The sequence below is a fragment of the Ligilactobacillus acidipiscis DSM 15836 genome (assembly GCF_001435755.1).
Lineage (GTDB): Bacteria > Bacillota > Bacilli > Lactobacillales > Lactobacillaceae > Ligilactobacillus > Ligilactobacillus acidipiscis.
This window is the reverse complement of sequence record NZ_AZFI01000002.1, coordinates 1-45,255: the sequence shown is the minus strand read 5'-3', so window position 1 is coordinate 45,255 and position 45,255 is coordinate 1. Positions and strand designations below refer to the sequence as shown.

Here is a 45,255-nt window from a genome sequence, read left to right as displayed (position 1 = left end):
ATTTACACAAACTATTTTATACTCTCCAATCATTAAGATAAATAAACTAAAGTCTAATAATATTTGCGTAAATATTACAAAATTAATTGCAAGCGGCAAAATTCAATAGTTATTTGTGCAAAAACGCTGATGTTCCTGTAGAATAATGTACGGAACTATTTATCCTGACTATGAAATTAATATTGATAAGGAGAATGTAATTTGAAATGGACAAAGCTTTATGTTCGTTGCAGCCTTCAAGCACAGGAAGCTGTTAGTAATTTATTATTGGAAAATGGTGCTGGCGGTATTCAAATTGATGATGCACCGACCACTCAACAGATCGTTTTAGCGACATACTTTGACAATGATGAAGTAACTGCACCTTTGATAGAGAAATTGACTTCTGCGCTTGAAAGATTGAAAGAATATGGCTTAGATCCTGGCACATATCAAATTGGAACAGAGAACCTAGATGATAGTCAGTGGTCTAATGAGTGGAAAAAATATTATCATGCGCAACGAATCAGTCGCTACCTAGCGATCGCTCCAAGTTGGGAGAGCATTCAGGACTTTGATGATCAGACCAAGGTCATCCGTTTGGATCCTGGAAAGTCATTTGGAACAGGAACTCATCCAACAACGATCCTTGCATTGCATGCTTTGGAAGCAAGTGTGCATGGACAGGAAAAAATGATCGATGTGGGCACGGGTTCAGGAGTTTTAAGCATAGCTGCTAAATATTTAGGGGTAGAGCAGGTTAATGCTTACGATGTTGATGATGAATCTATCAAAGCAGCTCAAGAAAATTTTAATTTAAATCCACCTTCTAAAGATATTACTTTAAAGAAAAATAGTTTGCTTGATGGTGTTACTGGTCAAGTAGAGCTGATCGTAGCTAATATTTTAGCTGAGATCATAGTCCCATTGATCCCGCAAGCTGCAACTCATTTACAAGACCAAGGCACGTTGATCTTGTCTGGCATTATTGCAGATAAATTACCATTGATCGAGAAAACGTTACAAGATAATGGCTTTGTTGTTAAGGAAACACTAAAAATGAAAGATTGGTATGGCGTTATTGCCGTTATACCGCAAGATAAATAAGTAGTAGGAGACAAGTATGCAACGTTATTTTGTTAAAGAAAATATTACTGACCAAGAATTCTTCTTACCACCAGAGATCTTCCACCACGCAATTGATGTTATGCGTGATAAGGTAGGCGACCGCTTTGAGATCATTGGGCCTGATCGGCAAGTTCAAGTTGTTAAATTGCTTTCAATTGACCATAGTCATGCTAAGGGCCAAATTATCCAGACTATTGTCCATGATCCAGAATTACCCGTTCAAACGACGATCGTATGTGGGATCTCTAAAGGTGACAAAACTGAAAAAATTGTACAAAAAGGTACTGAACTGGGAGCAAACCGCTTTATTTTTTATAATTCAGAACGATCTGTTGCTCAGTGGAATGACAAAAAAGCCACGAAAAAATTAGTGAGATTGAAAAAAATATCTCAGGGGGCTGCTGAGCAATCACATCGGACAGTCATCCCTGAGGTCTTATTTTGCCAAAATATAACGGCTGTTTTTAAAGAAACCTGGCAGGCAGATCATCAAGTAGTAGCTTATGAAGAATCTGCCAAACAAGGTGAGACTAGCCAGTTAGCACGTATCTTGCAAGTAGTTCGCAAGGAGAGCAAAAAGCAGCAAAACGGCGAAACACTGGCTCTGTCCGCTTTTTTTGGACCAGAGGGTGGCTTTTCACCAAAAGAAATTAAATTTTTTAAGCAGCAAAATGTTTCTGCGGTTGGATTGGGTCCAAGGATCATGAGAGCAGAAACTGCTCCCTTATATCTGTTAGCAGCACTTTCTTTTGTTCTTGAACTAGAATAATGTTATCTAAACGTTGATATATCAGCGTTGCAAGACGTTCAAAATATATTGACCCCAAAAATGACCCAAACTCAATTATCCATGTATTTGGCAAACCGTTCCCCAGTTTCATTTGACCTCGACTTTAGCACATGCGCATAGACGTCCATTGTCGTACCAGCATTGCCATGCCCTAGTCTGATCTGAACTTCTTTGATAGATGCACCAGCTTCGAACAGCAACGAAGCATGTGTATGTCTGAAGCCATGCACTCTTATTCGTTTCTGTGGAAAGTGCCCGTATATTCTTTCAAGCCATTGTTGAGGCACTGAAGTCGTGGTATACCGATTAAATTTGTTAGGAAAAACAATGTCAGTATTGCCAAGACCTAGCTTAAAGTTTCGCTTCTGAAGATTCAAGTGCCACTGTTTCAGAACTTGAATTGTTTGCTGATCCAATGAGATAGTCCTAACCGATGACTTCGTTTTGGTATCCTGTACTAATAGATCTCGGTTTATCGGATTGTATGCCAATGTTTTGTCGATTCTTAAAGCCTTTTTGTCAAAGTTGATGTCGTCCCAATTTAAAGCCAAAGCCTCACTTTTTCTAGCTCCCGTATAGGCAAGCAACCAAAAATAGGTATATAGCTTTTGATCTACTTTTTCAGCACGCTTCAGAAAATAGGTTAGTTCTTCGCGAGTATAAAAATTAACAGTTCCCTCAAACTGTGATTTCTGTCCTTTAGGGAGCACTACCTTATCAAAGGGGTTATTATCGATGATCTCCATTTTAACTGCATATTGTAGGGGCATTTTGAGTAGAACGGCACAATTCTTGATCGTTGAATGAGTTTTTGCAAAACCGTTAAAGAAGTTCTGAATATATTGAGGTGTCAGTTTATCTAGCTTGATATTGTCAAAGTCATTTTTTAGATCGGCTTCATACAACTTTTTCTGTTGTCCAGCAGTAGAGATTTTAATAGTTTGAGCATGAACCTTATGCCATGCACTGAATAGTTCGCCAAACGTTCTAATTTGTCCGCCATTGCGTCTGTGCCATCCGTTAGTGTCATAATCCACTCTCAATCTATCAAGCGCTCTCTGCGCCTCTCTGGCTGATTTAAAACCACGCCGAGTAGTTTCTATCCGTTTGCCCGTCACTGGATCAGTGCCGAGATACGCTTTAAATCTATATGCAGTCGTGCCGTTTTTCTTTTTATATGATTTAATATTTTTATTCCGCATGATTATCCTCCTTTGTGTGTGGGTCAAAGCAGGGTAGGCACCGCCTCCTTTTTGTGATAAGATAAAAAAGAAGGGTGCACCGCACCCCTTTATAGTGTATAGGCACATCTCAAACTCTGGTCGGGGCGAGATGTGTTTTTTATTAATCATCTATATGTTGAATTGCATAATCAGCTTCCTGCGATGTAAATTGTTCGCCGGCTTCTGAAGTTAATTGTTCATGTATTGAATCATTGGACATATCTTGCTCTTCGCGATAATCTTTGGCTTTTTCTAAGGCATTCTTATTATAGTTGACTTTGATGTGGTCTACTGCATATTGTGCAGCTTTTTGTGGGAAACCTTCGCCTGCATCAGAAGTTAGCTGATCATAAATACCTGCTTTTGACATATTCATGGTGTCGGCGTAAGTTTGTCCCTTTCGTTGAGCTGCTCTGTATTCAGCCGGTACATTGTCTTTCTTTTTACTCGACGATTGCTTTTGTCCAGTCTTTGCGTCGCTTGCTGTGCTTTCATCATCATCACTGCCGACAACACTAGCAAACATAAACACTACTACGAGAATCAGCAGCCAAAACCAAATCTTTTTATAAAATGGTTTCTTTTCCTTAACTGTATACTCTTTCCCATTTTGTCCTGTAATCTTCTTCTTTGCCATTTGTAATTCCTCCAAATATAATATTTCCTCGGTTTTTAACGTCCACGAGGTGCGGACTATGTATTATTTTAATTAAATATGTAATGTGCTCGGCTAGATGTTATAATCTAGTCAAACACATATTCTCATGCTCTAGCCGGTTACCCTAAATTCTGGCTAGGGCATTTTTTATAGATCGGCTACAAACCGAACTGCCTTGCCAATTATCCTGCCAGTATAATCGTCTGATAAAATTATCGGATCGTACTCGTGGTTATCTGGCATCAACATGACGATGTTGCCTTGGTGCTTGACTCGCTTTAATGTGGCCTCGCTGTCATTATCAACTAGCACCGCTGCGATCTCGCCGTCTTCCACAGTTGGTTGTTCCCTAATCAGCACGTACGAACCATTTGGTATTGTCGGCTCCATTGATCTGCCTTTTGCCTTGAGATAAAAGACTGTTCCATTCGGTAGAAGATCGGCAACCGTTTCACGATAGCTCTCAATATTCTCATCAGCAGTTATTGGATCACCGCAGGCTATTGTACCTAATATAGGAACTTTTTTAGTTTTGGTTGGGACTTCCTTTAAATTGTCAGGCTTATTTTCTTCTACTAAATCAGCTTTTTCAATATGGAAATAATCGGCGAGCATTTCAATTTTATCAATTCTTGGGTATGTTTTTCCATTGACCCAATCAGAAACAGTTGTATATGCTTGTCCAAGATCACTAGCTAATTTACTTCGATCAATCCCATTTCTATCCATATACTTCTTTATATTGGCTGACATGACTTCTTTATTGCCTAAACCATTCATCTATTTTGTTCACTTCCTTTCTACAATTACTATATTACGGCAATATCGTATGTATTGCAATAATTATTTTTAATAAATTACGGTTTTTTCGTGTTTTGTTCTTGACAGTACGGTTTAACCGTTATATGATTAGTATGTCGAAAGGAAGTGAACACATGAAACTGACATTAAAAGCGTTGCGAGTTAATTATGGATTAACTCAAACAGAAATGGCAAAGATCGTTGGCGTGAGTCCAGATACGTGGAGTAATTATGAACGGGCAAAAACTTTTCCTAATAAAAAGACACTCGATAACATCGAAAAGTATTTTGGCGCTAATTACAACGATCTTATTTTTTACCGTAACTTACGGTTTAACCGTAATTTAATTAAAGAATAGAGGAGGTGAACAAATTGCAAGAAGTTGCATTAAGTAATGATCTAACTCAACTAACTACCGAGATCAAAACTTACCAGTCAATCGGTGGACAAGCAATATTTGAGATTGGTAGACGGTTGAAGAAGGTCAAAGAAGAAGACTTGGCGCATGGACAATATCTTAAATGGCTTGAATCAATCAATATGGATAGAACAATGGCATCAAGGTTTATCAAGGTTTCTTCAGAAAAATGGTTAAATGATGAACCAGTGCAACATTTAGGCGTCAGTGTTCTTTATGAACTAACCAAAATTCCCACTGAAATGCGCAATGAACCACAACAATTAGATTCTGGTGAAACCAAAAAGCCGGTTGATATGACCAGGCGAGAAATTCAAGAGCTTAACCACAAGCTCAAACAGTCCGAGGACGCTCGCCAAACATTGAACGGTGTGATTGATGACAAGTCAAAAACGATTACTGCATTAGAAGAACAAGTTAAGAACAAACCGGCGCCAGAGATCGTTGAAAAAGAAATTGAGAAAGTACCCGATGATTATGAGCAACTTAAACAACAAGCGTCTGATGCTCAAGCTCAATTGAAAAAAGCTCAAGAGGATCTCGAATTTTATCAGAGGGAAGTTCAGGCTTACGAACGGATCAGAAAAAACGATGAAGCGAATGACAAGTTTGATGAGCAACAAGAACATGAGCTTAGGTCTTTGAAAGTTCAAACATCAATTAGCATTTATTCATTGATAAGGGACATTCAAAAATTCTTACGAGAAGAAAATGTGCTGACTGATATATCCAAAATTAATGATTTAGATAATAGGTCTAAATCTGATTTGCAAGAAGCAACTGATGGTCTCCAAAGATTCGTTGACAACGTAAACCAAATTATTGAAGGCAGAAGAATAGTAGAAGGGAAGTTTTCAGAATGATGCCACAAGAAAAACAAAATAACGAAATGATCGATAAATTAATCGAGCAACAATTAAACAACGCAGTGATTATTAAGAAAGTCCGTGAGGCTAATAAGAATGACTTGCAACAGGTTAAAAGTAAAATGACTGCTGATTTCAAAGATGAAATTTCAAGGGCTGTTAAAAGCACAGAAGAAGAAATGCACGCATTTGTAGATGATGCCATTGAAGATGTAAAAAAGACAATTCCATTAAACGACGGAGAGGCAACAAATCTTAAAAGCATTATTTCACAGCGTGCCAACATCACGACGCTTGAATGGATCGGACAAACATTTGGGGACAAAAACTACGGTGGATCAAATTTTTACTCTAAGAAATATGGACACATTATCGGTGCCTTTTACTCAATTGTTAAGAAACATTTCAATGCGATCAAGTATACAACTATTCTGCACGCAAATTATGAAGATGCAATCAATTATGCCAAGCAGTTAAACATCTATGACTTGCCAGAAAGAACGTTACGTATTACGGAAGCTCAACTGCAAACCTTGAATGTCTGGGAAATAAGCCACGGATATAAAGCAACTGAACCAAAAGATTAGGAGGAATAAATAATGGAATATGAATCAGTAAGAGACGCAATAGAAACATTACTGTCAGTGAATGACAAGAACTTAAATCCTGAAACTTTTAAAACGGTTGAAGATGCACAAGATTTCAATTTAGAAACACTATTTTGGATTGCTGACACCTTAGGCATGAGCGATTTATATTTACCAACTATTGAAGACAACGAGGAGGCTTAAAAATGAGTGAAGAAAAAGTTCGCGTTCTTAATGAAGATTTTTATAGCAAGTTGGTTGTTGAAACCGAAGAAGGCAAAAAAATAGCAGAAGTTACATTAACGGATATAACTCCTGCTGACGGTTATCGTATCAGGTTAACACCTAAATACAATTAGCCCTTTGGTGGATGTGGATCATGGCCATGACTGTCTTTGTTCTGGATTTGTCCGTTTCTACCATGAATAACTAATTCAGAATGTTGATTTATCGAAAATTCACGACCTGCTTTAACGGCTTCTGCTTTTGTGTCTGTGTGTAGAGTAGATTTCGAATTTCCCTCGCCCTTAACGTTCCAACCACCATTTTTGTTGGGTACGACGTGCTGATTTTTGCCCGACATGTTTATCACCACCTTATATTGAGATAACTCAATTATACGATTAATCGTTTTTATAGAAAGGAAGATTTAAATGAAATTAACAGTAGAAGGAACCACAGAAGAAATAAAAAACGTGCTCCAAGCTATCGGAAGTAGCGAGGAACACGGAGTGAAAATTAATGCGGATAAACTCGCTGAAATTTATTGGTCCTTATCAACAAATAGAGCAGAGAGAACTAAATAAGTGAATTTTTCAGTGTATTCTCTGGACTCGTTAAGTGCAAATATAAGCGCATCTTCAAGCTTTAAATTGCCGTTTTGATCTGCGTATCTTTTCATTGATTCAAGAACTGCATCTTTTGACCAATGTTCTGCTGAAAAATCGTCCAGTACACTTTGAAATTTGCTATTAAATTCTTTTTCTTTCAATTAAATCACCTCCTTATATCAATTATATAAGGAAAGTTAAATCGTAAGCTAATCAATTAATTTAAATAGAAAGGAGGCTGATCCAATGGCAGAACTAGAAGAATTGATCGCTACTAAAATAGCTAAGCTGGTTCAGCACAAACTGGACGAACAAACCAGTGACAAGCAATCAATCGGTTATCTCAATCAAGCACAAATGGCTGATTATCTCAGCATTACACCCAGAACGTTTCATGACAAGATCATGCCACTTGCACCGCCCACAGTAGTTATTGACGGCTTAGTCCGCTATCCAGTGGACGAATTTAACGAATGGATCAGGGACAATTATTTACTGGGGGCGGTTACATGACACCAGGGGAAGGAACGGTCGTTGCAATAGTCGGGTATATCGTTATTGCGATGATCGTGGCAATGATAAAGAGGAGGATTAATAAATGAGCATCATAATCATACTTCTAATTGTCCTGTTGGTGATTATATTCGATGATGTTGATTACAAATGGAAACAGAAAATGGGTGAGCAGCATGACAGCATCGGGAATCGAAATTATCAACCTCGTCATCTTGATGGTGATGATCAGGCTAGGAGCTAGTTACACAGCTTTATTAGCCGTAACGGTATTCACTTTAGCGCTGATGGGAACACACCAAATGTACAAGTTTTTAAAGCAAGAAAAAAGCCACGATGGCAGTCGTGACTAACATTCAACAAAAATATATCACGTGCCTATTATAGCACAGATTGGAGCAAATTATGACACCACAATCTAAAGCCCACCATGATGCTTTACAAACGATAGCAGTTAAATCAACACCGCAAGAACGCATTAGCTATCTGACAATGATTATCAATGTGAAACGTGATCAGTTGACTGATTCAGAGATCCGACTATTACAGCATCACATTGATCTATTGAGAGAACAGGAGGCACAGCATGGAAACTAAAGAAGCAGATGCAATCGTTAGATTTTTAAATTTTGCAAAACAAACTATGACCCAAGATAATTTCATGCTACTTTGCCAAAAAATCGAAAAAGAAAATGATGATATGACTGATGAGTTACAACAATATATCTATTGTAGTGCATTCGACATGTGGCAAGAGCAGCTTGAAGAAATGAAAAGAAGTTGATTTTAATGCAATATAATTTTGACCGCATGGCTGATGATATGGACACCCACTCAGATGAGTGGCAACGCCAATTTGTACAATACAATATGCCACGAGCACCTAAAGAATTACACGACTTGAATGGCGACTTAATCACTGAAGATGAAGTCTGGATGACCGATGATGGATTAGTCCCTATGAGCCAGTTAGTTGCATATTGCAAATACAAGTGTGACGCACGAATTTGTGATGTAGATATGGCAATCGAAACAGTGGAAGAAATGGGAGGATATCAATATGAGTAATGAAATAGCAACAAAACAAGAACAGTCAGTAACGTTTGATGTTAACGGTGAAGATATCACATTATCACCAAACACAGTCCGTAATTATTTGGTTGATAGCAAAGAACCTATCACAACCCAAGAGATTGTAATGTTTATCAACCTTTGCAAGTACCAGCACCTTAATCCTTTCTTAAAAGAAGCGTACATTATCAAGTTCAAAGGAAGCCCTGCACAGCTTATCACTTCCAAAGAGGCATTTATGAAGCGCGCTGAAAACAATGAGCAGTATGCAGGTATTAAAGCGGGTGTAATCGTTGTCCGTAATGAAGAAATTGTATATAGCAATGGGGCTTTTATATTGCCGACTGACCAATTAGTCGGTGGCTGGGCTGATGTCTATCGCAACGATCGAAAAGAACCACATCATGTTGAAATTAGTTTTGATGAATTTAAGAAAGAAAGATACGACTACAAGACACATCAGAAAGAACTTAACTCAACTTGGAAGTCAATGCCTGCAACGATGATTCGTAAGACGGCAATTGTTAACGCATTACGTGAGGCATTTCCTGAAGCTTTGGGCGGTATGTATACCGAAGATGATAAGAACCCAAATGAGCCATCTCAAGAAGTTAAAGAAGTCGAAGCTACTGAAAGAGAGCAGCAGGCTAATTCAATCTTAAAGGGTGCTACAAGCAACGATGACGTTCAAACGTCTAATGATACTCAAAGCAACGTACCCGAGCCAGAACAGGCTGAAAAGGACGTTAAACAGCAAGATGAGAAACCTAGCGATGAAATAACTGAAATCATTCAAGACTACGACAAATCAAAAGACAACGATCAGGAAGAACAGACTGAATTGTTAGACGACATCACAGGACAACCAAAGGCAGATGAGCAGTAATGGAGCTTACTCAGGCTAATTACTACGAACATGATACGGACTTCAAATATATGTCTGTATCGATCTTCAAGGACTTCATGAAGTGTGAAGCTGCGACTTTAGCAATGCTGAAAGAAGACTGGCAACCAAATCGAGATAATACTGCTTTGTTGGTTGGTAACTGGCTTCATAGCTTTTTCGAAAGTCAAGAAGCGCATGACAAATTCAAATCAGACAATGCCAAGTTTATTTACAAGTATGGCAATTCAGACAAAGGTATCAAATCGCAGTACAAGCAAGCTGACAGCATGATTTCAGTGCTGAAACACGATGAAGCCTTTACGAACGTTTATGAACCAGGTCAGAAAGAAGTTATTGTGACTGGCAAAATTGACGGTTATCCGTGGAAGGGCAAAATTGACAGCCTTGTCTTAGATCATGGTTACTTCTGCGACTTGAAGACAACTGCTGATATCCACAAAGGCATCTATGACCCAGAAGTTAGACACAGAGTGCCATTTGTTAAAGCATACGGCTATTACATGCAGATGGCGGTGTATCAAGAGCTCATCAAGCAACAGTTTGGAGTTGAGTGTCAGCCGTTTATCTTTGCCGTTAGTAAGCAAGACCCACCCGATAAGATGGCGATTGACTTTAATTCTGTTGACGATGGCTATGAATTAGATGGAGCACTTGAATTCATCAAGGACAACCAAAAACGAGTGTGGGATGTCATGAATGGCGAAATTAAGCCGAAGAGATGTGGTAAATGCGAATACTGCCGCATGACGAATATGATCGAAAATTTTACGCACGCAAGCGAGATCGAGGTGGATTAGATGAGTGAACCTGTTTTGGTCAGGAAAATAACACCCGATGAGATTACTTCAAAGTTGGAAAGCCCATTAAATATTGAGCATCTCAAGACAATGTATGACGGTGACTTGAGCCATGTATATGCTGAATTGAATATCGTTGACCCGAGAAAGGTCAGACCAAAACAGCGAGCTCTCTTTTTCAGTCTCTTAAATGAGATTCAATCATGGTCAGGAGCACCAATGAAAGAATTCTTAAAGGATTACTTTTATACAGCATATTCGATTGAAACAGAGGGAAAAGAGATAAGCCTAGCAGCCGATACAACTAATTCAGTATCAGACGCTAACAAACTTTTAGACCTAGTTGTTGAGTTTATCTTTCAGTATAACGTGCCGATCAACGACAGCTATGAGCTACTTCCACGAGATGAAAATTACTTTCTATATCAGTGTTGTAAGCATCGAAAGTGCGTTATCTGTGGCAAACATGCAGATATTGATCACATTGATGAAATTGGTTCAGGTTTAAATCGTAATCATGTGGACCATAGCAAAAGACATGTAATTGCATTATGTCGGGTTCATCATTCAGAACGCCACCAGATAGGCAATAAGCAATTTAGCAACAAGTACCATATGCCGCTGAACGGAATCAAATTAGATGTTGAAACGCTCAAGAAGATAGGTGTTAAGGGAGATTATCGAGAGGAGGAACAGCATGGCAGTTAGAAAAGTTACAAAACAAGACAGAAAATTTCAAGGTGTTTGGATACCAGCTAAATATTGGCTAGATGAAGAACTGAAAATCGTTGAAGTTGTTTTTCTAACAGAAATAAACAGCTTAGACAACGATCAGGGCTGCTTTGCATCAAACAAATATTTTTCTGAATTCTTTGGTTTAACTGCTGGAAGATGTTCGCAAATTATCAATGGTTTAGTTGATAAAGGTTACTTATCTGTTAAGTACGACAGAGAAGGAAAACAAATCAAAAAGCGAACCCTTAGGGTAGTTAATAAATTAAATACCCCTATTAAGAATATTAAAGGGGGGTATTTAGAAAATGCTGAAGGTAATAATACAAGTATTAATAATACAAAGAGAATTAGTAGTAGTAGTAAAAGGGCTCCTGACATCTTCACTGACTACCAGATGACTGGAGCAACATTGAGCAACAATAACATGCTGGTTCTGATGGACTATGAGCAGCGATTGAGTGATGAAATCGTCTCACATGCTATCAATTATATGGATCAACATGCTACAAAACCTAATTTTAATTATCTAAGACAAATCCTTGATGGGTATGAAACTGGTAATGTCACTACGGTTGAAAAGGCAGAGAAGATTGAAAAAGCTTGGATAGAAAAAAACAAAGCTAGAAACAGTGGCTATAAGCGTTCTAATAAGGCGAAACATCACAGCATTAAAGAAACGTGGGAAAAAGAACACCAACGCAAAGAGAAACTCAAGCAAGAGTACCTCACTAAGTATGGTGAAGTGCCTGTCAATCTTGACACTATCATGGACCGTCCCAACATTAAGCCAATGTTCAAGGCTGACGAAGAAAAAGAAATGGCTGCGATGGGATTGAGTGAGGATGATATGCCATGGTAGGAGAAAATTATGCAGGGAATAAATGAGATCGTTCTGGATTACATCAGAAGATACTCTGACGAAGAAAAAGAGTTTTGTCCGGAGTGTTTGGAGCGAGGTAATGAAACAGCCATGTTCAGACCTAAGGGCGACAAGATAACTTATGACAACGGAGTCAAGCATGTTCATAAAGGCGTCAAGAAAGCAGCATTCTGTCCTGTATGTGGATATTCGACTTTGGACGGTGGAACTAAGCCAGTCACTAAAGATGAATTAGAACAGCGAACTGCTCAGATAGCTACCGAGAACAGTCTAAAACATGGAGCAATTGGTTATCTCACTTCAACGTCAATTTTTGCCAAAGATATAACGAATTGTACCTTTGATAATTTTGCAAAAGATAATGATGATCGTCTGAAAGTTGCGAGGTATGTCTATAAGGGTGCTATGCACCTTAGCGAGGGCGAAAGCACTCATATGATTTTGCAGGGGCATACAGGTTCTGGCAAAACACACTTAGCTTTTGCAGCGATTCAAGAAATTTTCAAGCAAACTAAATATCGAGTTAAGTATCGTAAGCGTCAAAAAGGCACGAATGAATCAGCGGACGCCTATCGCAATATCGAAATAGTTTTCTGCTCGTGGCCATTGTTGATGAAACAGATTAAGGACGGTTTCAATGACGATCAGATAAAAAAGGCAACCGATCGAACTGTTTCAGCATTACAGACCGCAGATATCGCTGTGGTTGATGATCTAGGCGCTGAACGTGATACAGACTTCAACTTCGAACAGATTGACAATTTAATGCAGATTAGGGAAGACATGCCCTTGATTGTTACAACTAACGAAAGCTTTGAAGAACTAACGGAAAAATACGACGAGCGAACGGTTTCAAGGATTCAAGCACACAGCGCATTGATTAAGTTCGATGACGTAGCAGATTATAGACAAGGAGGCTAACCCATGCCAAGAAAAATCAGACCAAATCAAAGAATTATCCACTGGAACCCGAAAACACACACATTAATTAGATCAAGTGTCGAGCCGTACGATCTAGGGCCAGTCTATAAAACTACCGCAGTTGACCCCAAGCCCAGACGACGAGGTTGGAACAGTCATGCTTTTGTGGATGACAGAGTACAGCGAAAAGGGTCGATGATATGAGACTAGTTTTTGAAATCGAGCCAGTCGCACAAGCAAGACCACGAGCGGTACGGATGGGAAGAAGTCTGCGAATGTATGACCCAAAGAAAACGGCAGACTTCAAGAAGCAGCTACATTTGTTGGCGGAAATAAAAACATGTTGTTTCTACCCAAGAGGCATTAAGGCTGAAATCTGGTTCTACCGTGCAGTGCAGAAGTCTATCAGTAAGAAAGAGCACCTCAGAAGGACGACAGGGCAGGTTAGACCAACAGTTAATCCTGATACCGATAATTATATCAAAAGCACGTTGGACGCCTTAAATGGCATTCTATGGCGTGATGATTCACAGATTGTGGATCTAACTGCGCACAAGTTTTATTCGGACAACCCACGAATTGAGATTGAACTGGAGGAATTTCAATGAATAAAGATCAAAAGAAACTGTATGACTGGTTAGTGCTTAATAGCCAATTAGAGGCAATGTCTGTAATTGACATATATTATGATATGGACGCATGTGCAGATTTTGAAACCATAAAATCCAGAGATAGGCTGACTGAAAAAGAGAAGGACCAAGCCATCTATCAAGCAATTATTGAGCGCTGGCATGATGAACTATTTTAAGGAGGACGACTAATGACTAAATATTACCGAGTACGCACGCCAGAGCAATGGGACTGGCTGATGAAATATTTTGAGAAAGCAGATATGGAGCAATGATCAAGCAAAGGAAAAAAGAGAGATAAGCATTATAGACCGTTTGAGCTTCAAAACTCTCTCGGCCGTTGTCGGAGCAAATTAAATTTACACGCAAGATCCTAATCCTATTATTTCTCAAGCTCCGACCGCAGCTCAGCTTATGATAACGGCTAAGCCAGCAACAGCCAACAAGTATTTTGCATAATCACTCGAACCGACAATCGAGACAACAATAAAGGTTGGCTGAAAGAAGGAAGATGATAAGAGTTTACACGCCAATCTGAAAGTGCTAGATACTCACAATTTGTAGCGCAAATCAGAGGTCACGTTAATCAAAATTAGACTTGCAGACTGTCAGAAGTCTGTAAGCCATAGCTAGGGCGGAAATCTAACAAGGATGTGAATAAACCTCAATTATATCTAATTCTTGCATCCAAACTAGCAAGCCTTGCAACGGTACATGCTTGAGTTCGAGCCTCAAGGCAAGGCATTCCGGAAAATAATAAGCAAAGGAGAGAGAACCATGACAGCAACTAAACAACAGTTGAGAAATGCTACAGCTGGCATTGTAAAGTACCTAGATACAACATATGGCTTTCATAATTGGGCTACTGATGATGAAGTCGAGAAAGACCCTAAAATTATTGAGTTCCGTAAATTGTGGAATAGTAAAGGTGTAAAGAATCGTGCCAGAAAAAGCCGACTGCCAATCGATGAAACACGAGCCTTTAAAATTATGACAAGAGAACAGAAAGATAGTTATATCAGGGAGCAAATCGAACAAGGCAAAAAGCCATGGGAGATTGCTAATGATTTAGATTATTCAGGACCACAACCGATTTATGAAGTCATTGACAGGCTGGAACTCGATTATCACAAAGTTAAGCATCATGCTAATTCGAGCATATCAGAGGATTTAATACGTGAAGTTTCAAAGAAAAGTATTGGGTATGAGTATATGGCTGGTATTTTGGCAAGAGATTACGGAGTCAAGCTAAATCGCAAAACGATTCAATCATTCATGAAAGCTCATAAGATGCAAGAAGAAATAGACGGCATGAGACAGCGCCGAGAGATGCGTTATTTGATCAAAGATGGAAAGACGATTGCATTTCATAACTTAGGCGAATTAGCAAGGCATGTAGGCATGACAAAAGCGACTGCTTTAAATCAGAAAAATGTTAAGCACCCACCGTTCAGAATTATGACATGGGAAGAGAGGTATGAAACACGTGATGAGGATATTTAAGTTTCTGCGAGGCAAAATAGTCTATCACAGAATCGGACCAATGCTATATCAGACTAAAGTACAACGCAGAGTTAGAATATTTTAGGGAGGAAATATATTGGCAACAAGAGATGAAGCGATTCAAGTAATCAAGAGATATCCAGATTATGAACGCGATAAACGCAGACGTGAGCTAGAACTCAGATACCCGTTTGATGCTTACTCAGATGAAAATATCGGTGGCGGACGTGCTCAGAATGTACGCGATGAATCACTTGAGAATGAGGTTAGCCGAGTTTTATCTGACCATAAGCTAATTGAACTAGAGCGAAATAAAAATGCCGTAGAGAGCGTTCTAAGCCAATGTGTGGACAAGCCTGTACGAACTTTATTAGACCGTGCAACATACGAAATAATTTATGAATTCTTCTTTGCAAATAACAGGCATTATGATGCAGTAGGGTTGGGCAAACATTTGAGCCTATCTCGCAGTAGGGTGTATGCACGAAGAGATGCTTTTATCAAGGCCGTTCAAAAAGAATTGTCGAAGCGAGACAAAAGCGGGACGAACACCCCGTAAAAGTGTTGTATATTTGTAATATACAAAAAGGCTTAATTAAGTCCTTTTGTAAGAACACGAAATTTTCCTCCTACGAAAATTCGTTAGTGTGGTTAGCATGATCTAACCGTAACAGTGCCTGGTAGGCGTGAGCACATAGACAGACATTGATATGACTCATTAACTTATAACTGATTATCACAGGCGGTTCGATTCCACCTACTGTTATATCCGTTAGCTGGGTTAGAGGCTAGTCCCTGACCGGGGACATACATAATATTTTAGGCAGTCCATTGTGACTGTCTTTTTTAATGCACATAAAAAACCATTGACCAGTTAAGTCAATGGCAAAAGGACCTAGGAGTTAAACGTTGATCGTTAGCAATGTACATGTTATTGTCCTTTGACGTCATTGTAACAGAAAACAGGAGAGGTTGCTATGAAAAGCTTATTCAAATACATAGGGTTGTCATTGGCACTCATAGCATTGTTCACGGCAATGTTCTATGGTGGACTGCTGATGGCGTGGTTGGTTATTAGGTGCGTGTTGTAGAAATACATAATTGAAAGGTGGTGGTGGCAAATGCCATGAAACTAACGGAAAAGCAAAACAGGTTTGTTGATTACTATATTGAACTTGGCAATGCCACTCAAGCCGCAATCAAAGCAGGTTATTCTAAAAAAACTGCTCGGTCAGTAGGCAGTGAAAACTTGACCAAACCTGACATAAAAAGAGCCATTGAGAAAAAAATGAAGAAACTTGAAGATGCTAAGATAGCTAAAGCTGAAGAGGTACTTCAATTGTATTCTCGTATCTTGCGTGGTGAAGAAAGTGAAAAAAGTGCTGTCGCCACTCCTAAAGGCGTGGAAGTGGTAGAAACTCCGGCTGATCTAAAAACTCGGCTAAGTGCTGGTAAAGAGCTGATGAAACGTTATCCAGCAATGGACCCGATGACGGCCGAGCAGATACGTAAGCTTAAAGCTGATGCTGATTTAGCTGAGCTGAAAGCCAAACGTGAAGCCGATGGCGATGCGCAGGATAACATTATTATGAACTTTAACCGAACTGATGGGAGGAACACGGATGACAACAGTAATTGATGTGGATGTTGATGCAATGATCAATCCCCATTTTAACAACGTGCTGTTTTCCAAGGCCTCTAATAAGGTGTTAGAAGGCGGTCGTGGCTCTACTAAGTCGTCTGCAATTAGTTTGGATATTGTTTATAAGTTTCTGCAAGACCCATATGCTAATGCCTTAGTAATGCGCAAGGTTGCTAACACAATTAACATGTCAGTTTATGAACAGATTAAATGGGCGATATATATGCTACGTGTTAATAATCAGTTTGAGTTTAAGAAATCGCCTTACAAGATTATCCATAAAGATACAGGGACGGCAATTTATTTTAGTGGTGTTGATGATCCACAGAAATTAAAGTCGTTTATCATCGCAAAAGGTTACGTTCGTTGGCTGTGGTTTGAGGAACTGGCAGAATTCAATAGCTGGGAAGAAGTCGACACAGTGCGAGCTTCATTCACACGTAAGCAACTGCCAAATGACCTAAAGGTTGAAACGTATTACAGCTATAACCCACCTAAGAACCCGTATGATTGGATCAATGAGTTTGTCGAAAGCAGAAGAAACACGCCTGATTGGTACGTTGATCATTCAACATATAAAGATGTGACACTGCCTAATATTCTAGCTAAGAGCTATCTTCAAGAAATAGAGACAGTTAAACAAAATGATCCTGACTATTATCGGTGGATGTATCTGGGTGAAGTAGTCGGCTTAGGGACTAACGTTTATAATATTGATTTATTTCATGTCATAGATGAGTTTCCCAGTGATGACCGTTTACTAGGCTTATATTATTCAGTCGATACAGGGCACGAGACATCTGCTACTACGTGCGGTTGTTACGGCTTAACTGCTAAAGGCAACGTGATACTACTGGATAATTATTACTATTCTCCTGCTGGTAAAGCTTATAAGAAATCGCCTACTCAGTTAGCTGAAGATTTAAAAGCGTTCATTGATCGTAACGGCCGAGAATATGGTATGACGCCTATGAGAATGACAATGGACTCAGCTGAAGGTGCCTTGGATAATGAGTTCTATGCTAAGTATGCTATCCATTGGCACAAAGTGAACAAACTTAAAAAGGTTGACATGGTCGATCGTGTGCAGGACTTATTAGCTCATGGTCGTTTTTTTATGCTCAAAAAAGAAGCTAATAAAATATTCTACGAAGAAAACAAGCGATACCAATGGGACGAGAAGACACTGCAAAGCGATGATCCTAAAGTCATAAAAGAAAACGATCATTGTGCGGATCAGTTCCAATACTTTGTGCGTGATGCTGAACGTGATCTTGGCTTGAGATGGTAGGAGGTGGACTATGTCGTTAATTGACAGCATTAAAAATCTATTTCGAAAAGGAGGCGCTAAGGTGGGTGTAATTAAAACACTGACTAACATAACGGACGATGGCCGTATATCTATCTCACCAGATGAGTATACTAGGATAGCCGAGGCTAAGCGATACTATCGCAACGACTTTCCAAAAGTGGAGTACCGCAATAGTTACGGTCATGAATGTGAGCGCCGTTTATCTAGCCTGAACATTACTAAGATGGCTGCTAGACGCTTAGCTTCAGTTATCTTTAACGAGCAATGTTCAGTGGCAGTTAATAACAAAGAGAGTGTTGCTAACGGTGATGATGCCACTGCTATTAAGGACAATAAAGCACATGAATTGATTGATGAAGTGCTGGCTGATAACGACTTCTATACAACATATGAAGAACAGCTAGAACAAGGTATTGCATTAGGTGGTTTTGCTATCCGCCCATATGTGGAAAATGATAAGATCAAATTATCATGGATTAAAGCCGATCAATTCTATCCATTGCAATCGAATGTCACCGAGATCAATGAAGCAGCGATTGCGGATAAAACGACCGTACAAGATGGCAACAAGAATCTTTATTACACGTTGTTAGAGTTTCACCAATGGATACCTGCAAAAGAAGGTGGCTACAACTATCAGATCACTAACGAGCTGTATGAGTCCGAGGATAAAGGACAAATTGGCGTTAATGTCCCGTTAGATAAGTTACCGAAGTATAAGGGCTTACAGCCAATTAGTGTACTATCTGGCCTAGAAACACCTCTATTTGCATACTTTAAAACACCGGGAGCTAATAATATTTCCCCCGAAAGTCCGTTAGGTTTGGGCATTATTGACAATGCTAAGCATACCGTTGACGCAGTTAATATGACTCACGATCAGTTTGTACACGAAGTAGAAATTGGCAAGCGTCGTATTGCAGTGCCTTCCGAGATGTTAAGGCCGGGCGGACCAATGGCAAGCGGAAATGGTCAGCAAGAGATGCACCCACCGATGTTCGATAAGAGCACAGATATTTATGAGGCAATGTATGGTGATCCACAAATGAAGATCACTGACTTGACACAGCCTATCCGCAATGCGCAATACCAATCAACAATGAGTTTCTTTATGCGTGAGTTTGAAAATGAAACAGGCTTATCACAAGGCACATTTACTGCTGATGGTGAGGGCGTTAAGACAGCTACTGAGGTTGTATCTAATAACTCTATGACCTATCAGACGCGTTCTTCTTACTTAACTCAGGTCGATAAGCAAATTAAAGCACTAGTGCGAGCTATCTTATATACAGCAAGCAATGGTGCTTTATTCAGCAATGGCATTCCTTTATGGAATGGTGATGTGGACAGCACCGAAACAATTGTTGATTTCAACGACGGTGTATTTGTAGACCAGGAGGCACAATTTAATAAAGACATGCAAGCCGTCGATGATGGTATGATGCCACGCGTTCAATTCTTGGTTCGTAATTATGGTATTAATGAGACGACAGCCGAGGATTGGATCCAGAAATCTCAAGAAGAATCAGCTGACAGAACTCCTGCTGCATTGCAAGAAGGCGCGTTATTTGGTGGAGGTGGTACTGATGACGAAGAAGATAACGATGAACCAGATGAATCATCAGGCCAACAAGATAGCTGATAATTACACCAGATTACAGCAAGAGTTGTTCTATCTGTTAATTGATGCAACTAAAGACACACGTTCGTTGTTAATGGACAGAGAGCACCCCTTAGCGTGGCGTTTTGCTATGTTACAGAAAATGGGTGGGATTACTGAAGAAGTCGTCCGTATGGTTGCTAAAACGGCTAATATGAGCGAGCAACAAATTAAAAGTTTAATCGAAGATAATGGTTTGAAAGTTGCTCAACAAATGAACAGTCAATTGGCCACTATGCTGCAACGAAAAAATAAGCCAATCAGTTCAACTCAACGGCAGATTATTAAGAGTTATGCACATCAAGCTTTTCTTGATATTGATAATAATGTTAATCAAACACTACTCACTACTAATTATGGCGAGAATGCAGCAATGCGGACGTTCCAAGATATTGTTAATCGTACTACCTTGGATATACAGACAGGACGTAAAACACCACAGCGTGCCCTTACAGACAATATTATGCAATGGCAGGACAAAGGTATGAAAACATCTTTAATTGACAAAGGCGGGCATCAATGGAGCTTAGAGGGTTACACCCGTACGGTACTTACCTCTACTGCATCAAGGACATTTAATGATACACGTATTCAATCGATGAAAGAGTTCGACAGCGTACTCGCTACTATGACAAGTCACCCTGCCGCACGTGAAGCGTGTTCGCATATTCAAGGTAAGGTGGTAAATATCGTACCCCCTACACACGAATCATATAACCCGCGTTATGATTCGATATATAACTATGGATATGGTCAGCCTAGCGAGACACTGGGTATTAATTGTCGGCATGATCTATATCCCTATGTTGAGGGTGTGAGTCATAATTTTCAAAAGCATTATGATCCACGTAAAGCCCGCAAGAATGCAGACATACAGCAGAAACAACGCTATTATGAGCGCTCTGTTCGCCACCAAAAGGAAAAGCTAAAAATGGCAAATAAATTGGGTGATGAGAAGGCTCAACGTAAACTAAAGACAAGTATTCGCGGTTATCAGAGCAAGTTAAGAGATATTGTCAAAGATAACGATTTTCTAGCACGTCAATATGGGCGTGAGAGGATCGTAGCAAAATAAATATATTCGACCTGGATATGTCGTTAAACTGTCTATTTTTCATGCAACCAAAACCCAGTCGTTGCTGGGAAATAAAAACGTATGGAGGTTATACACATGAAAAGAGAGTTTCTAAAGGATCTAGGCATTGAAGGTGAAGCGATTGATAAGATCATGGCCGAACATGGCAAGGACGTTCAAGACGCTAACAACCAAGTTGAAAGCCTAACAACTGAACGTGACGGCTTAAAAGAACAACTTGCAGACCATAACAGCCAATTAGAGGACCTTAAGAAGTCGTCTAAGGATAACAAAGAGCTTCAAGATCAACTAGCCCAGCTCCAAGAAGCAAACAAGAACAAAGATGAAGAGTGGCAACAGAAACTGGCTGATCAAAGCAGAGATTTCAAAATCAACGAAGCATTACGTGACTCAAAAGCGCGTAACCCGAAAGCCGTGCTTGGCTTACTAGACTTGGACAAAGTCACAGTGGGTAAAGACGGTAAGCTTGAAAACTTTAATGACCAGTTAGAAGAAGTGCAGAAAAACGATTCATATTTGTTCGATACCAAAAGCAACCAGGAAGCTGATGGGCCTAAAGGTGTTCAGGTTACTTCTTTAGGTAATCCCAGCGGTGGCAATGGTGGCAATGAACCGACTATGGTTCAGAAGATTGCTCAACGTATGAGCGGAGAAAAATAGAAAGAGGGAATTAAACTATGAGTATTGTTTTAGATAGTAAAGATATGGCGCAAATTGATCAGGAGTTTGCTGCCGAATCTCAAATCTGGCAACCACTAATGGCAGGCGCTAAGAGCGTTACTGCTGCTGATTTTGTGGGTGTCAATGAAGTACGGATCAACAAAATGGACGGCTTAATGCAACCGAAAGAATATGTTCGCAATGGAGATAATGCTCGGTCTAAGGTAAACATGACTAAAGAAACAGTCAAACTTACACATGAAGACTGGATTGGATACGATCTTGATGAGTTGGACACATCTGAAAACGGTGCATACCAAGTTGCCAATGTTGTTTCTGAACATCAACGCCGGGTAACTATCCCACGCCGTGACAAGGTGGCAATGCAGGTCTTAGCCGATAATGCTGGTAAAAACGTTACTGATACTGTCACGGCTAAAAATGTGTTGGATGTATACGACGATATTGAAGCATATATGCTTGATCATGAGATCCCAGGCGGATATGTCTTATTTGCATCTGCTGGCTTCTATAAAGCCTTGAAAAATGCAAAGGACATCGCCCGTTCATTTTCTGTAAATACACAAAACATCAACGGCATTGATCGGAGTGTTGCACAGCTTGACGGCGGTGTTCCGATTTTGCGCGTGGCTAAAGATCGCATTAGTGGTTTGGACATCGGGGGCACAGTTAACTTTGCCTTAACTCCATTAACTGCTATTGCACCGATTGTAAAATATGATGACGTTTCAGTTATTTCACCAGAAACAGACCGCAGCGGTTACCGGTACACAATCAAAGGCTTATCCTACTATGATGCAATCGTATTAGATAATGCCAAAGCTGGTATCTATACAGGTATCACACCAAAAAGTGATGGTGGCTCGGGAAAATAACACCGCCGACAGTCGGCAAGGTTAAGGTCGGCGCTGCCAGATTAACATAATAAGAAAAAGAGTGAATATATATGGCTGAATCAACGGGTACTGATACCACAGCTTAATGAGATAACGATGATGAATATGATTAGCGCGAGGAGATGATTCTTTATTAGGAAGCTATATCTTGACAACGGCAATAAACAGTTTAAATTTGCCGATACCACAACTGAAATATATTTGAATGCGTTCGATGATGGTGGTGCAGCAAACCTATCAGTAGATGCAAAGGTCAGAATTAAAAACGATTCCGGATATCTGTTGGGAATCAGTGCCAGTATCGCGGGATATCAGGCAACCATCACTAGCGGACAATTGGCTCAATTGCCAGTTGGAAGCTATCTGCTTGAGTTGTGGGACACCGTAAATGGTGGCACTGCAATCTATCCTAGTGATGGATTTTTAGCACTTAAAATCAACGAGAACGTCACTGGAATTTCTGGGGATCTAGTCAGCAGCATCACGGTTGACGACTTTATTCAGCAGTTCAGCGACCTAAGCCAACAACTAAAAAGAGAAGTATCAGATGCTGTTGGTGATGGTCTGAAAGGCGATAAGGGTGATGATGCCGTTATCAATATCGTCTCACAAGCAGAGTATGACGCGTTGACTGACAAGTCCGGCGTCTACTTCATTGAGGGGTGATTAAATGTCAATAATCAACGGTAAAGCGTGTGTTGTTGATGGTAAGCCGGTGGACAAGGTTTTCAGCAATGGCGAGCAAGTATATGGTAAGAATCTAGCTTCTGGTACTAATCAGGAATACGTGATGGGTTATGGCATCCCTAATACTGTCTGGCAAGACGGCTATGCTTACTTGAAATTACCATTAAATACTGCTGGTGAAATTCTTCCACAAGATCCACATTCCTTTTGGTATATGCTTACTAAAGGGACGACTTATACTCAAACAATATGGTTTGAGACTGATGCAACTGTCAAAGACCTGAGTGAGGCTCAAATTACATGGCATACCGGGGCAGGGCATGATTATCAACCAGCGAGGGTTCAAAAGCTAGGACAAAATAGCTATAAGCTTGTATCAACATACACGTGGCCGGGTAAAACATATAACAATGTACGATTGTTTGACATCGGAGGATCGAGTTCCGCTTTTGATTTAAGCACAGGAACATATTTGAAATTCGGTAAGTTGAAGCTGGAAAAGGGCAGTGTTGCTACCCCATGGACACCGGCACCAGAAGACGCATTAAATTAGCAGGATTAACGAAATATGAAAATTGGTTTACCGATGCTGCCGGTGTTATCAACGAAGATAAGAACGGTGTAGTTACTGGTGCAAAGGTTACTTTCACCGATAACACAACCGTGGACTTTTCTGTTAATAAAGCTACTAAATAACAGTGCTATGAGGCGTATTCCAAGTGCGTTTCAGTAGCTTAAACGTACGATCGCCCACAAAATGAACAATGAGGACGCCTAGTTCTGGCGGTTTCGAGGAGGTGCCGAATGGCTTATTTAACATTTGAAGAATATCAAGCGTTAGGTTCTATTGCTGATGATCTAACTGAAGATAAATTCAATAAATCAGAGGCTGCTGCCGAATCATTATTTGACATTGCGACCAAAAGCTTTTACCGTATGAACGATCTGGAAAGCGATGCTAAGTGGCGCAAAGACTTATTTAAGCACGCGCTCGCTCAGCAAGTTAACTTTTCAAACTATACGGGATTAACAACGCCTTACGAAGTGTCTCAAAGCAGTGTACAGCGTGTTTCTATCGGTCGGACTACTGTAGAGGGTGGAGATGCTGCAAAGTCCACTGTGGGTCGTTTGGGTATTTATGGAGTGGCATACACTTTACTAGCTCAAACAGGGCTTATGTATCGAGGTGTTAGTTCATGCTATTGATACCGGAAAGTATGGCCAAACAGCAGATAATATTAAGACGGTTTACAGGCCAATCAGGTGGAGTCTATCCCAAACCGACGTACGATGATCCGATCACCATTCAAAGCGTAGTCTTTCAACCACAAACAATATATACAGGGACGAACAACGACAGGCAGATAGTTGCCAATGCCGTTGTTTTTTTATACAAAAACATCTCTCAACCGATCCCTAAATTATCGAAGGCAAACATTGGTTCTAAGATCACATTTGAAGGCGACGAATACACCGTACAGAAGATCGTGGATAATCGCAATCCGTTTAGTAACGAACTATGGTCGTATGAGCTGGAGGTGCTTTAAATGGCTATTGAGGTACATGTAGACCTAACCGGCTTGCATCGTAAATTAAGCCGACAGGCACTTATTAGAGGGCGTAAAGCCTATATGAATAACGCACATCAAGCGATGGAGCAGTTTGTACCCAGGTTAGAAGGTAACTTGCGCAAAAGCTCAGTCATGGCATCAGATGGCTCATATATTGATTATGTAATGCCGTACGCCAAAGCACAGTTTTATGGCGTTGTTAGTGGGCATATGGTTCATAATTATACGACACCAGGAACAAGCAAGCGATGGGATCTAAGATTAAAAGCACGTAAAGACTTAATGCAGAAATGCAATGAGGCGTTTATTAGTGGAGCGGGGTGGAAGTAATGACAGATCTAAGAGAACAATTAGCTAAAAAAATTCAACAGAATTTGGGGTTTCAATTAGTTGCTGGCTTTCTTGATCCACAAAACAGCTCCCAGTTGGTATTAACGCGTCTACCAGGCTCACATATAGTTGATGAAGACTATGAAGGCACACAAGAGGTTCTTTATAACTTCGAGATCATTAGACAGGTTCCTGTGGGTGATTATAGCGCCTTGCAAGAAGCACAAAATCAACTTATCAGAATTAGTAACTATTTAGATGACTTGGACAACTTGGCATTAAAAGGGCAACCTCAACCCACAGACTTTCAATTTGTGGGTATTGAAGTCCAATCCGAACCTGCCGAGCTAACAATTGATATTCAAAACGTAAGATGTGGCCTTGAAATTGGGGTCACGATCATAAAAAACAAATATAGAAATGAGGAATAAATATGGCTGAAGAAATGCCTAAAAACATTGGTGGATTTACTTTAAACCATGAAAACAGATATGAAATTGACGTTCTTTCCCACAAGACACTAGATGATGTCGAGGAAGCAAAGTTCGTTCCTATTGCTGGTGGTGTTAATAATGTTACACCTTCGTACAATGAAACATCTAGTAATGATGAATACTACGACGGGGAAGGTTGGCAAACAACTGACGTTACCGCTAAGCGTTTGCAATTGCAATTTGCAGGACACCGCAAACAAGGCGATGAAGGTCAAGATTATGTTGTGTCTAAGCAATATTCAATCGGTCCTGATTTGAAGACGTTGTTCCGCTGGACTGCAACAGACGGTACAGTATTGACTAGTGTTATTAACATGTCTGCGATTGTACCTTCTGGTGGTGCACCAGGTGCAAAACAGACATTCTCGTTTAACGCCGATTTTGACGGAAAGCCAGATGTCAAACACCCGGACGATAACTCGGGAAAATAACAACCCCGATCGTCGACCAAGGCGCGGTCGGGGAGACCAAGCTAGAAAAGTAATTTAATTAAAAAACAGAGACGAGTAGAAGTGAGACGAAAAAGGAGATCAAAATAATGGTTTTAAAACTTAACATTGACGAGCAGATTCAAAATGAAGCCGAGATTACTATTGCAGGTCAAAACCGTACGGTTGCTTTTAACGATGAATTTCGTGAAGCAGCAATCGAAACGTTAGCTCAGATTAATGAAATTTTGAAAGATGTTGATGAGCTGATGAAGGAAGACAAGGACGGCAATTCTAAATTTAATGATCTTTCAGTTGACGAGCAAAAAAATAAATATAACGGCATGATGGCTCCAATGCGTGATTGTGCGATCGCTTTCTTTGACCGTTATTTAGGTGAAGGCTCGGGTCAGCAGATATTTGAACATTACCATTCAGACACCATGGCAATCATGAAAGCTATCGGTATCTTACGCGATCAGGCAGATGAATTGTTGGCAAATGATAATCGCGAAACTCGTCGTGCCAAAGAGAAAGAATACACGAAAAACGGTAAAGTTAAAAGTAAGCGGTGATGTAAGTGCTAAGCTTAACAGACAATTCGCAAGATGAGATCAAACATAACGGTCATGTGTATGTGCCTAACCTGTGTTTCGATAATGTCCTACAATTTTATAAGTTAATGGACGATGATGATGTAAGTCAATCGGACAAAGTGCTGTTTGCTTTTAAGTCTTTCTATGGGCAAGAAGCGCTTGAACATGTGGTTGATAATGAAGATACTGACTTTTTAATTGAAGCGGTGCAGATTGTGACTGATTACATTAATGAGGATCCATACGGACAATTTCAGACCGGGGCGGGTAGCGATACACCTAACCGGTCTTTTTCTTATATACAGGACGCTGAAATGATCTATGCGGGTTTTATGCAACAGTATGGTATTGATTTAGTTGAAGAACAGGGCAAAATGCACTGGGACAAATTTAAGGCATTATTGCATGGTTTGACAGATAAGACATTGTTCAAGCAAATCATTCAGATTCGTGAAACAGAAACAAACGATATTGAAGATCAAAAAGAGGTTCAGCACATACGTGAATTACAAGATTATTATGCGTTAACCGAAGGCATGTCCGTTGAAGACCAAGCACAATCACAAGATGATATATTTGCCGGTATTGTTGGTGCAGTGGAAGGAGGTTAGACATGGCAAGCGATGGAAGAATAAGAATTGATATAGACATGGCCGTTGATAAAGCCATGCAAGAGGCTAACAAAGTTGACAAGCGCCTTGAATCAATCGGTCAAGGCACTGGCGATCAGTTAAGTGAAGATTTCAATGCGAATGCTGAAAAGGTATCTGATAAATCAAGCTCAACTTCTAAGAAAGTCCAAGATGATTTTTCAGATCCTGTTAAACAAAAACTAGAGGCTGATGACAGCAACTTAAGCGAGAAAGTCGCTAGTGCTAAAACCTCACTTGAAAAGCTCCCAGATGAAGAAATAACGCGTCTGAGAGCAGATGCTGAAGAGGCAGGTATTACCGACTTTGACAAGCTGTTGGAAGCTTTGCCAGAAGAAGAGATCACTGAACTTTTAGCCAAAGCACAAAAAGGGGAAGTCGTCGATTTTGACGAGCTTTTAAGTTCATTACCCGAAGAGACACGTACTGCACTGTTAGCCGATGCCGAACGTGGTGAAGTCACTGGCTTTAATGAACTGATCGACGAAGTGCCAAAGAAAAAGACTACCAACTTAAAAGCTGATGCCGAAGAACATGGCATTGTTGACTTCGATAAATTACTTCAAAAACTGCCTAAAAGTGTACGCACCAAGTTAGAGGCTATGGCTGAAGAAGACGAAGTAATCGACTACGAAAAACTTTTGCGGTCCATACCGACTAAATATCTGACAGAACTTGAATTGAATGACAACGCAAGTGAAGGCTTACGTAACATTCAGAATGAGGCCGAAGAAACAAAAGGCAAGTTCAGCAGGTTAAAGGATATTATCAAGGGCTCGTTTATCGGTGGTGCAGTCTTGCAAGGTGTATCTGCCATTGGCGGATACCTAAAGGATACAGCTGGAGAAGCAATGAACGCTTCTGATGCTATGCAGGGTTTTCAAGCCACGATGGAGTTAGCCGGCAAAAGTAGCAAAACAATTAAATCAGTTGGCAAGGACGTTAAGGAGTATGCCGATACAACTGTTTATGATCTGAAAGACGTTTCAAGCACGACAGCCCAGTTAGCTGCGAACGGCGTTAAAGGCTATGAAAAACTAACCGAGGCGGCTGGGAACCTAACTGCGGTTGCTGGCGGAACGAAGGATGATTTCAAATCCGTCGCTCAAGTCATGACCCAAACTGCTGGTGCTGGTAAGTTGACCACAGAAAACTGGAATCAGTTAACTGATGCGATCCCAGGCGCTTCTGGCAAATTACAAAAGGCCATGAAGAAAAACGGTGCCTATACTGGCGACTTCCGTGACGCGATGGCAAATGGCAAAATCAGTGCTGGCGAGTTCGATAAAGCTATTGAAGAGCTTGGCATGACTGATAAGGCTAAAAAGTATGCCAAAGGGACTGCTGCGTTTGAAGGTGCATTTGGTCACTTAAAATCTGAGATCGTTAATGGCCTGAAAGCCATAATCGACGCTATCGGCAAAAGTAACATCACCGGCGCAATTAACGGTCTAGCTGGGGCAGCTTCTAAAGCGTTTGGGTTGATCGTTAAAGCGGTTGGACCAGTTAAGCGTGCGTTTAGTGACCTCGGTAAAATTATTTCACCGATTGGAAAAATAATTGGCACGATTGCAAAAGGTGCATTCAGTGTGTTTGCTGATATTATCGGTGACGTGGTAGATGGTATAAAGTCGCTCAAAGATAATGCAAAAGACAGTGAAGGCCCAGTCAGTAGCATTGCTAAAGTGCTTGAAAAAATGGCCGGACATCAGAAAGCTTTAATGTTAGTTGGTAAGGCTATTGGATACATTGGTACTTCCATTTTTGCATTAAAGGGTGCAGGCAAAGTCTTGTCCGGCGTTTCGTCGGCAGTTGGTGCATTAACAAGATTGCCAAAATCTATTGCTTATAAGCTTAATGTAAAGACAAAGGCAGCTAGAAAGGCTATTTCAACCTTTGCCACATACGTCAAAAGAGCTGGCGGTGGTATAAAAAAAGCATTGAAATGGAGTGCCAAAGTTACCGCAAAAGTTGCTAAAAAAACGGTACGCGGCTTGGGAAAAGCTTTTAGAACTGCTGGCAAGGGTGCTAAAAAAGCACTTCGTTTTACAGCTCACATTGCAACAAGTGCAGCCAAAAAGGCAATGAGTGGTTTAGTGACTGTTGCTAAAACAACTGGTAGGGGTATACGTCTTGCGTTTAACTTTCTAAAGGCCAATCCGTTTGTGTTGATCGTGTCAGCAATTGCTGCGGTTATTGCAATTTTGGTCGAACTATATAAGCACAACAAAAAATTCAGAAAATTTGTTAATGGCATTGTTAAATCGGCTAAAGCTATTTTCTCAGGTGTAACTAAGTGGTTCGGTCAGATGTATAAAGGCGCAGTTAAACACGTTAAGAACCTCTGGAATGGCACTAAAAAACACTTCTCTAATGGATGGAGAAATGTCAAGAAATGGACTAATAATGGCAAAAAAGCCGTTGCTGATCGCTTCAACGACATGAAAAAGCGTGCCACAGGTGCAGCTAAATCAATGTGGAAAACTGCCAAAAGAGATTTTAAAAATGGAGCTAACACTAGCAAGGCCATCACCAAAACTATGAAGGACGTTGTAAGTGGGCATTGGGGGAATTTAGGCAAAGATATTTCTCGCATAGGATCTTCTATTAAAAAAGGTGCACATGACCACTTTCGAGGTATGTATAGAAGCTTGGATAAACTTACCGGCGGTGGTTTGGGTAAGCTGACCAGGGCATTTAGTGGCTTTGGTAAAGGCGTCAAAAATGTCTTTAAAGGAATTAAAGATTCTATTAAAAAACACGTTAAGAATGGTATTAACGGCGCTATTGGTTGGCTGAACAAAGGTATTGGCGGTATTAACAAAATAATCCACACCTTTGGTGGTTCTAAACATGCTATTCATAAAATCAGAAAGTTAAAAACTGGTGGTTCTGGTTATCGTGGTATTGCACAAGTTAATGATGGTAACGGTGAAGAGGCTATCCTCAAGGGTGGCCAAGCTTATAAAGTCACTGGTAAGAATGCTTATGTCAATTTGGAAGGCGACGAAACAGTCGTTCCACATGAGGCCTCCCGCTCGATGTTTGGTGAATCTATCGCACATTATGCAGGTGGTTCAAAGAATTGGCTCAGCTCATTGACTGGTTGGGTTAAAGATAAATGGGACGGTATCGTCAATTTTATCAAGCATCCGATTAAATCGCTGGGCAATGTCGTAACTAATGCGATGGGACGTATCAGAGGCTCGGAATTGGTTACTAAAGTTACACCGGCCTTAGGTCATGGCTTAGTCAAAGGTATTTCTGGCACATTCGTTAAAATGCTTAAGAAGTTGAAGAATAAACACGATGAAGACAAAGATGCACCAAAAGGCGCTGGTGTACAACGCTGGAAAGGCCAAGTAAAAGATGCCTTGAAAGCCAACGGTTTGTCTACTAGCTCTGGCATGGTAAACAAAGTCTTGCGTCAGATTCGCACTGAATCAGGTGGGAACGAAAAAGCCGTACAAGGTAACATCGGGGATAAGAATAATAAAACTGGTGACCTTGCTAAAGGCTTGATGCAAACAATTAGCACTACATTTAACGCCAATGCGTTTAAAGGACACCATAATATATTTAATGGTTATGATAACTTGCTTGCTGCTTTACGTTACGCGAAAAAGCGTTATGGCTCTAGCCTGTCGTTTCTAGGCAATGGGCACGGCTACGATAATGGTGGATATGTTAAGAAACCGCAGATTGCCTCACTTGCTGAACATAACCCTGAATATGTAGTCAATGCACGAAAAGACAGCGCTGATGGTTTGTTGATGGATGCCTTGAATGAGCGTGCAGCGTTTGCACCTAATTCGTTGAGTGCCAAGATTGCCGGTGTGGTTAGAAGTGTACAAGCTTCCAACGGAACAATGGTACAACCAACACTGACCGGCTCTAACAGTCAATCAAATAACCAAGAGATCGTCATGCACGATTATGGTGAGAAACTGGATAGTCTCGGCAAGAAGTTGGACGCTATCGTTGACAAGCGTGTCACAGTTGACGGCCAAAGTTTTTCAAAAGCATATGAGAACTATGGATCAGTTCAGCGCGTCCAACGCCAACAATTCAATGATAGGGGGTTAGCAATCAATGCCAACATCTAATAAAGATTACGGCTTTACTTTTAATGGGCATCATTCATCAGATTTTGGGTTGAAAGTCATGTCCGATAAAGCTGTTACTTTGCCTGCTAAAAATAAGGTCACAGTTCAACTACCGTATGCTAACGGTGTGATTGATCTATCAGATATATATGGTAACAACTCGTACGGTGAGCGAACAATCACCGTTTCATGCCGATTATATTCAGGCAGACTTGATTATATGGCAACACAAAATATGTATCACGTGATTGCCGATTGGCTAATGGGAACAAAAGGCAAGACAAAGTTAATTGATGACGCCGACCCTTACCGTTTTTATTTAGCCGAAGCTGAGGCCGCACCTACGATCACAGAAGGATCCGTTTACTCAACTATTTCAGTAGTGTTTCAGTGCTATCCATTCTTGTTCCATCCGAATGAATACAATGAGCTTTGGGACACATTTGACCTTATCAATGGAGTCATGCAACCAACTGAATATGACATAAGTGGATCTGAAAGCATTGTGCTGGTTAACACTGGTGAAGCACCAATTAACTTAATTTGCGATGCTATTTCAGATTTCAGATTAAATATTGATGGTGTCATTTGCCATATTTCAGCAGGCGTGACCGATAACATGGACGTCCAACTTCAACCTGGTGAGAATCACATCAAGATCACTGGCAATGGCACGCTCAAGTTTGACTGGACGGAGGAGGTGATCTAGTGGCACGTGGTTTTCAGATCATACTAAGGCAAGGGTTGAATGCCAAACAAGATTTTTCTTTAAATTCAGACACATTGAGCGGGCGGAGACTGATGTCGGCAGTTGTCACTAAGAGTGTGGATAGTTATCCAAGTTTCACATTTTCACTGGATCCGTCACATCGGGAGTATGCAAATATTTTTCCATATCAATCTTTTGTGAGAGTTTACCGTCCGGACACTCAAATTATGATCTTTGAAGGGCGTGTTTTAACTTCAAACGATCAGATGGATAGCTCAGGCTCAATCAGCAAAGAAGTGACATGTGAAGGGTTGGAAGGCTTCTTGCACGATAGCACGCCACCATTTAAAGAGTTTCACAACACCACGATCAAAGAATTTTTAAAGTGGCTGATTGATGAGCATAATAAGCAAGTAGAAAATTTCAAACAGATCAAATTGGGTAAAATTACCGTCACGAACAGCACTGATAATGTCTATCGTTTTATCGACGAAACCAAAGACACATATGAAAACATCAAAGAAAAGTTAATTGATCGCCTTGGAGGCGAAATCAGAGTCCGCCATGAGAATGATGGGCTCTATTTAGATTACATGCCTCAAATTGGCAGTACAAACAAGCAAAGCATTGTTTTGACACAGAACATGGTCTCACTAGCTCGTTCAGTTGATGCGCAAAGTGTTGTGACGGTGCTAAAGCCTTTAGGAGCCACACGGGAACCAGCAGAGGGCGAAGCTAGTTCAGATAACGCAGAAGTTGCCTATCCTCGGTTGAATATTTCAAGTGTCAACAACGGCAGTCTTTTTTTGGAAGATAAAGCATTGATTGCACAATTTGGACGGAAAACAGCCACGCAGGTGTGGGACGATGTGACGACTGCAAGTGCTCTACTTTCTAAAGGCAAAAAGTTCCTTGCAAGTCAAGCTAACATTAACATGCAGCTTCAAGTTGGTTATGTCGATTTGGCATTTATCTCACCCAGCAAATTTTCTATGCTTGATTGTGGGGACACCGTACATGTCAATAACAAACTTCAAGGCATCGACATGGAGCAACGCATAACTGGTCTAACATTGAATTGTTTGAGCGTCGCTAATTCATCACTCACATTAGGCGCTAATGCGATGAATGGTTCCACTTATGAAGCTATGTTGAACAAACAACGTAATGCTGAAAGTAGCAACTTTCTTAATAAGCTGAAGGCTTATCAGTGGTCGCTTGCCAATGTTTCTGAACAAGTCAAGAACAAGGCAACATCGACAGACATTAAAAAATTGCAAGATCAGATCGACAAGCTTAATCAAGGGAGTTGGACAGCCGGCACGCAATTTATGGACATCTCAGATTATCAAAGCGCCTTTACTCAACAAAATTTTGACACGCTTTACTCACAAGGCATTAAAGGTGTGATTATCAAGCTAACACAAGGTTCGGAAAGTGGGACTGCTTATGTTAATAGGTATTTTGCCAACCAAAAAGGTTATGCAGTCAACGCAGGCATGAAGTTCATTGGAACTTATCATTATCTCACTTCAACCAGTGTTGCTAATGCGCAAGATGAAGCTAGATGGTATCTTAAGCAACTTCAAGCAAACAACATTTCTAAAAGCACCATCGTGGCGTGTGATGTTGAAGATGGAACTTTATCCAGTGATACAACGGCGCTGACTAATGAAGTTAAAGCGTTTAATAAAGTGCTGTCAGACGCTGGCTACACTAATACGGCCGACTATAGCTCAAGCTCGTGGATGGGCACGCGCTTCACATCACAGTCTAAGTACAAATGGATAGCTAGTTGGGGTATTTCTACACCGCCACAAGGTGCAGACGCTTGGCAATATAACAACACGTTTAATGGAATATCGCTTGATGTGGATAAGTCCTACAATGAGGCATTTATTTAGGAGGTTTTTAAGTGACAAATTTAAAAAGAGAAATAGAATTCCCTAATGACTATGATAAGAAAAAAGTTGATTCACGGACACAAATTAGAAGTAATGCAATTCGTGATTATAAAGCAGCGCGTTATGGTGGTGATATACGTGAGGCAATGGCAGATGGTGTTGATATTAGTAGTGTAATTGCTACGGAAGCTAATGATAATAGCAAAAGCGCTAAGTTAATCGCAAACGGCACTCAGAATCGTTTCGACGCCCAAATCAACGGTCAGGACAAGGACAGTGAGAGCAAAGACGCCCGTGTCTCCAAGGCAGATGGCAAGACGTACAACATATTGAAAGACCGCCTAGACGCGATGGACAAGAAACCGCAGCAGGCAGTGGATGACCTGGAAATCGGCGGGACTAATTTGCTTACCAATTCGGACGTGTGGTCGACAAATGACGACATCAAATTTTATAATAATGACTTGAGCATAGATATAGCTGCCTTCGTGGGTAAGCGCCTCACGCTGTCTTTTCAGTTTGATGTTGATAAGGTAACCTCAGTATCTGGTTTGAGCAGAATGTTGTTGTATATGAGTTGCTATAGAGATGATAAAAAGCCTGCCGCGCGTAATTGCTGGAGTAGAACTTTTAAAGTAGGTGATAGTTTCCATGGGCGTATCAGTAACACGATTACAATACCTGAAGGGACTAACCGCATAGGCAGTATTGGAGTGAAGTCTAAAGGAATCAAGGGAAACAATTTAAAGTTTGGTCGTCCCAAAATCGAACTAGGCACTAAAGCTACCGACTGGTCACCAGCACCAGAAGACTCACACCACCACCAAGCTTTCAGGAAAGGTACACGTTTCTTTGCACATCGAGGCGCACAATCAATTGCACCAGAAAACTCTTTGCCAGCAATCAGAAAGGCTGTCAATCATGCTGGCGTCGAAATTGACATCCACTGTACATCTGATGGACGCTGGGTAGTGATGCATGATGGCACTGTTGATCGCATGATGAACTCCACTGGTGCAATTAGCTCATTCACTTTTGCTGACATCAGAAAATTAAGACTTGATGCTGGGAATAGGGTAGATAACCAAGCTGACAAAGATTTGATTATCCCTAGCTTAGAAGAAGCTTTGAGCATTTGTAAGGACTACCAGCTGATACCGGTGGTAGAAATCAAAGTCAATAGTACTGACAAGTACACTTCAGATAATTACGATCAGCTGGTCACTATCATCAATCGCTTTGGCATACAAGATGAAATGATGTTTATCTCTTTCAATCTCAACGCCCTGAAGGAAATCAAGAAACGCATGCCGTTAGTTGAAGTTAGCTATTTAGTGAGTGATATCACTGCCGATACTATGGCACAAGCGCAGCAGTTGGGCGTCAATAGTGGCATAGACAGCAATTACACTGGTAAAGGTGTTACGCGAAACAATATTATCAAGGCACATCAAGCTGGCTTGAAAGTTGGCTTGTGGACTACTAAAGACGACAGTAACCGGCAAAGCTTGTTAAATCTTGGTGTTGACTTTATCACTACCAATTCTCTAAGCGGTGAAAAGCGCTTTGCCGATTTAGATATGCAGAACCACTGGGCAAATTATGGCGGTGGTTATCACAGGTCTTATGTACAAGAGGCGTCACCAGGCGTCATTATGATTTACTTCAACATATTAAACACGAGCGGTGTCATTGACACTAAAGGGACGCCTTTCGCAAAGATACCCGATTGGGCAGTGCCAACTTACAACCTTTGGAACGGTTGCTATGTAAGAGATGATAGCGGTGTGTTTGCCTCAACCTTTGATGTAGTCGGTGATGAGTTGCGTGTCGGCCTTAACTGGAATAAACGCAAAGGCTCAAACGGTTGGATATCCGGCAATGTTACTTACCATGTTTAGGAGGTGGCAAATTGGTTAAATTCACACAGGCTCAAAAAGATGAGTTTGACAAGCTTTACATGCGTAAGGCAGAGCTAAGTTCGTTCGACGCAATCACAGAAATACGCAAGCATGAAGCACAATATCCAGTGCTTTATTTTTATCTCTTTGGCGCTGAAGATAATTGTGCCAATCAGGATAATTTCGCATTGGTGTGGTTGGACGCAAGTCAAATAACAGTCGAGATTGAAACTTATTATTTGATAGTTTTTGCTGGGATGTATGTTTCACTGGATCCAGATAATAAGGTTTGTTTTACCGAAAAATATGACTTCACGATAGCATATCAAAAGAAATTCACACAAAATGAAATTGATGATATGCAGAACAGACCAGAATTTAGCGGACGTATTAGTTTGGACGCTTGTAAGGTGACGGTTGAACAGGACGACAAGGACAACCCGCTAATTATTGACAACCCACCAGAAACCGATACAGACGATTCTGGGGACGATAGCGAAGATGTAGATTCAGACGACGACCCTAAAGTAGATAAAGCTGTCGCTGATGAAAGTGAGCTAAAAGAGTAAGAAGGTGTATATATGGCATATGAGAAACCGTGGACAATAAAACAGCGATTTGTCAAGGATCGGAATATCATTAGTAAGACATCTGGCACAAGCTAGGTGCTATTTTTATGCAGAAAAAAGGAAGAAGGAATTAAATTGACACCAGTAACAACAGTACCGTTTCACAATTTATTATTGCAAAACATGAGAAGTATGGTCGATAACAAAATGATAATCGTTTTTCTAATCGTGATTATTCTAGACATTTTCACTGGTTATGCTAAATCATTCCTAGCCGCGGATACAATGGCTAAGACGCAAAGCACTAAAGGGCTTAACGGATTGATCAAACATGGATTAGTAATCTTGATTATTTTAGTTTTGTATCCTTTGATGACTGCGATGGGTTATGAAAGCTATGCTGATATAGTTGTAGCATTCTATATCCTCAATTATTCAATCAGTATTTCAGAAAACTTAGGACAAACAGGGATTCCAATTCCTAGTTGGTTAAAAAATAGATTAGCTAAACTACAAAAGGACTATGATCACAGTGATAAGGGAAAGGATGACAAATAAATGAGCTATCCAAAATTTATCGATGTTGCAAGTTATCAGCCAGACACTCTAGCGTATTTTCAGGCTGCTAAAAACATGGGAATTAAAGCCGTTATCGTTAAGCTTACCGAGGGTGGCACTGGTACAAAGTACGTCAACCCGAAAGCAACTAACCAAATTAAGAACGCTAAGGCTGCTGGATTGATTGTTCACACCTATCATTTCCTGAAAGCAACGTCAGACAATGACGCTCGTGGAGAATGTCGCTATTATGTACAACAGGCTAAAGCACGTGGTATTGGCGCTAGTTCAATTATGGCTATTGATGTTGAAGCTGGGAACTTAACACATAATAAAGCGGCACTGACAAGTTATATCAACAGCTTTACCGATGAGTTACACAAGCAAGGCTATCCTAACATTGCAATCTACTCTAATACTAGTTGGTTCAATACTCGCATTGACCGCAGCAAAACAATTGCACGTTCGTTCTGGTGTGCCGCATATGGTGTTAATCAACCAGGCATTGACAATGCAGCAGCATGGCAATATTCGTCCGATATGATGATTGCTGGCTCACGGACTGATGTTTCTTATGACTTTACCGGCTTCTATACTGGTGGAGCTAAAGGGACAGCTACATCTACTGCTAACAAGCCTGCTACTAAACCAACAGTTAAGCCAGCTAGTTGGGTAACTAACAATGTTACCTATAAGCTTAAAACGGCTGTTAAGCTCCGCAAGGGTGCTTCAACTAGTTCTGGTGTATTAACTATTTTACCAGCTGGTAGTATCGTCAAAACTGATCGTGCTATTATCCAAGGCGGGTATCGTTGGGTACGTCAGCCAAGATCAGGTGGATATGGCTACTTTGTGACTGGCCCAGCTTCTAATACCCTAGAATATGTAACAACAGTAAGTAATGCAACTAAACCTGTTACCCGAGTTTATGTAGTTAGATCAGGAGACAATTTATCAGTGATTGCTAAAAGGCTTGGTGTATCCACTAGTTATCTACAATCTAAAAATGGTATCAAGAATGCTAATTTGATTTACCCTGGTCAAAAAATTTATTATTAATGATATACTAACAAAAGGCGGATCAATGTCCCGCCTATGTTGTGATTTTTGCGCTCACCTTTCCCGGGTGGGCGTTATTTTTTTGCAATTTTTTGAAAAAACTTACTAAAAATTTTTGGCGCAATATCTAGTATTATGTTTCTAATTTGTTATATACAATAACACTATATAAAGTATAATTCGTGTTTTTAGACGGTCTCTACTATGCTTGACTTACAATAAAAAACTGATAGTATAACCTTAACGGTACCTCTTGCACCTCTTATTCTTTTGAATAATGTGGCCCAAAGAGGTCTTTTTATGTATGATCAATAAAACAAAGGGTAATTATGAGGGCATTTCATGAAAAAGATTACATCGATCGAAAACAAAATAAAAATTGGCACGACTAATCCCTTTAAAGTTTATTGTGACAGTGGATTAAAGTTGTTTGTTATGAAATGTCGAAATGAAGGATCAAATGGAAAATCATTGTTTAACGAGCTTGTGGGCTACCGAGTTGCTAAAGCTCTCTCATTGCCAACTCCCGATTTTGAAATTGCTAGATTATCCCAAGAGCTAATTGATCGTACTCCTGCTTTAATGTCTATAAAAGCTGAGCCTGGAGAATGTTTTATATCAGAATGGATAGACGGTATTACAGGTGGCCTGCCAGCTCACATGAGAAGTGCGAGTAATAAAGAAGACTTTCCTGGTATACTTTTTCTAGATCAGCTGCTTATGAATGTTGATAGAGGAGGGAATCGTGGTAATTGGCTGCTTGAAAAGAAAACAAAAAACATAACGCTTATTGATTTTGGATATATATTTAGGATTGCACAAATTTGGGATAAAATTAGTTTAAACCAGGATATGATAACACCTCCAGTTTTAATTAAAGAATTAGATGAGGAGTTGTATCAGAATTTGGTTTCACAAATTACAGGCGATTATCCCTTTTCAAAAATTGAACGAAGTGTTAAAAATCTCACCGATGAAACAAAGCAAAGCTTTCTTGAGGGTATACCATCAAGTTGGAATATAAGCTGCGATGATTTATTAGCAGCAAAAGAATTTCTTTATTTCCAATTTGATCATTACCAAGATATAATTAATTCGCTTAGTAAAAAATTTAAACTTTGAAGAAAGGGTGTGAAAACAATGACCAAACAAGTAAACATTTATTATTCTGTATTGCAATATATTCCTAGTTCAATCAGAGGTGAAGCATTAAACGTTGGGATTGCTTTTCATATTCCTAAATTTCAGCGTTCTAGATTTGTCTCTGTAAGAGATAAAAGGAGAGTTGCTGCTTTTGATGACGAGTGGGATAAAGATTTTTTTGATATTTCAATGGAGGCATTACACGAAGATATTGATTGGCCAACTACTGGAAAGCTTAAAAAACAAACTTTAAATGTTGATTTTCCTAAAAACTCACTTTTAGAGAAAGATTCAAGTGATTATTTGTATAGCAAGACAAATTATTTGGTTAATGAATTTAAATTTAACAATATAAATACTTTAGTTTCGAATAGAAATGAAGTTTTGGAAGATATGGAAAGTTTAGAAAAATCATATTTGTATTATGATCGTCCTAAGAATAATAGGATAACAACAAATGAAGTTAAGAAGCTTTTGCAAAAGTCTTTTAAAGGAAAGAAAGCTATCTCTAAACCTAAAATTGAGGGAGATTTCGGTGATAAATCGATTATCGATTATAAAGTGGATGATTATTATGTGAAAGTAACTTCTTTTGACTATGCAAAGAATGGCATAAGATCAAAAGAATTGAAAAGTTCTTTGTATGACATACAATCAGCTCTAAGCCATCATGATATTAAAAAAATTAAGGTTGTGGTAAATGATGGTTATGATATAGATCAAAGTCAAAAAAATATATTTTCAGTTTTTCAAAAAAGAATTGATGAGATGAATAAAAGCTTTGACTCTAATATAAAGGTTGAAAAGCTTAGCGAAGTGTTAGAAAAATCCTAATAGCCATAAAAGCCCCGGAGCAATCCGAGGCTTGTTTTTTTGACCCAAAAATTGACCCACACAAGATGTTATTTGGTGCTATCTATTTATATTGTATTAGTGTACAAGTAGCTTATTTACAGCTAATTACATTAAAATAATGTACTCTGGTAATTGTTCTTGAACTAGAGTAGAATACTAAATAAGAAATTTTGAAAAGCGGTGTCTTTTATGAATGTCAAGGAACTGTTTACCATGAAAACACTTTGGTGTATTGCATTTGGGGCGGTATTTTCATTTATCGTTCCAATTATTGGCGCAACGTTGGACTTGAATGATATTATGAAGGTAGGATTTATTTTATTAGGCACAAATATTGTCTACTCGATTATTTTAGGGCTCTTCGTAGGGGCTAAAAATATTTCATGGCTAGTACTTTTAATTTTTCCAGTGTTGTATTTAATTGGATACAGGTATTTTTTTGATGGCTATGCGTTATATTTTACGTTAGTCTATCTCGGCCTGACCTATCTTTCTTATGGGATCACCAAAGATTAAGAGGAGTTGCACGTTTGTTTATCGTTAGTAGACATGCGTGCTTTTATTTTAAAGAAAAAAGTTGTTAACTTGCGGGGGCAAAAAACACTTTCCTATTTTTTGTATCATGTTAATTGGATATACTGAGTTAACTTTTAAGTGTCCTTTATTTGAAGTTTATTTTGGGGTGAATGATTATGGAAAAAGAAACAATTTGGAGTGCCGAAGATGTACTCTCTATGTGTAGGGATTATATGAATCAAGAACATGTTGCTTTGGTACAAAAAGCATGTGATTTTGCAACATATGTCCACAAAGAACAGGTTAGAAAATCAGGGGAACCTTATATTATTCATTCGATTCAAGTTGCTGGTATTCTGGCAGACTTAAAGATGGACCCAGCTACTGTTTGTGCTGGCTTTTTGCATGACGTCGTTGAAGATACAGAAGTCACTTTAGGTGATGTGGGTGAACTTTTTGGCAAAGACGTACAAATTATTGTTGATGGTGTGACCAAGTTAAGCAAAATCAAGTATATTTCTCATCAAGAAGCCCAAGCAGAAAATCACCGTAAATTGTTGCTTGCAATGTCACAAGATCTACGGGTGATCATTGTTAAACTTGCTGATCGCCTGCATAATATGCGGACACTAAGCCATTTGCGCCCTGATAAGCAACGAAGGATCGCCAATGAGACTCTTGAAATCTATGCACCATTAGCTGATCGTTTAGGTATTAGTACAATCAAGTGGGAACTAGAAGATACTTCTTTGAGATACTTAAACCCTCAACAATATTATCGAATAGTACACTTAATGAATTCTAAGCGTACGGAGCGATTGAAGTACATTGAGCAAGTGATCGAGCAAATTAAAAAAGCGATCGCTGATTTAGATTTGAACTGCGAAATTTATGGTCGGCCAAAGCATATTTATTCGATTTACCGCAAGATGCGAGATCAGCACAAACAATTTGAGCAAATTTATGATCTGATAGCCATTCGTGTGGTCGTAAAATCCATTAAAGATTGTTATGCAGTTTTAGGCGCGATCCATACAAGATGGAAGCCAATGCCAGGGCGTTTCAAAGATTATATAGCTATGCCTAAAGCTAACATGTATCAATCGTTGCATACGACCGTTTTGGGCCCGGCAGGTCGACCTTTCGAGGTACAGATCCGTACGGAAGAAATGCATCAAGTTGCTGAGTATGGTATTGCTGCTCATTGGGCATATAAAGAAGGAAAAAAGGACGCTGTCAATTCAACGGATACTGGGGAAAAGTTAAACTTTTTCAAAGAGATCTTGGAGTTTCAAAATGAGTCCGAAGACGCTAATGATTTTATGGAAAGTGTCAAAGGGGATCTGTTTTCTGATCGGGTTTATGTTTTTACACCTAAAGGTGATGTTCTCGAGCTTCCTAAGGGATCAGTTCCGCTGGATATGGCCTATTCGATCCATACAGAGATTGGTCACCATACCACAGGAGCCAAAGTTAACGGCAAGATAGTTCCCTTGAATTATCAAATCAAAAATGGTGACATCGTTGATATTTTGACTTCACAAAATTCTGCGGGCCCGAGCCAAGACTGGCTTGATTTGGTCCATACTAATAAAGCACGTAATAAAATCAGACGTTTCTTCAAGCAACGAGATCGGACCGAAAATATCGATACCGGTCGTGATGTTTTACAAAATTCATTGGTGGATGCTGGTTTTGATCCACATGAAGTTTTAAATGATAAAAATATTGCTCGCGTTTTAGAGAAGAAGCACTTTAAAACGGTGGATGATTTATACGCTGCGATCGGTTTTGGCGAACTTACTCCGATCGGAGTCGTTAATGTTTTAGTTGAAAATATTAGACAAGAACAAGAAGAAAAAAAGCGCCAGCAACAAGAAAAAGAACTTCTTGAAGAGCATAAATCACTCAATAATGAACATAAAAGCAATCCAAAAGCGAAGAAGACTACAAATAAAGAAGATAGCGTAGTTATAGCTGGGATCGACAATATGTTGGTCCGCTTGAGTCATTGTTGTAATCCGGTTCCTGGTGATGACATCGTTGGTTATATCACCAAGGGACGCGGAGTTTCAGTTCACCGTGTGGATTGTCCAAATGTTAAGAACGAAGAAAAAAATGGAACTAGGTTAATTGATGTATCTTGGAATAATATTCCTGAAGAACATCCGTTTTATGATACAGACTTAGAGATCGAAGGTTATAATCGTTCAGGTCTGTTAAATGATATTTTGCAAATGGTCAATAATTCAACTAAGAATCTTAATTCAGTAAATGGCAGAGTGGATAATAATAAGATGGCGATCATCAATATTACAGTTGGAGTCCGTGACACCATTGAATTGCAAAGATTGATCGATAATATTAAGCGGGTTTCGGATGTATATGTTGTTAAAAGAGTGATTCATTAATACTGTTTTGAAAGGAATGTTATTTTTGCGAGTAGTTGTGCAAAGAAGTAAAGATGCTCAGGTTGAAATAGCCGGAAAAGTTGTCGGGCAAATCAGCCATGGTTTTGTACTCTTAGTTGGTTTTACAGAAGGCGATGGAGAAGATGAAATTAAATACTGTGCTAATAAGATCGCTAAGTTAAGAGTTTTTAGCGATCCTGATGGAAAGATGAATCAAAGTTTGGCTCAAGTTGGCGGCAGCATTTTGTCTATTTCACAATTTACATTGTATGCAGATACAAGAAAAGGAAATCGTCCAGGTTTTTCCAAAGCACAGGATCCAAAAATCGCAGAGCAAAACTATGACTTGTTTAATAAATATTTGGCTGATTTTGGTTTAACGGTCGAAACGGGAGTTTTTGGGGCTGATATGCAAGTCAGCTTACAAAATGACGGACCAGTCACGATTATTTATGATACAGCAGAACTTTAATTCAGATCTATAAATGCAGAAGTAAAACCCGTTTCAATATTTTGATTTTAAAATGAAGAGGTGATGTTATGGCATTGATTTCTTTAGAACCTGAAGCTCGCCAAGTTTGTGAACGTGCTAGCTCGAAAAACTTTGTTCCTACAACGATTACGATCAATGTAATCAGAGAAAGACTGGCTTTCGAACAGCGAACGCCTGTTTATTTGCATAAAGTGAATGTGACTTCCGAAATTTTAGATTTGGGATCTGACCTCGGACAAATCAAAGTCCATCTTCTTTTTCCTCCAGATTTAAAGCCAGGTGAACATTTGCCCATAGTTTTTTATATTCACGGTGGTCAATTTATTGCCGGTGACGAATCAAGTTATCATAAGTTAGTGAGTGAATTAGCGGCTAGAAGTCGGGTGTGTTTAATTTTTCCTGAGTATACTTTGGCTCCAGAAGCTCAGGCGCCAGTACAACAACGACAATTGTTGGCGGTTTTCAAGCAACTGCCCAATTTCGCGGGTAAATATGGTTTAGACCTTGGACGTTTGATCCTAGGGGGCGACGATGTCGGTGGCGGTCTGGCAGTTTCTTTGGCTTTGCAACAAGTACAAAAAATTAAAATTTATAAGATGTTTTTGTTTTATCCAGTGGTTAATCATAATTTTGATACGTTTTCATATATTAGTTTTGCGGGCGGCTATTATTTGACGCGGGAACAGATGAAGTGGGCTTGGGGCAATTTTTTGGGACCTGATAACGATGGTAAAACGAAGTATAACTCACCTCTGTTAGCGACACAGGCTGAAATGGCGGCATTACCGGAAACCTTGATCATAACAGCAGAAGCTGATGTTGCGCGGGACGAAGGCGAAGCTTTGGCTAGAAAGATCCGCGATGCTCACGTTAAGACGGCGCAAATCAGAGTTCAAGGAACAATTCATGATTTCGTATTGAAAAATGAGTTAGATAAAACAGATGCTTGTCGCCTGGCAATGAATGTTGCCGTTGATTGGATCAAACCCTATATTTAATTTTTCTTGAAAGGAAGCTGCAAATGCATTACCGCAATTTTTTTTGGGATTTTGACGGGACGCTTTATGATACTTACCGAATCATGCCGCTTGCTTATCATGAGTCGTGGCATAATGCTGGATATGAAGTTTCTCAAGTTGAAGCTTATCAGATAATGCGCTTGAGGTCACTGAGCCAAGCCTTTATATATCATCAGACGAAATATAATATTTCTGATTCTAAGTTAATTGAAATCAGAGAACAATATAAGATCATTGAAAATAAACATTTTAGTGAAGTTAAACGGTTTGCTGGAGCAGCTGAAATACTTAAACAAGTGTCAGCCGCAGGCGGAAAAAACTTTTTATTGACACATCGTGCAAATGGGGCTGTCGAGTTATTAAAACGTGATGATCTGAAAAGGTTTATTTCAGGAAGTATTACTGGCAGGGATAATTTTCCACGGAAACCAGCACCTGATTCATTGAACTATTTGCTAGATAAGTTCAAGTTAGAACGGGCATCTGCAATAATGGTGGGCGATCGTCGTTTAGATATCAAAGCAGCGCATAACGCTAAAATTGCCGGCGCATTGTTTGATCCTGATAATTTAATGGCTCATCAAAAGATCCATGCTGAAATTAAAGTGCACTCACTAAGCGAGCTGATAAATTCTGTTAGCTAGATAAAAATTTATTTTTATAGCAAAAAGGGCCTTGCCACTACGTGCAAAGTCCTTTTTTTAAGGTTCTTTATCAAGTGGTACTGATGAA

The 45,255-nt window shown here is 39.8% G+C and carries 56 protein-coding genes; 51 read left to right on the top strand and 5 right to left on the bottom strand.

Annotated elements, in window-relative coordinates; all coding sequences use genetic code 11:
* The first annotated feature begins 201 nt into the window (after nt 1-201).
* Together prmA and FC65_RS00540 are read left to right on the top strand one after the other, a co-directional pair.
* Nucleotides 202-1,086 carry a 50S ribosomal protein L11 methyltransferase gene (prmA, locus tag FC65_RS00545; RefSeq protein ID WP_056971157.1) on the top strand — a complete coding sequence of 295 codons (885 nt, stop codon included), beginning with the start codon at nt 202-204 and terminating at the stop codon, nt 1,084-1,086.
* A 16-nt stretch (nt 1,087-1,102) separates the two neighbouring features.
* On the top strand, nt 1,103-1,876 hold the full coding sequence (locus FC65_RS00540) for a 16S rRNA (uracil(1498)-N(3))-methyltransferase (RefSeq protein ID WP_056971156.1): 774 nt from the start codon (nt 1,103-1,105) through the stop codon (nt 1,874-1,876).
* Nucleotides 1,877-1,947: 71 nt separating this feature from the next.
* Here FC65_RS00540 and FC65_RS00535 read toward each other — a convergent pair whose 3' ends face one another.
* From FC65_RS00535 to FC65_RS00525, 3 genes are all read right to left on the bottom strand, one after another.
* The gene (locus FC65_RS00535; protein ID WP_056971155.1) at nt 1,948-3,099 is read right to left on the bottom strand and encodes a tyrosine-type recombinase/integrase; all 1,152 of its coding nucleotides are present in this window, start codon (nt 3,097-3,099) and stop codon (nt 1,948-1,950) included.
* 142 nt (nt 3,100-3,241) lie between these two features.
* A complete protein-coding gene (locus FC65_RS00530) occupies nt 3,242-3,757 on the bottom strand; it encodes an Ltp family lipoprotein (protein ID WP_056971154.1) in 516 nt (171 codons plus the stop codon).
* Nucleotides 3,758-3,925: 168 nt separating this feature from the next.
* A complete protein-coding gene (locus FC65_RS00525; RefSeq protein WP_056971153.1) occupies nt 3,926-4,558 on the bottom strand; it encodes a LexA family protein in 633 nt (210 codons plus the stop codon).
* A gap of 155 nt (nt 4,559-4,713) precedes the next feature.
* Between FC65_RS00525 and FC65_RS00520 the strand changes: the two genes are divergently transcribed.
* From FC65_RS00520 to FC65_RS12140, 5 genes are read left to right on the top strand one after another with little or no spacing between them, the layout of a single operon-like run.
* Nucleotides 4,714-4,938 carry a helix-turn-helix transcriptional regulator gene (locus FC65_RS00520; RefSeq protein ID WP_156408551.1) on the top strand — a complete coding sequence of 75 codons (225 nt, stop codon included), beginning with the start codon at nt 4,714-4,716 and terminating at the stop codon, nt 4,936-4,938.
* Between the two features lie 14 nt (nt 4,939-4,952).
* Entirely contained in the window at nt 4,953-5,861 is a 909-nt protein-coding gene (locus FC65_RS00515) for a DUF3102 domain-containing protein (protein ID WP_056971151.1), read from the top strand.
* Nucleotides 5,858-6,451, top strand: coding sequence for a hypothetical protein (locus tag FC65_RS00510; RefSeq protein WP_056971150.1), 594 nt, complete (start codon nt 5,858-5,860; stop codon nt 6,449-6,451). The genes FC65_RS00515 and FC65_RS00510 overlap by 4 nt, the downstream gene beginning before the upstream one ends.
* A 12-nt stretch (nt 6,452-6,463) precedes the next feature.
* Nucleotides 6,464-6,655: a hypothetical protein gene (locus FC65_RS00505; RefSeq protein ID WP_056971149.1), complete on the top strand. Its 192-nt coding sequence runs from the start codon at nt 6,464-6,466 to the stop codon at nt 6,653-6,655.
* Nucleotides 6,656-6,657: 2 nt separating this feature from the next.
* Nucleotides 6,658-6,810, top strand: coding sequence for a hypothetical protein (locus tag FC65_RS12140; RefSeq protein ID WP_169790223.1), 153 nt, complete (start codon nt 6,658-6,660; stop codon nt 6,808-6,810).
* Here FC65_RS12140 and FC65_RS00500 read toward each other — a convergent pair.
* Together FC65_RS00500 and FC65_RS00495 are read right to left on the bottom strand one after the other, a co-directional pair.
* On the bottom strand, nt 6,807-7,034 hold the full coding sequence (locus tag FC65_RS00500) for a DUF2188 domain-containing protein (RefSeq protein ID WP_056971148.1): 228 nt from the start codon (nt 7,032-7,034) through the stop codon (nt 6,807-6,809). The two genes, FC65_RS12140 and FC65_RS00500, sit on opposite strands and share 4 nt — an antisense overlap.
* A 180-nt stretch (nt 7,035-7,214) precedes the next feature.
* Nucleotides 7,215-7,442, bottom strand: coding sequence for a hypothetical protein (locus FC65_RS00495; RefSeq protein ID WP_056971147.1), 228 nt, complete (start codon nt 7,440-7,442; stop codon nt 7,215-7,217).
* Nucleotides 7,443-7,527: 85 nt separating this feature from the next.
* Between FC65_RS00495 and FC65_RS00490 the strand changes: the two genes are divergently transcribed.
* From FC65_RS00490 to FC65_RS00280, 44 genes are all read left to right on the top strand, one after another.
* The gene (locus FC65_RS00490; protein WP_056971146.1) at nt 7,528-7,794 is read left to right on the top strand and encodes a hypothetical protein; all 267 of its coding nucleotides are present in this window, start codon (nt 7,528-7,530) and stop codon (nt 7,792-7,794) included.
* Between the two features lie 176 nt (nt 7,795-7,970).
* Entirely contained in the window at nt 7,971-8,147 is a 177-nt protein-coding gene (locus FC65_RS11740) for a hypothetical protein (RefSeq protein WP_156408550.1), read from the top strand.
* Nucleotides 8,148-8,199: 52 nt separating this feature from the next.
* Complete coding sequence (locus tag FC65_RS00485) at nt 8,200-8,391, top strand: hypothetical protein (RefSeq protein WP_056971145.1); 192 nt, start codon at nt 8,200-8,202, stop codon at nt 8,389-8,391.
* Nucleotides 8,381-8,578 (top strand): hypothetical protein, encoded by a 198-nt coding sequence (locus FC65_RS00480; RefSeq protein ID WP_056971144.1) that lies wholly within the window; start codon nt 8,381-8,383, stop codon nt 8,576-8,578. The genes FC65_RS00485 and FC65_RS00480 overlap by 11 nt, the downstream gene beginning before the upstream one ends.
* A 5-nt stretch (nt 8,579-8,583) precedes the next feature.
* The gene (locus tag FC65_RS00475; protein WP_056971142.1) at nt 8,584-8,862 is read left to right on the top strand and encodes a hypothetical protein; all 279 of its coding nucleotides are present in this window, start codon (nt 8,584-8,586) and stop codon (nt 8,860-8,862) included.
* Nucleotides 8,855-9,751 (top strand): phage recombination protein Bet, encoded by an 897-nt coding sequence (gene bet, locus FC65_RS00470; protein WP_082618889.1) that lies wholly within the window; start codon nt 8,855-8,857, stop codon nt 9,749-9,751. Before FC65_RS00475 ends, bet begins: the two co-directional genes overlap by 8 nt.
* A complete protein-coding gene (locus FC65_RS00465; protein WP_056971140.1) occupies nt 9,751-10,569 on the top strand; it encodes a PD-(D/E)XK nuclease-like domain-containing protein in 819 nt (272 codons plus the stop codon). Before bet ends, FC65_RS00465 begins: the two co-directional genes overlap by 1 nt.
* Complete coding sequence (locus tag FC65_RS00460; RefSeq protein ID WP_056971139.1) at nt 10,570-11,277, top strand: putative HNHc nuclease; 708 nt, start codon at nt 10,570-10,572, stop codon at nt 11,275-11,277.
* Nucleotides 11,267-12,163, top strand: coding sequence for a DnaD domain protein (locus tag FC65_RS00455; protein WP_056971137.1), 897 nt, complete (start codon nt 11,267-11,269; stop codon nt 12,161-12,163). The genes FC65_RS00460 and FC65_RS00455 overlap by 11 nt, the downstream gene beginning before the upstream one ends.
* Nucleotides 12,164-12,274: 111 nt before the next feature.
* On the top strand, nt 12,275-13,105 hold the full coding sequence (locus FC65_RS00450) for a P-loop NTPase family protein (protein WP_162257039.1): 831 nt from the start codon (nt 12,275-12,277) through the stop codon (nt 13,103-13,105).
* Nucleotides 13,106-13,305: 200 nt separating this feature from the next.
* The gene (locus FC65_RS00440; RefSeq protein WP_056971130.1) at nt 13,306-13,713 is read left to right on the top strand and encodes a RusA family crossover junction endodeoxyribonuclease; all 408 of its coding nucleotides are present in this window, start codon (nt 13,306-13,308) and stop codon (nt 13,711-13,713) included.
* Nucleotides 13,710-13,913 (top strand): hypothetical protein, encoded by a 204-nt coding sequence (locus FC65_RS00435; protein ID WP_056971128.1) that lies wholly within the window; start codon nt 13,710-13,712, stop codon nt 13,911-13,913. Before FC65_RS00440 ends, FC65_RS00435 begins: the two co-directional genes overlap by 4 nt.
* Before the next feature lie 598 nt (nt 13,914-14,511).
* Nucleotides 14,512-15,237 (top strand): hypothetical protein, encoded by a 726-nt coding sequence (locus tag FC65_RS00430; RefSeq protein WP_056971127.1) that lies wholly within the window; start codon nt 14,512-14,514, stop codon nt 15,235-15,237.
* A gap of 97 nt (nt 15,238-15,334) precedes the next feature.
* The gene (locus FC65_RS00425) at nt 15,335-15,796 is read left to right on the top strand and encodes a hypothetical protein (RefSeq protein ID WP_056971124.1); all 462 of its coding nucleotides are present in this window, start codon (nt 15,335-15,337) and stop codon (nt 15,794-15,796) included.
* Between the two features lie 567 nt (nt 15,797-16,363).
* The gene (locus FC65_RS00420) at nt 16,364-16,876 is read left to right on the top strand and encodes a terminase small subunit (RefSeq protein ID WP_056971122.1); all 513 of its coding nucleotides are present in this window, start codon (nt 16,364-16,366) and stop codon (nt 16,874-16,876) included.
* On the top strand, nt 16,860-18,170 hold the full coding sequence (locus FC65_RS00415) for a PBSX family phage terminase large subunit (RefSeq protein WP_056971121.1): 1,311 nt from the start codon (nt 16,860-16,862) through the stop codon (nt 18,168-18,170). The genes FC65_RS00420 and FC65_RS00415 overlap by 17 nt, the downstream gene beginning before the upstream one ends.
* A gap of 61 nt (nt 18,171-18,231) precedes the next feature.
* On the top strand, nt 18,232-19,833 hold the full coding sequence (locus FC65_RS00410) for a phage portal protein (RefSeq protein ID WP_235803044.1): 1,602 nt from the start codon (nt 18,232-18,234) through the stop codon (nt 19,831-19,833).
* On the top strand, nt 19,778-20,926 hold the full coding sequence (locus FC65_RS00405; protein WP_056971117.1) for a phage minor capsid protein: 1,149 nt from the start codon (nt 19,778-19,780) through the stop codon (nt 20,924-20,926). The genes FC65_RS00410 and FC65_RS00405 overlap by 56 nt, the downstream gene beginning before the upstream one ends.
* A gap of 96 nt (nt 20,927-21,022) precedes the next feature.
* Nucleotides 21,023-21,607, top strand: a complete 585-nt coding sequence (locus FC65_RS00400; protein WP_056971115.1) for a phage scaffolding protein — start codon at nt 21,023-21,025, stop codon at nt 21,605-21,607.
* A 17-nt stretch (nt 21,608-21,624) separates the two neighbouring features.
* Complete coding sequence (locus FC65_RS00395) at nt 21,625-22,503, top strand: hypothetical protein (protein ID WP_056971114.1); 879 nt, start codon at nt 21,625-21,627, stop codon at nt 22,501-22,503.
* Nucleotides 22,504-22,725: 222 nt separating this feature from the next.
* The gene (locus FC65_RS00390; protein ID WP_235803043.1) at nt 22,726-23,190 is read left to right on the top strand and encodes a hypothetical protein; all 465 of its coding nucleotides are present in this window, start codon (nt 22,726-22,728) and stop codon (nt 23,188-23,190) included.
* A gap of 4 nt (nt 23,191-23,194) precedes the next feature.
* Nucleotides 23,195-23,764 (top strand): hypothetical protein, encoded by a 570-nt coding sequence (locus tag FC65_RS00385; protein WP_056971112.1) that lies wholly within the window; start codon nt 23,195-23,197, stop codon nt 23,762-23,764.
* The gene (locus tag FC65_RS12235) at nt 23,731-23,907 is read left to right on the top strand and encodes a hypothetical protein (protein ID WP_156408549.1); all 177 of its coding nucleotides are present in this window, start codon (nt 23,731-23,733) and stop codon (nt 23,905-23,907) included. The genes FC65_RS00385 and FC65_RS12235 overlap by 34 nt, the downstream gene beginning before the upstream one ends.
* Nucleotides 23,908-24,015: 108 nt before the next feature.
* Nucleotides 24,016-24,417, top strand: a complete 402-nt coding sequence (locus tag FC65_RS00380) for a head-tail connector protein (RefSeq protein WP_056971111.1) — start codon at nt 24,016-24,018, stop codon at nt 24,415-24,417.
* Nucleotides 24,408-24,758: a putative minor capsid protein gene (locus FC65_RS00375; protein ID WP_056971109.1), complete on the top strand. Its 351-nt coding sequence runs from the start codon at nt 24,408-24,410 to the stop codon at nt 24,756-24,758. Before FC65_RS00380 ends, FC65_RS00375 begins: the two co-directional genes overlap by 10 nt.
* Nucleotides 24,759-25,112 carry a minor capsid protein gene (locus tag FC65_RS00370; protein ID WP_056971107.1) on the top strand — a complete coding sequence of 118 codons (354 nt, stop codon included), beginning with the start codon at nt 24,759-24,761 and terminating at the stop codon, nt 25,110-25,112.
* Entirely contained in the window at nt 25,112-25,543 is a 432-nt protein-coding gene (locus FC65_RS00365) for a hypothetical protein (protein WP_056971106.1), read from the top strand. Before FC65_RS00370 ends, FC65_RS00365 begins: the two co-directional genes overlap by 1 nt.
* Nucleotides 25,544-25,545: 2 nt before the next feature.
* On the top strand, nt 25,546-26,037 hold the full coding sequence (locus FC65_RS00360; RefSeq protein WP_056971104.1) for a phage tail tube protein: 492 nt from the start codon (nt 25,546-25,548) through the stop codon (nt 26,035-26,037).
* Nucleotides 26,038-26,144: 107 nt separating this feature from the next.
* Complete coding sequence (locus FC65_RS00355; protein ID WP_056971102.1) at nt 26,145-26,609, top strand: hypothetical protein; 465 nt, start codon at nt 26,145-26,147, stop codon at nt 26,607-26,609.
* Nucleotides 26,610-26,614: 5 nt separating this feature from the next.
* Nucleotides 26,615-27,241: a Gp15 family bacteriophage protein gene (locus tag FC65_RS00350; RefSeq protein ID WP_056971099.1), complete on the top strand. Its 627-nt coding sequence runs from the start codon at nt 26,615-26,617 to the stop codon at nt 27,239-27,241.
* A gap of 2 nt (nt 27,242-27,243) precedes the next feature.
* Nucleotides 27,244-31,386, top strand: a complete 4,143-nt coding sequence (locus tag FC65_RS00345; protein ID WP_056971097.1) for a tape measure protein — start codon at nt 27,244-27,246, stop codon at nt 31,384-31,386.
* Nucleotides 31,373-32,095, top strand: coding sequence for a phage tail domain-containing protein (locus tag FC65_RS00340; RefSeq protein ID WP_056971096.1), 723 nt, complete (start codon nt 31,373-31,375; stop codon nt 32,093-32,095). Before FC65_RS00345 ends, FC65_RS00340 begins: the two co-directional genes overlap by 14 nt.
* A complete protein-coding gene (locus FC65_RS00335; RefSeq protein ID WP_056971094.1) occupies nt 32,095-33,999 on the top strand; it encodes a phage tail spike protein in 1,905 nt (634 codons plus the stop codon). Before FC65_RS00340 ends, FC65_RS00335 begins: the two co-directional genes overlap by 1 nt.
* Before the next feature lie 11 nt (nt 34,000-34,010).
* The gene (locus FC65_RS00330; protein WP_056971092.1) at nt 34,011-35,900 is read left to right on the top strand and encodes a glycerophosphodiester phosphodiesterase; all 1,890 of its coding nucleotides are present in this window, start codon (nt 34,011-34,013) and stop codon (nt 35,898-35,900) included.
* A gap of 11 nt (nt 35,901-35,911) precedes the next feature.
* Nucleotides 35,912-36,469, top strand: a complete 558-nt coding sequence (locus tag FC65_RS00325) for a hypothetical protein (RefSeq protein ID WP_056971091.1) — start codon at nt 35,912-35,914, stop codon at nt 36,467-36,469.
* A gap of 135 nt (nt 36,470-36,604) precedes the next feature.
* Nucleotides 36,605-37,027: a phage holin family protein gene (locus FC65_RS00320; RefSeq protein WP_056971089.1), complete on the top strand. Its 423-nt coding sequence runs from the start codon at nt 36,605-36,607 to the stop codon at nt 37,025-37,027.
* Nucleotides 37,028-38,086, top strand: coding sequence for a GH25 family lysozyme (locus tag FC65_RS00315; protein WP_056971087.1), 1,059 nt, complete (start codon nt 37,028-37,030; stop codon nt 38,084-38,086).
* Between the two features lie 342 nt (nt 38,087-38,428).
* Nucleotides 38,429-39,208 carry a HipA family kinase gene (locus FC65_RS00310; RefSeq protein ID WP_056971085.1) on the top strand — a complete coding sequence of 260 codons (780 nt, stop codon included), beginning with the start codon at nt 38,429-38,431 and terminating at the stop codon, nt 39,206-39,208.
* An 18-nt stretch (nt 39,209-39,226) separates the two neighbouring features.
* Complete coding sequence (locus tag FC65_RS00305; RefSeq protein ID WP_056971083.1) at nt 39,227-40,063, top strand: DUF3037 domain-containing protein; 837 nt, start codon at nt 39,227-39,229, stop codon at nt 40,061-40,063.
* Between the two features lie 210 nt (nt 40,064-40,273).
* Entirely contained in the window at nt 40,274-40,600 is a 327-nt protein-coding gene (locus tag FC65_RS00300) for a hypothetical protein (protein ID WP_056971081.1), read from the top strand.
* A gap of 176 nt (nt 40,601-40,776) precedes the next feature.
* Nucleotides 40,777-43,011: a RelA/SpoT family protein gene (locus FC65_RS00295; RefSeq protein ID WP_056971079.1), complete on the top strand. Its 2,235-nt coding sequence runs from the start codon at nt 40,777-40,779 to the stop codon at nt 43,009-43,011.
* A 25-nt stretch (nt 43,012-43,036) separates the two neighbouring features.
* Nucleotides 43,037-43,483: a D-aminoacyl-tRNA deacylase gene (dtd, locus tag FC65_RS00290; protein WP_029605165.1), complete on the top strand. Its 447-nt coding sequence runs from the start codon at nt 43,037-43,039 to the stop codon at nt 43,481-43,483.
* A gap of 68 nt (nt 43,484-43,551) precedes the next feature.
* Nucleotides 43,552-44,502 carry an alpha/beta hydrolase fold domain-containing protein gene (locus tag FC65_RS00285; RefSeq protein WP_056971077.1) on the top strand — a complete coding sequence of 317 codons (951 nt, stop codon included), beginning with the start codon at nt 43,552-43,554 and terminating at the stop codon, nt 44,500-44,502.
* A gap of 23 nt (nt 44,503-44,525) precedes the next feature.
* Nucleotides 44,526-45,167, top strand: a complete 642-nt coding sequence (locus tag FC65_RS00280; protein ID WP_082618887.1) for an HAD-IA family hydrolase — start codon at nt 44,526-44,528, stop codon at nt 45,165-45,167.
* Nucleotides 45,168-45,255 lie beyond the last annotated feature (88 nt).

Excerpts from the sequence above, each read along its gene's own strand:
- FC65_RS00540 (WP_056971156.1), top strand. The coding sequence starts at position 1,103 with ATGCAACGTTATTTTGTTAAAGAAAATATTACTGACCAAGAATTCTTC.
- FC65_RS00535 (WP_056971155.1), bottom strand. The coding sequence starts at position 3,099 with ATGCGGAATAAAAATATTAAATCATATAAAAAGAAAAACGGCACGACT.
- FC65_RS00530 (WP_056971154.1), bottom strand. The coding sequence starts at position 3,757 with ATGGCAAAGAAGAAGATTACAGGACAAAATGGGAAAGAGTATACAGTT.
- FC65_RS00525 (WP_056971153.1), bottom strand. The coding sequence starts at position 4,558 with ATGAATGGTTTAGGCAATAAAGAAGTCATGTCAGCCAATATAAAGAAG.
- FC65_RS00520 (WP_156408551.1), top strand. The coding sequence starts at position 4,714 with ATGAAACTGACATTAAAAGCGTTGCGAGTTAATTATGGATTAACTCAA.
- FC65_RS00510 (WP_056971150.1), top strand. The coding sequence starts at position 5,858 with ATGATGCCACAAGAAAAACAAAATAACGAAATGATCGATAAATTAATC.
- FC65_RS00505 (WP_056971149.1), top strand. The coding sequence starts at position 6,464 with ATGGAATATGAATCAGTAAGAGACGCAATAGAAACATTACTGTCAGTG.
- FC65_RS12140 (WP_169790223.1), top strand. The coding sequence starts at position 6,658 with ATGAGTGAAGAAAAAGTTCGCGTTCTTAATGAAGATTTTTATAGCAAG.
- FC65_RS00500 (WP_056971148.1), bottom strand. The coding sequence starts at position 7,034 with ATGTCGGGCAAAAATCAGCACGTCGTACCCAACAAAAATGGTGGTTGG.
- FC65_RS00490 (WP_056971146.1), top strand. The coding sequence starts at position 7,528 with ATGGCAGAACTAGAAGAATTGATCGCTACTAAAATAGCTAAGCTGGTT.
- FC65_RS11740 (WP_156408550.1), top strand. The coding sequence starts at position 7,971 with ATGACAGCATCGGGAATCGAAATTATCAACCTCGTCATCTTGATGGTG.
- FC65_RS00485 (WP_056971145.1), top strand. The coding sequence starts at position 8,200 with ATGACACCACAATCTAAAGCCCACCATGATGCTTTACAAACGATAGCA.
- FC65_RS00480 (WP_056971144.1), top strand. The coding sequence starts at position 8,381 with ATGGAAACTAAAGAAGCAGATGCAATCGTTAGATTTTTAAATTTTGCA.
- FC65_RS00475 (WP_056971142.1), top strand. The coding sequence starts at position 8,584 with ATGCAATATAATTTTGACCGCATGGCTGATGATATGGACACCCACTCA.
- bet (WP_082618889.1), top strand. The coding sequence starts at position 8,855 with ATGAGTAATGAAATAGCAACAAAACAAGAACAGTCAGTAACGTTTGAT.
- FC65_RS00465 (WP_056971140.1), top strand. The coding sequence starts at position 9,751 with ATGGAGCTTACTCAGGCTAATTACTACGAACATGATACGGACTTCAAA.
- FC65_RS00460 (WP_056971139.1), top strand. The coding sequence starts at position 10,570 with ATGAGTGAACCTGTTTTGGTCAGGAAAATAACACCCGATGAGATTACT.
- FC65_RS00455 (WP_056971137.1), top strand. The coding sequence starts at position 11,267 with ATGGCAGTTAGAAAAGTTACAAAACAAGACAGAAAATTTCAAGGTGTT.
- FC65_RS00450 (WP_162257039.1), top strand. The coding sequence starts at position 12,275 with ATGTTCAGACCTAAGGGCGACAAGATAACTTATGACAACGGAGTCAAG.
- FC65_RS00440 (WP_056971130.1), top strand. The coding sequence starts at position 13,306 with ATGAGACTAGTTTTTGAAATCGAGCCAGTCGCACAAGCAAGACCACGA.
- FC65_RS00435 (WP_056971128.1), top strand. The coding sequence starts at position 13,710 with ATGAATAAAGATCAAAAGAAACTGTATGACTGGTTAGTGCTTAATAGC.
- FC65_RS00430 (WP_056971127.1), top strand. The coding sequence starts at position 14,512 with ATGACAGCAACTAAACAACAGTTGAGAAATGCTACAGCTGGCATTGTA.
- FC65_RS00420 (WP_056971122.1), top strand. The coding sequence starts at position 16,364 with ATGAAACTAACGGAAAAGCAAAACAGGTTTGTTGATTACTATATTGAA.
- FC65_RS00415 (WP_056971121.1), top strand. The coding sequence starts at position 16,860 with ATGACAACAGTAATTGATGTGGATGTTGATGCAATGATCAATCCCCAT.
- FC65_RS00405 (WP_056971117.1), top strand. The coding sequence starts at position 19,778 with ATGACGAAGAAGATAACGATGAACCAGATGAATCATCAGGCCAACAAG.
- FC65_RS00400 (WP_056971115.1), top strand. The coding sequence starts at position 21,023 with ATGAAAAGAGAGTTTCTAAAGGATCTAGGCATTGAAGGTGAAGCGATT.
- FC65_RS00395 (WP_056971114.1), top strand. The coding sequence starts at position 21,625 with ATGAGTATTGTTTTAGATAGTAAAGATATGGCGCAAATTGATCAGGAG.
- FC65_RS00385 (WP_056971112.1), top strand. The coding sequence starts at position 23,195 with ATGTCAATAATCAACGGTAAAGCGTGTGTTGTTGATGGTAAGCCGGTG.
- FC65_RS12235 (WP_156408549.1), top strand. The coding sequence starts at position 23,731 with ATGGACACCGGCACCAGAAGACGCATTAAATTAGCAGGATTAACGAAA.
- FC65_RS00380 (WP_056971111.1), top strand. The coding sequence starts at position 24,016 with ATGGCTTATTTAACATTTGAAGAATATCAAGCGTTAGGTTCTATTGCT.
- FC65_RS00375 (WP_056971109.1), top strand. The coding sequence starts at position 24,408 with ATGCTATTGATACCGGAAAGTATGGCCAAACAGCAGATAATATTAAGA.
- FC65_RS00370 (WP_056971107.1), top strand. The coding sequence starts at position 24,759 with ATGGCTATTGAGGTACATGTAGACCTAACCGGCTTGCATCGTAAATTA.
- FC65_RS00365 (WP_056971106.1), top strand. The coding sequence starts at position 25,112 with ATGACAGATCTAAGAGAACAATTAGCTAAAAAAATTCAACAGAATTTG.
- FC65_RS00360 (WP_056971104.1), top strand. The coding sequence starts at position 25,546 with ATGGCTGAAGAAATGCCTAAAAACATTGGTGGATTTACTTTAAACCAT.
- FC65_RS00355 (WP_056971102.1), top strand. The coding sequence starts at position 26,145 with ATGGTTTTAAAACTTAACATTGACGAGCAGATTCAAAATGAAGCCGAG.
- FC65_RS00345 (WP_056971097.1), top strand. The coding sequence starts at position 27,244 with ATGGCAAGCGATGGAAGAATAAGAATTGATATAGACATGGCCGTTGAT.
- FC65_RS00340 (WP_056971096.1), top strand. The coding sequence starts at position 31,373 with ATGCCAACATCTAATAAAGATTACGGCTTTACTTTTAATGGGCATCAT.
- FC65_RS00315 (WP_056971087.1), top strand. The coding sequence starts at position 37,028 with ATGAGCTATCCAAAATTTATCGATGTTGCAAGTTATCAGCCAGACACT.
- FC65_RS00310 (WP_056971085.1), top strand. The coding sequence starts at position 38,429 with ATGAAAAAGATTACATCGATCGAAAACAAAATAAAAATTGGCACGACT.
- FC65_RS00305 (WP_056971083.1), top strand. The coding sequence starts at position 39,227 with ATGACCAAACAAGTAAACATTTATTATTCTGTATTGCAATATATTCCT.
- FC65_RS00300 (WP_056971081.1), top strand. The coding sequence starts at position 40,274 with ATGAATGTCAAGGAACTGTTTACCATGAAAACACTTTGGTGTATTGCA.
- FC65_RS00295 (WP_056971079.1), top strand. The coding sequence starts at position 40,777 with ATGGAAAAAGAAACAATTTGGAGTGCCGAAGATGTACTCTCTATGTGT.
- FC65_RS00285 (WP_056971077.1), top strand. The coding sequence starts at position 43,552 with ATGGCATTGATTTCTTTAGAACCTGAAGCTCGCCAAGTTTGTGAACGT.
- FC65_RS00280 (WP_082618887.1), top strand. The coding sequence starts at position 44,526 with ATGCATTACCGCAATTTTTTTTGGGATTTTGACGGGACGCTTTATGAT.